This window comes from Amycolatopsis taiwanensis DSM 45107 (assembly GCF_000519205.1).
GTDB lineage: Bacteria > Actinomycetota > Actinomycetes > Mycobacteriales > Pseudonocardiaceae > Amycolatopsis_E > Amycolatopsis_E taiwanensis.
Genome location: NZ_JAFB01000013.1, coordinates 1 through 54604 on the forward strand (window position 1 = coordinate 1; position 54604 = coordinate 54604).

The following is a 54604-nucleotide window of genomic DNA, read 5'->3' on the forward strand; positions in this document are numbered from 1 at the left end:
AACTCAAAGACGGCCTCGGCCTGGACCACTTCGAAGGCCGCTCCTGGCTCGGCTGGCACCGCCACGTCACCCTCACCGCGGTGGCCCAAGCCATCTGCACCCAGCTCCGACGCACCCCAAAAGCCCCTGCGCAGGCCTGACCCTCTACGCAGTCCTGCGCGAACTCCAGGCCCTGCTCGCGGTCTGGACAGGTGTCTGCCACACCTGCCGACAACCCGTCCAGACCCGAACCCCACAACAGAAACCCCAGCTCAACAGCACCTAACAAAGCGCTACTAGTCTCTGCGCAGCACACAACCAGAGCGGATCAGGAAGGGCTGAGGTTCAAGTCCTCCTGGGCCCACAACAGGTTAAGGCCGGTCTCCCAAGTGCGGTTTGGTGGTGGTAGACCAACTCCGTAACGGCCGACAGCGACGCTTGCCCGGCCTATGCCGAGGAGAACTGGAAGACCGCATCGAATCGAATGGCGGTTGATACCGTACGGCGTATGTTGATCAACGAAGACCGCGGGCCCGGATTATGCGCGGGGAAGCTGGTGGTGAGCGCATGAGCTCGAACGGATGCCCGACCCTCGACAACCTCGACGACAGGTCGAGGGAATGGCTGTTCGACGCCGTGGACCTCGGGATGAAGTACACCGAACTGGACGAGAACGGCTTCGTCCCACTCGCGACGATCCTGGGCGAGGACGGGTCGAAGAACGTCTTGAAGCTCGTCGGTGACGAGAATGCCTCGTGGAGCCAGGAGGACGCGGTCGCGCTCGGCCGTGAGAAGCTTCGCGAGCTCGACGAGGATGCCCACTGCGTCACGTTGGTCTACGACGGCTACTTCACCGGCGACGGCGGGCGGACCGAGGCGGTGTTCGTCGAGGCGTACGAACTCGGTCGCCTGGCGGGCGTGCACATGTGCCAGCGGTACGAACGGCGCGGTGGCGGCGTCCGCCTCATCGGGAACCCGATGCTGCTCGACGACGAGAAGGAGCCACTGGTACCGCCGGACCGGCCCGCGGTGGAGTACCCCAACCTTGGGCCGGAGGCCAAGAGCTTCGCCCTCGAAGCGATCCAGCTCGGGCTGGAGCGCGCGGAGGCGGGAGATTTCCGCATCATCCCGTTCGCGACCATCCTGGGCGGCGACGGTTCGCGCGACCTGTGGCGCTTCGTCGACGACGAGGCGGACCCCACGGTGGGCGGGGGGCTGGACCTCGGGCGGCAGCGGCTGCTGTCGGTCGACAGGAGTTCGCACTGCGTCTCGCTGGTCTGGGGCGGCGACATGGAGCCCGACGACTCCCGGGGCGAGTTCTCCCCGACCGGTGTGGTGTTCGTCGAGTGCTACGAACTGGGACGTCCGGCCGGCGTGGTGCTGGCCCAGGCGTACTTGCGGGACGACGACTTCTTCGCATTGAGCGGGGGCGTGCAGGTTCTGGAAGAGGCGGAGCCGCTGGTACCGGCCGACCGGTTCGCCGACTTCCCCAACCTGGACGCGACTTCCGGTGACTTCACCTACGAGTTGGTCGACCTCGCGCTGGAGCAGGCGGCGGCGTACGACGCCGGTTTCCTGCCGTTTGCCGCCATCCTGGGCAAGGACGGTTCGCGCGACATCTGGCGCCTCGTCGACGACGAGAACAGCCCGACGGTGGAGGGCTGCGCGGCGCTGGCGCGGCAGCGACTACGCGAACTGGACGGTTCGGCCCACTGCGCAGCGCTGGTCTGGGACGGCTACATCACGTTCGAGGGCGAGGAGCAGACCGAAGCGGTGTTCGTGGAGAGCTTCGAACTCGGCCGCCCGGCCGGCGTGCTGGTCGTCCAGCGCTACGGGCGATATGACGGCGGATTCGACCGCATCGGTATTCCCGCCGTGTGCGACGAGCCCGGGCCGCTGGTGCCGCCGCGCCTGTCGGGCCGGGAGGCGGCCATCGCCAGGATCCAGGAACTTGCCGACCGGCAGAACCGATAACGAAGAGGTCGGAGCTCCAAGTCCTCCTGGGCCCACCCAAGGCCAAGGCCCGTCCCCCAGCAATGGGAAACGGGCCTTCGGTGTCTGACCGGCTTAACCGTCTGGATGCGATCTCACCGCGCACGACCACAACGGATGTGGAGATCGCCGGGCATGCCATCCCCACGGGCTCGCTCGTGCTCATTTCGCTTGCCGCCGCCAACCGCGACCTGGCCGTCATCGACGATCCCAAGAGGGCCGTACCGAGCGGCCTTCCGGGGTTGCCGTCACGCCGCTGCTGGTGTGCTCCGCATTTCCCGGCCCGCCGGGGCAGCGCGTCGGTAGAGGTGTATGGCGAAGGCGACGGTCCAGGCCCAGGTCAGTCCGAGTGGCGCGAAAAAGGCCAGTCGGACTATCGGGTTGTCGGTGCCGTTAGCGGCGGGGGCGAGTGGGTTGTGGGCCACGAGCATGGCGGTGCCCAGGATGGGGACGGCCGTGACCGTGAACCAGGCCCAGGCCCGGCGCCCTTCGGCGGCGAGCGACCACGCGATCACCAGGCTCGCTGCGGTGAGGATGACGTAGCCGCCCCCGCGTGCGGCTTGGTGCACGATGCCGTGCCAGGTGGTCTGCGCCATCTCCGCTGTTGTTCCCGCCGGGAAGCCGGGCTGCGGGTCCGAGGGGAAGATGCCGCCGACGATGATGGCGGCGCCGTACAGCCCGAGTAGTCGCGGCCCCCATCCGGCGAAGCGACCCGTGCGCAGTACCTGGCTCACACCGACCGCGAACAGCACTATCAGCACTCCGGTCAGGAGCCCGTTCGTCCTCTGCAGCCAACCGAGGTCACCGGTGGTCATCACGTTGAAGGTGTGCACTCTCGGGTCGAAGCCGTCGCGGGTCAGCCCCTGGATCAGCGTCACCGCCACGTACAGGGGACCGGCCACGACGCCGCACGCCAGCAGCACACGGGTTGCGCGTGCCGACCCCACCTGTTCCACCATGGAGTTCGTCATAGCGTCTCCTTCGCTATCTGTTCGGTCAGTGGTGCGGCGGGCGCGGCCAGTGCTGGGCCGCCGAGAACGACGGCGAACTGATATGAGGTACTCGTTCTCTTCCTGCGACGGGACGGTCTGATCCTGCCTGCCAAGCCCGTTTCCAGTCGTCCCGCGAACGTGGACAGTTCGCGCTGCCGCCGATGCTGTAGGCGACTACTGCGGACGCCGCCCGAGCCGCGGAACTACCGCATGTGCGGTAAGCGGCTGATCATCCGTGCGGAGGAGTCGCCCGCGCGAACAGCTGGCTAGGGTGCGGGTGTGAACAGGCGGCAGGACTAGCTGATCCTCGGGATGCGATCTCACCGATCGAACTCTCGTCTTGACCACGACGAAGCGATCATCAACTGCTCACCAGGTCACCTGCAGCGCGTGCAGACCGTACACGACGCTGAAGACCCGAAAGTCCACTTGCTCGTGCGGATCGGCCAGGGCGAGGTCGGGGAAGCGCCGTAGCAGGGCGGGGGAGGCTGTGTCAGCCTTGGCCGGCGCGCAGGCGTGCGACAGTTCGCCCACAAAGACGACACCTCGCGGAACGTCTATTTCGGTGGCCGCCTCGGCGCGGCATATAAGGAGCTGACCTGCAAGTTCGGGTTGATGAAGATCCGCCGCGAGGCCCGCAAGCCGGGTTCCATGCCGTGGATCAAGGGCGGCCCGCGTCCTGAGCAGCTGGTCTCCGACGCACGGACGGCCGCGCGCCAGTACGCCAGTCGCACAGTGAGACCTTGGGCCGGGTTGTGATCATGAATGCGGCCACCGGGTAATCAACTTCAAGTTGTGTTGGGTCGTAAAGAAACCGCGGTGGCCGCATTCATGGGCGGTAGTTTTGATGACGCCTCGATCCGGGTCTGGCTGCGCGATCCTGCTTAATGATCCATGAGTGTCGCGCGCTGGAACTCCCACGGGTCGTGGGCGCAGAAGATGTCGACCTCATCCTTGTGTCGACGAAACAGCTCCCGAAGCTGGTGCAGGCTATTGAGACGTTGTTTCTGGTCGACCTGTGCGCTGTCTTGGATGAGTTGAAGTTCGGGATGGGGCCGAGGAGGGTCTGCTTCGACTTCGCCGTGATAGAAGTAAGCATCGCCAGCGTGTAGCAGCCAACCATTCGGCTGTCGTACTGCGACCCCGCTATGCCCTGGTGTATGGCCGGGAAGCGGGATCAACACGATGTCGTCCGGCAACCCTTCGAGGTTGGCGATACCTTCGAATCCCAACCAGCTGCCTTTGTGTGGTCGGGCTATTGCCAAGTCTGGGCCGTGCGCGCGGTGCGCTGCCATGAAGCGGTCAAAGCTGTCGTGATGATGCTCGGCGGTGGGATCGCTAACCGCTCGGTATTCGGCCTCGTGCACATGCACCGTGGCGTGGGGGAAATCGGGGAGCCCTCCGGTGTGGTCACGGTGCAGGTGAGTGAGCACGATATGCCGTACGTCATCGGCGTCGAATCCGAGCCGAGCGATCTGACCTACCGCGGTTCGGTCCGCGTCGAGGACCGGATCGGCGAAATCCACCCAGTCCGAACCGAGTCGTTGGCGCGGACTTCGCATGTCCTCCACGCCGAGACCGGTGTCCACGAGGACCAGCCCGTTGCGGTCGGTCTCGATCAGCAGGCAGTGGCAGACCACCCGTGCGGGCGGCAACCCGCTTTCGACCGGAGCGATCATCCGCAGCGATCCGCAGTCGAGATGATGGACACGCACGGTGGATACTCCTCTGTTGCAAGACGTAGCGTTGGCTGTCGAGCAGGACGTTAGGAGGCACGGTCGTGGCTCACCAAACGGTTAGCTACCCCAAGGACGGGCCGCTGGGCACCTGCTTGGGGCCGGTTGTCGAACCCAACCCCAACTGCCCCGTCGAGATCACCCTTGCCGCGCTGCGCGGACGCTGGACCCCGCTGGTACTACTCGAATTCCTTCGCAACGGCGAACTGGGTTTCTCCGAACTCGCAGGCGCCCTGCCCGGGCTTTCCGACAAGGTGCTTTCGGAGAGACTGAACCAACTGACCGATGCGGGTATCGTCGAACGCCACCGCACACCGTCGTGGCCCCCGCGAGTCAGGTACACCCTGACCGAGCGCGGCCGAGACCTGGCTCCAGTGCTGGAAACCCTGTGGTCCTGGGGCACTGCCCAGAATTCCTAGTACTGGGCCAACCGCTTTCCGGAGAACGCCACTCAAAGGGGCTTCCCGCAATATTCGCAGCAACCTCGACGGCTGGCGGAAAGTCGCGTCGGATGATTGATCAACTCGCTGCGGGCGCAAGTCGCCGACGCAGATTTGGCGAAGCTCGTCGGTCTCAGGATTGGTCGTCGAAGCGGACGAAGGAACGCAGCGTGCCGGGTCCGTAGTCGCGGATCTCGGCGTAGCCCAGGCTCTCGTAGAAGGCGCGTTGGCCCGGCTCGTCGTCGGTGAGCAGGACTTTCTGCCGGACGTTGCGATAGCGGTCGAGCACCGCCCGCACCAGGGCGCGGCCGATCCCGCGGCGTTGTGCGTCCGGGTGTACGAGAACGTCCTGGAGGTAGCAGATCGTGGCCCCGTCGGACATCGCTCGGGCGAGGCCGACCAGCTTCCCGCCTTGGCGGGCGGTCACCACGTAGGACGACCCGGCCACACCCGCCTGCAGCAAATCCGGCGAGTCGGTGTAGGCCGACCAGCCCACCGCCTGGTAGAGCGCCAGCAACTCGTCCACCGGTATCTCCGGCTCCGGTCCGATCGCAGGCGCGGTGTCGTCCACGGCCTGATCTTCGCATACTGCCCACCGGCGTGATCGTGATCAATATCGAAGTCCAGGATCTCCTTTCGCTTGGCCCGCTTACGATTCCCTCGACCGGGACCAGACCGGATACGTTTTCCAGCTCGCGCACGGAGTTACGTGCGCGAGGGAGGAGTCAGGGCTTCGTGAGCGCATACATCGATGGTTCCGTTCCGGACGCCCGTCAGGCCCCGGTTGTCGTGTTCGAACCGCGTGGTGACCGTCCAGCCCGGGAAGAACCACTGATCGCGCCGGTGCTCAGGTCGTTGGCCCGAAAGAGACGACTGGCCCTGGTGATACCACCGCTGTTTCTCGCGATCGTGGTCCTGCCGTTTCTGTTCCCTGGCCGTTCCGACCTGGGCGCGCTGCCCGTCCTGTCGGTGACGGGCGGCGCGGTGGCCTTGCTCTTCGCGACCTACAACTGGTGGCATTCGCGCCCGGCGGGCTGGAAGAAACTGCTGGAACGGCCGATACGCCGGGTCGAGTTCGGCGCGGCCGATATCCGTACGACGCGGTGGACCGCATGGCTACGCGTCGTCGTGGGGCCCGATGAGCTGTGGATCAGGACCTGGATGGTGCGGCTGGTCGGGTCGTTTGCCGCGCGCAAGGGCTACCTGTGGGTCCTGGGACCTTATTCAGGCGGACGTGTGCTCGTCTTCCTGCCTGGCTTGATAATCCCCGCTTCCGCCCGGCTGCGGCGGACACCCGCGCGCGACGCGCGGCCGATTGCCCCGATGCCCGGCGTACCCAGTGCGCCGAAGGACGATCCGGTACTGGTGGCCATGGTTCGGTTCAATCGACGCTTGCTCCTGGGTATGGTCGCGCTGCTTCTGGCGGCCGTCGGCTGGCTGATCGCGTCCTATGGCCCGGACCTGGTCGGTGATCCGCCCCGCGGCCGGGAAACATTCGTTCGGGCAGGCATTTTCATGGCCGTGGTCTGGGTTGCCTTGGTCTGCGTGGCTCTCGTGAGGCTGCCGCTGATCAGTCGGGTCGCGCACGCGAGGGGTTGGACTCCGGTTCGCGTCGCGTTCGACGGTCCCATGCGGGAGGGCGCCACCAAGGTCAACCTCGCGGGAAGGGTATGGCTGCCCGATGGAACAGAACGATCCGTGCGGTTGCGCGCGGTCAATGTCGGCCTGGCCGCGAGCATGCAGGCATCGGGAGTGCTTTGGGTGATCGGGGCTCCTCGTGCGTACGGTTCCCTCGCCGTCGGCGTGCCCGGTCACCCGCTGATCGGTTTCGGGGCGGTCAGACGGAAACGGAAGGCGTCCTAGCCGGTTTCGCGGACGCGTGAGCGTGACGACGGGGCGTCCTCCCTTGAGCGCTGGGAGGGCGCCCCGTCCAGCTCACCAGGTCTTGCCGGCCTGCGTGCGGTACGTGCGGTTGATGCGGTTGAAGAAGTTGGCCAGCGCGATGTTCAGGACGATCGCGGACAGCTGCTTCTCGTCGAAGTGGGCGGCGGCTGCTTCCCAGATCTCGTCGGTCACGCCTGGCGCGCTGTCCTGGATCCGGGTGGCGGCTTCGGCCAGCGCGAGCGCTGCCCGCTCCTGCTCGGTGAAGAACGGCGTCTCGCGCCACGTGACCACGTTGTGCAGCCGCTCCTCGGTCTCGCCGTGCTTCTTGGCCGACGCGACCCCGGCATATACGCACGGGCTGCACCCGTTGATCTGGCTGGCCCGCAGGTGGACCAACTCGAGCACGAGCGGGTCGACGCCACCGGCGTGAATCGCCTTGTTGAGGTGCTGAATCGCGGTCATCAAGTCGGGACTCACCGGGCCCTGCGTGCGTGCTTCCATTGGTCTTGCTCCTCCATCGGTTACCTGTGCCCGTTCGAGCACGTCATCACCCATGACGGAGCAGAGCCGAGGAAGGTAACAACATGTCCGAGACCAGCCCGATGGACCCGGTGGCCGAGGCGTTCGAGGCCCAGCGCGACCGGCTGCGCGCGGTCGCCCACCGCATTCTCGGATCGCACGCCGACGCCGAGGACGTGGTCCAGGAGGCCTGGCTGCGGCTCGCCCGCCAGGACGCGGCGACGATCGACAACCTGGCGGGCTGGCTGACCACGGTGGTCGGCCGGATCAGCCTGGACGTCCTGCGGTCGCGCCAGCGCCGTTCCGAGGCGTCCTACGACGAACGACTGTCCGAGCTCATCGTGACGCCCGACGACGGCCCTGCGCCGGAGGACGAGGTGGCGCTCGCCGACTCGATCAGCCTCGCGCTGCTCGTCGTCCTCCAGTCGCTCGGGCCGAGCGAGCGCTTGGCGTTCGTGCTGCATGACCTGTTCGCGGTGCCGTTCGACGAGATCGGCCAGATCCTCGGCAAGTCCGCCGATGCCGCCAAGATGCTCGCCAGCCGCGCCCGGAAGAAGGTTCAGGTGACCGAGCGGCAGACGGGCACCAGGCGGGAGCAACGAGAGGTGGTCGAGGCCTTCCGTGCGGCCGCGGCCGATGGCGATTTCGAGGCGCTGCTGCGCGTACTCGACCCGGAAGTGAAGCTGACCATCGACACTCCGGGCGGGCTGGTCGTCAGCATCGGCGCGACCAGGATCGCCACCGGCGCGCAGATGTTCTCGGGCGCGGCCGCGCGGTACCGGGCGGTGCTGGTCAACGGACTTCCCGGGATCGTCTCCTGGCGCGCGGACGGAACGCCGCTCTCGGTCTTCGCGTTCACCGTCGTCGACGGCCGCATCGTCGACATCGCGGCGGTGACCGACCCGGCCAAGCTCGCGTCGGTGGAGCTGCCGGATCCGGAGTGAGTGCGCCACGTGTCGCGTCATGAGCCGGGTAGCGACCGCCGCACGAAATCGGCGACCAGCGCGTCGAGATCGACGTCGTCCAGGACACCGGGCAGCGTGAGGTGCTCCAGGATCAACCCGGTCATCGCGTAGTACAGCAGCACGGTCGTCAGATCGTCGCCCGGCAGGTTGCCCGCACGGCGACCCTCGACGTTGGCGTTGAGGTTGTCTCGCAGCGTCTTCGTCAGTGTGTCTCGCAACTCCGGGCGTCGCGTGGCCTCCAAACGCAGTTCCAGGAGTGCGAGCCAGCCCGCGCGATCGTCGGAGATGCGGTGCAGCAGTAGGTGCATGAACTGGGTGAGCAGCGCCGCGGGATCCCGTTCGGTGCCTTCGGCGGGGTCGACGGCCACCCGCAGGTGGATGCGCGCGGCGGCTTGGTTGAGCAAGTCGTCGCGGTTGGCGAAGTAGTTGGATGCGGTGCCCTTCGGCACACCGGCCTCGGCGTCCACGGCGCGGAACGTCAGCCCGCGCGCGCCGTCCCTGGCCAGTACATCGATTGCCGCGTCGACGAGTGTCGTGCGCCGTTGTGGGTTGGTGACCACAGAACCTCCCGTGTCGTAGACCACTTTGACAAGCACTGCGTACATAGTACTACAGTTGAAGTACTTCAAACGGAGTGGTTGAACAGTGCTTGACCAAGGAGCCCCATGCGAAAACTGACCTACCTCGTGGCGTCGACCATCGACGGCTACATCACCGGCCCGGACAACGGGAATCCCGACTTCTTCCTGATCGAAGGCGACCATGCGCAGCCACTGCGCGACGAGTTCCCCGACATGCACCCCACCCACGTTCGCCCGCTGCTCGGGTTGGACGGTGTGCCGAACAAGCACTTCGACACCGTCCTGCAGGGCAGGGGCAGCTACGAGATCGGGCTTCGAGTGGGCATCACCAACGCCTATCAGCACCTGCGCAGCATCGTCTTCTCCACGACCATGACCCAGAGCCCCGACCCGACCGTCGAGTTGGTGCGCACCGACCCCCTTGCCAAGGTGCGTGAGCTCAAACAGGAGGACGGCATGGGCATCTGGCTGTGCGGCGGTGGCAAGCTCGCCGCCGCCCTGCGGTCCGAGATCGACGAACTCGTCATCAAGCTGAACCCGGTCGTGGCGGGCGACGGCATTCCGCTGTTCAACGGTGCGGGCTTCGCGCCCGAGCGGTACGACCTCACGGACACCAAGCCCTACGGCAGCGGCGTCGTCGTCCTCACCTACCGCAAGCGTGTCGTTTGACCTCGTAGTAGGCATCGCCCTCGTTCTGTGAAGGCTGTTACTAGTACGGCGTTCACTCCTGCCGCCTGATCTAGCCTTCGTAACGAAAGGTTCAGAAATGAAGGAAGTGCGGGATGTTCGGCCGACGACGCCGGAGAACGGCGCGGAGTGGCGGGCCGGTCGCGTTTGACGCCGCGGCCGGCCTGCTCACCGCGCGGGTGCGGGACGAGAACGGTGCGGCGCTCGCTGGGGCCGTCATGGTCATGCGGCACCGGCGGACGCAGCGGCAGACCACCGTCACCGCCGACGACTATGGACTCGCCGTGAGCACCGTCCCGGCGGGGACGTACCTAGTGACTCTCTCCGCAACCGGCTACGGCGAGTTGACCTGCACGGCGGACGTGAGCAGCGGCGATCACACCTCGCTCGGCGACGTCGGTCTCCAGCCGAACCAGGACCGCCGGTTGCCGGAACCCGGGCAGTGGGTGCTCGATCCCGACCACAGTTCGATCCTCTTCGTGGCCCGCCACATCGGCCTTACCCAGGTGCACGGGAGGTTCACCAGGTTCGGCGGGGTGATCGACGTCGGCGAGCGGCCCGAGCGGTCGTCGGTCGACGTGGTGATCGATTCGGCGAGCATCGACACCGCGGCCAAGAAGCGCGACGAACACCTGCGGTCGCCCGACTTCCTCGACGTGACCCGCTTTCCGCGGATCCACTTCCACGGCAACCGTTTCCGCCGGGCGCCGGGCGACCGGTGGCTCATCGACGGCACCCTGAGCCTTCGCGGTGCGAGTCGCGGTGTTCAACTGGACGCCGGGTATCTCGGCCTGCGTGCCTGGGACGGTGAGCGGCTCGGCGCGGTCGCCAAGACCCAACTGCACCGGGAAGACTTCACGATCAACTGGCAGCAAACGCTCGCCAAGGGGCTGGTCGTGGTCGGCTCGACGATCGAGGTTCTGGTCGACATCCAGGCCGTCCGCCGCGCTTGACGTCGGAATTGTTTGGTTCCACGTGGAACGACCGGGCCACTGATGAACCGGCTGTGACCGTAGCCGATTCGTGGCTGTTGCTGGCTTACCCAGCGCCTTCACGAAAAGGCCCGCTCCCAGCGAATCGGCCCGGAGGCCGTGCAGTAGCATCGGGTAGTCAGGCCGAACCGTCGAGGAGGGGCTCAAGGTGAAGAAGCTGCTGGCGCTCGCAGTCATCGCGGGTGGAGTGCTGTTCGTGATCAAGCGCAACAAGGACGCGAAGGCCGAAGCCGACCTCTGGCGCGAGGCGACCGCTCCGACCGGGAAGTCCTACAGTGGCGTCTCGGCCAACGGAAGCGCTCCGGCCAAGGCCGCGGAAGCGCGCAAGAACTGAGACCTGCGGGCGGCAACGCCCGTCACGGGGCTGTAGCTCAATTGGTAGAGCACTGCCTTTGCAAGGCAGGGGTCAGGGGTTCGATTCCCCTCAGCTCCACTCGATCTTGGGTGTCGCCTGTTCGGCGGGCACGCCTTCCGTGGTGGCGATCATCGTCGTGTCTTCTGGGGCCAAGCCCCCAGACCGAAGCCGGGGCAAGCCCCGGTTTCGGGATTGTGTCCGTTGAGTGGTCGGGCGGGATGCCCAGGCGATCAGGCGGGATATGCAGCTTCGGCGCGATCGACCGCGGCTCAGGCAGGCTCGGCGTGAGCTTGCCTTTCTCCTTCTTCGATACCTATGACTGACGTTGAGTGGCGAGCCTGCATGAGGCTGATCAGTTACTGTGCTGACGCACTGGCGAGTTGGTGGCCGAGTCCGAAATGGGATACAGGTGCGCGTCAGCGCGCTTGTCGTAGTGGATCCGTACTGTGCCCGCACTATCCGTATCGGACTTGCCGTCGAGGTGTTCAAAGTAATGGTGGTGTGTCAACCTTTTGACGGTTGACGCCGCTAGGGTGTGCTTGCGTGATGGATAATCTCGCGCGCGTATGCATTCGAACTTCGGGAGAACTGGTCCGACAATGCACATCGAAGAAAAGGATCGACCTTGGTGAAGGTGATGAAGACAAGGATGGCTTGGTTGAAGTTTTGGCCTGGTAGGCACCGGGGTGTCCGGGTTGGGGTCGTGGCTGCGGCTGTCGCTGCGTGCGTGCTGGGTGCTCCTCCCGCTGCCATGGCCTCCGGCGCCGACTTTTACAAAGGGTGCCGCAACTCCGACGTTTCCTGTCAAGATGGTGTCCGGGTTACTGGCACCATAGGCCCGTTCAACCGCTGCGGCACAGCGGGGTCGAGTGTCGGTAGCACTGAGGTGTGTATCCGGTACGACGGTGACGTTGTGTACGTGAAAGACGGAGCGGCCGACGGACACTCAGCAATTGCACAAATCACAACCGCCAAGGGTGTGCCGTACAGATACTGCCGTAACCCATACGGGCATGGCACCTGGGCCAAGTGTGACTTCAATTGGCCCGAAAATGCTTGGAAGGAGTTCTCAGGCGGCAGAATTCTGGATTACAATAATGGCCACGTGTTGTATTTGGGGGGTTTTAATAACAACTGATGGTGTTGTATCCGTGTCGGTAAGGTCGGTGTGATCCGTTGTGTGTTTCGAGGATGGGGCGCATCGCTCGGCATGCTGGGGTCCGCGATTGCTGGTGTTGTTGACGTGCACTGGTCACGGGTAGCTCGCTACCGTATTACCCAGAGGATCCTGGGCCGGCGCATGGCCCCGCACATTTGGAGCGGGGGCCATGTGCACGGCCTGCACCGAAACGCAAGCTGCTCTCAAGTGGCCCTCGCTAGCCTGAGGTGATTTCTCGACAGCGTCGAGTGATTTCCTGAAAGGAATAGGGCCGCTCCTCGGTGATGGGCGGGTCCCCAAGTCGGGCACGGTTCGTGTTCAGCTCGGCGCGGACAGCTTTCTCGATACCTATGACTGGGTGGTGTTCGGGAGGTCAGCGGTTCCCTGTTGGGTCAAGCTGTTGTGCTGGCGGTACCAGCGGATCATCTCGCCAGCGTCATGGGTAGGTCGCACAGCGCAGAAGGCAACTGAGGGCTTGTCCTCCGTGTGACTCCGGCCGAAGGTGATGCCACCTTCTGTCATATTCGGCCACGTGTGCCCCACGCGTGCCCGTCGGGTCGGGACGGACCGGGAAACAACGGGGAATCTCGGGTGGACGCAGCTGGTCACGGGCGTGTTGGGTATGCGCATGTCACGCGGTGTATGGGTATGGACCTTTGCAAGGCAGGGGTCAGGGGTTCGATTCCCCTCAGCTCCACAGGATTTGACCCATGTCGGCATCGGCGCCCCGTCGGCGAGTGCCGTTGGCCAGGGGGACGTACCCGGCCCTGGTAGCTGGTATGAACCGCTAGACGCGAAATGTAGCCGACAGTGGCGATGTTCCTGTCTCGCATGGACTGACTATTCGTGCGTGGGTGAGTCAGCCGTTTCACGCAGTGCCGCCAGTGCGGCGAGCAGCGCGGGATGGCCGGAACTCCCACGTCGCGTACATGTGACGAACCGACGAGAGGGCACCGGCGCGCCATGTAGTGGTAGGCGCGCGACGGCGTGCTTGGACGGGATCGGGACCAGTCTCGGCAGTAGGCAGACTCCTAGCCCTTGTGCGACGAATGCCGAGACGGCGTACCACTCCTTCACCTGGTGCGTGACGTGCGGGGTGAATCCCGCCGCCGCGCAGGCCGCGGCCAGCAGGGGGTAGGTGTCGTTGTGGTGCGACTTGACGATCCACTTCTCGCTTGCGGCCTCGGACAGTCCCACGGCCTCCCGCCGCGCCAGTGGATGAGATCGAGCCACGAGCAGGTCCTGCGGGTCGTCGAACAACGGGTGTTGCTCGAAGCGCGGATCGGTCACGGGCGGCGCGTGCGGGGTAGGCAGGACGACGGCGAGGTCGGCCTCATTGCCAAGGAGCAGCTTGTAGCAGTCCGCGCTTTCCTCCTCGATGACCCGCACCTCGAGCCGCGGATGTGAGGACGCCAGCCGGGGCAGTGCCGGCGCTACGAACGCGGCCAGCGCGGAGGACACTGCACAGATCGTCACCAAGCCGGACACCTGATGCGTGTGGACGGCGAGGTCAGCTCGCGCGCGTTCCCACTGGGCGTGCAGCACGCTGGCGTGTTCGAGCAGCACTCGCGCAGCGGGGGTCAGCCGCACGTTCCGGCCTTCATGCTTGAGCAGTTCGACGTTCAGGTCGCGACCCAGTTGCCGCAGCTGATGCGATACGGCCGACGGGGTGAGGTGCAGGGCGGCTGCGGCAGCGGTGACCGTCCCGTGCTCGGACAGGACACGAAGGACACGAAGCCGCCGTAGGTCAATCATTGAGCCAACGTTAAAGGGTTCCGTTGAAAACCGTGAGATGGACGCTCGCGTCATTCGCGGGCAACCCTTGGGGTCGTGGGTGAGCGTGGCGCGCCTCTTCTGATCCTCGGCAGTGTGTTGAGCATCCAGTTCGGTCAGGCGCTGGGGAAAGACCTCTTCGGCGCGGTCGGGCCGTGCGGTGTCGTTGCGTTGCGGCTCGGCATCGCCGCAATGCTGATGCTGTTGGTGTACCGCCCGACCCCGCCTCGGCGTCGGTCGGAGTGGGCGCTGATTCTGGGCTTCGGAACCGCCATTTCGGGCATGAACGTCATCTACCTCGCTCTTGGGCACCTACCGCTGGGGCTGGCGATAGCACTGCAGCTCCTCGGCCCCATCACGCTTGCGGTCCTCACCTCCCGGCGCTTGCTCGATCTGGCCCTTGCCCTGCTGGCCGGGTTCGGCGTGTGGCTGTTCCACGTGCCGGGCAGCGCGACCACTTCCGTCGCCGGCGTCTTGCCGGCGCTGTTGTCCGGGGCGGCAATGGCGGCATACCTGCTGCTCAGCAAGCAGGCGGGGGCGCGTAGTGCGGGTGGGTCACCGCTGGCGCTCGCGCTGTGCTGGGCGGCGTTGCTCGCGGTGCCACTGGGCATCGCGGAGAGCGGGCCTGCCCTGCTCAACCCCGCGATCGTTGGACAGGGTGCGCTCGTCGCCGTGCTCTCAGCCGTTCTCCCGTACTCGCTTGAGCTCGCCGCACTGCGTCGCATGTCACCGCGCACCGTGGGGATCCTGCAAAGCCTTGAACCGGCGATCGCTGGACTGGCCGGAACCTTGATCTTGCACGAGGTACTCAACCCATGGCAGTGGATGGCCCTGGCTTGTGTAGGCGTCGCCAGTGCCGGCACCGTGACCGGCGGCCAGCGGGCAGATCGAAGCGTGGGGGACAGACGCCGGGGGCCGAGTGGGACAGGTGGCCGCATTTGACGACGCCGCGGCATTCGTGCTGAGTAGCGTCGTCGTCGTGAGTCTGCCAAGTGGGCCTCTGGAGCCGGTCGAGGAATCCTGGTCGAGTGCGCTCGCGGTGGTCGCCCACCCCGACGACTTGGAGTACGGGACCGCCGCGGCCGTCGCCCGCTGGACCGGGCAGGGTAAGCGGATCGCCTACTGCCTGGCCACCAGCGGCGAAGCCGGTATCGACGCGATCGAGCCGGAGCGATGCGGTCCGTTGCGTGAGGCCGAGGAGCGCGCGGGCGCAGCCCTGGTCGGGGTGGACACGGTCGAGTTCCTCCACCATCCCGACGGCATGCTCGAGTACGGGCTCGACCTGCGGCGGGACATCGCGCGCGCGGTGCGCAGACACCGTCCGGACATCGTCATCACCGGCAATCACCACGACACCTGGGGACCGGGCGCCCAAAACCAGGCCGACCACATCGCGCTGGGGCGGTCGGTGATCGACGGGGTCCGCGATGCCGCCAACCGGTGGGTGTTCCGCGAGCTGCTCGACGAAGGGCTGCCGCCGTGGCGCGTGACCCGCGTCCTGGTCGCCGGCAGTCCGCTGGCAACACACGGCGTCGACGTGACCGACACCTTCGACCGCGGCGTCGCCTCGCTCAGCGCGCACGGCGAATACCTGCGCGGCCTCGGACAGGACGTCATGAGCGACCCGCGCGAGTTCCTGGAGTCGTTGGCCCGACCGGTCGGAACCCGAATGAGTACGCGCTACGCCGTGTCCTTCGAGGTAATCAGCCTCTGATCCAACGACGTGGATCACACCGCGGCTCTGTCGTCGAGTGCGCGCATCCGATCGAGTGAGCGTTCGTCCCGGCACTCGCTCGGTGCGGCGTGGCCGGATAGTCAGGGTGCGGGGCAGGTGGTGTTCGGTGGTGGGACGGTCCCGTCGATGAAGTAGCGGTTGACCTGCGGGATGACGCAGGGGTTGCCGAGGCCGAGATATTGGCCGTGTCCGATGCCGTCCACGGTGATGGTGGTGGAGTTCGGCACCTGGTCGACCACGGCGCGGGTGTTGCGGATGTCGCCGATCGCGGCGGCGCCGACGATGGGCGGCAGGCCGCTGCCCGGGAGCGGAGCGCGCGGATTGGCCACGGGTTGGGGCCACCCGATGCAGATGGAGTGGTACGCCGGGCGTTCCGCGGGGAAGTCCGGGGCGAGTCGCTTTCCGGCCGCAACCGCGGACTGCTGGGCGGAATAGTCGGAGTAGAGGTCGCCGTCCGCGCATTCGGTGGCGGCGGAGGACGGCGGGAACACCGGCTTGAAGCCGGGGATGGCGCGCGCCGGCCCGGTGATAGGCAATGCGTCGCCGTGCCGCGCGGCGTCGATCGCGGTGGCGAATTCCGCGAATCGTGCGCTGGCCAGGAACGCCCCGGCCGTGCGGATCATGTCGTCGCCGGAGTAGGAGACGGCGGGGTCGCTGCCCGGCACGGGCACGGGGACGCGGTTGGCATTGGCGACCAGTTTCCGCCACACGGCGTGGACATCCTCGCTGTGCAGCGCGCACCCGGCATCGCCGGCGCACCAGTCGGCGAACTGGGAAAACAGTGCCTCCAGTTCGAGGTTGTGCATGGCGTCGTCGGCATTGATATCGGTGACGTGGTTGACGACGCTGTCTAGGTAGATCGCGCGCACTCGGTCCGGGAACAGCCGCAGGTAGGTGGTGGCGACGACCGCTCCGTAGGACTGTCCGATGAAATTCAGTGCCGGCTCGTCCAGCGCGGCCCGGATAGCCTCGAGGTCCCGGGCCTGCTGCCGGGAATCCAGGTGGTCGAACAACTCTGGGTCCACCGCCCGGCAGCGCTGGTAGGCGGCCTGGTTGGCGCGTGCCTTCGCGTCGTAGTCGGCTCGGTTGCGCGGCAGGGAGAACGGGATGCCGTCCTTCTCGCATGCCTTCTCCTGCGCTTCGCCTCCCCAGGTTCCCGACGCGCCGCGCGGGTCCCAGGTGGCCACGTCGAACCGCGCGCGTAGCCCGGCGAGGTTCGGCGCGTACCGCGGCAGGGTGGGAATGTTGGCGGGACCGGGGCCTCCCGCGTTGTAGACCACCGTGCCCAGACGATGCTGCGGGTCGGTGTTCTTCAGCCGCCCCAACCTCATGGTGATGGTCCGGCCGCTCGGGTGATCCCAGTCGATCGGGACCTGGATCTGACTGCATTCCATGCCCACCGGATCGCCCTGGCCAGGACATGGTTCCCAGTGCAGACCGGCGCTCGCGGAAGCCCGGGGCTGGGTCGCGACCAGCACGCCGGCGATCGCCGCACCCGCGGCAGCCAACACGGCGGCCGATGTCCACACCCGGTGAGTTGTCACGTCCGACTCCTTCTGCGCTGCACGGGATCCCTGGCCGGCTTCGCTCACCGGCCCGACCTGGCCACGTTGTCCTGAAGGGCCAGTGGTGCGCATCTGCCTTCGGGCATATTTCGGCTCCAGAAGGTGGCGCGTCCGCTCCTCGGGTCGGTCTCGGGGAGGATGTGGCCGGCTTGGCCGCGGGCCACCATGTCAGGCATGGATTGGGCGAGTGCACTGCGCGGGCCGCGGTCGGCGGCATGGCGCGGCTGGCGGCGGTTGCCGTTGCCGGGGCAGGACACGGTCGTGGCGGCGCTGGTCGCGGTGGCGTCACTGGCGTTGCCCATGTTGGACCTCGCCGCCGGCCGGCCCGGACGCGGCCTCGGACCGGTGTGGGCGCTGCTGGTGCTGGCCGCGTGCGCGCCACTGGCCGTGCGGCGGCGGTTGCCGTGGGGCGCCTGGGTCGCCTCGGCGACAGTGGTCACCGTCGGTGCGGTGGCGGGCCAGCCTCCGGCCGGAGTGGTGGCCGCGATGGTCGCGGCGGGGTCGGCGGCCTACCACTGTGCGCGGGCACGCGCGGCGCTCGCGGTCGCCTCGACGGGGTGGATGGTCGCCGTGATGCTGGCGACGGCTCCGGTGCCGAGTGCATCGGCCGCCGCCGCGGCAGCCGGTTCCGGGCTGGCCCCGGTGGCGCTCGGCCACGCGCTGCGCGCCCAGCGCGACCGGACCGAGCTGATGGTCCGGCTGCACCGGGCGCAGGCGCTGCGGGAACGGGCGGAGGAACGCGACCGTATCGCCCGCGAGGTCCACGACGTGGTCGGCCACCACCTCAGCGCGATCCGGCTGCGGGCCGTGGGTTGCCGCGGCCTGCTCGACGGGGCGGAGCAGGCCGCGGACAGCGCGCTCGGAACCATCGCGGAGCTCTCCGGGCAGGCGCTGGACGAGATCCGCCATCTCCTCGGCCTGCTGCACGAACCGCCGGGCGTGGCCACCTCACCGGGGCTGGCGGACCTGCCGCGACTGGTCGAACAGCTCTCCGCCGGCGGCCTGCGGATCACGCTCGTCGATGACAACCGCGGGTGGCGGTTGTCCGCCCGGATACAGCACTGTGCCTACCGAATCGTCCAGGAGTCGCTGACCAACGTCGTGCGGCACGCCAGTTTCCGCCGGGCGGAGGTGCGCGTCACCACCGACCGGCGAAGCCTGCGGCTGACCATCACCAACGACGGACCGGCACGCCCAGCGGACACCACTCCAGCCGAGGGCAACGGCATACGCGGCATGCGGGCACGCGCCGAATCCTTCGGTGGCACCCTGACCGCGGGCCCGCGGTTCCCCCGCGGCTGGCGGGTCCATGCCAGCATCCCACTGCCCACCGACGACCAATCCTTTCCGGACCAACCATGACAACCATTCGACTGCTGATCGCCGACGACCAACCGGCCACCCGCGACGGGCTGCGGGACCTGCTGTCCAGCCAGCCCGACATCGACGTCATCGGCGCCGCGACGGACGGCCCGGACCTGCTCGACCTCGCCCGCTACCGGCGCCCGGACGTCGTGCTCACCGACATCCGGATGCCCCGCATGGACGGGCTGGCCGCGATCCGTGAACTGGCCGCGCTCGAGCCCGCCCCGGCCGTGATCGCGCTGACCACCTTCGACATCGACGAGTACGTCTTCGGCGCGCTCCAGGCCGGGGCGGTCGGATTCCTGCTCAAGAACAGCGACCCGGGCCTGTTCGCCGACGCCATCCGCGCCGCGCACGCCGGTCAGGGACTGATCGACCCCCAGGTGACCCGCCGGGTCGTGCGCCGGTTCGCGGCCACGTCACCCCGGCCACCGACCCCGGAGATGTCCACTCTCACCCCACGCGAGACCCAGGTGCTGCGCTGTCTCGCGCAGGGAATGACCAATCACGGCATCGCCCAGAACCTGTCCATCACCACCGGCACCGTCAAAATCCACGTCGCGCGAATCCTCACGAAACTCAACCTCACCACCCGGGCCCAAGCCATCATCCAAGCCCACCGACACGGCCTGATCACCTGGCACGACCATTGACCCGCGGGCCGATAGCCTCCCTCGGAGCTGCCGTGGCAACCAGTCTCCCCGAACAGCACTATCTGCACAGCCGCGCGGCTCGGCTCGCCAGGAAGACCAGCGACAGCACAGCAGCTACGTAGCCGAGGCTGGTGTCTGGGCCGGCTGTGGCCAGAGCGCACGGACCCCACGTCGCAGCGCGTCGAGGTTGACGTCGCCAAGCATGGCCTGTCGCAGAATAGTGCCTTGCAGAGTGGCAAGCAGGATGTCCGCGATCTCCGTGGCTGGAGCCGTGACTGGGATCGCGCCTTGCTTCTGGTAGCCGTCGACGAGGCTGGCGAGTACGTCACGGACTGTGCGGAAGATCGGTTCGACCCGGTCCGACAGTGACCGGGAGCGAATCGATTCCGCCCATATCTGGACGAGTAGGCGGGCTGAATCCCGTTGGGCGTCCAGCGGCGCGCTGTGTCGGAACACCGCAGTCAGCGTCTCGTCCAGCGGCGGCAGCTGTTGCCTCTCCAGAAGCTGATCGAAGGTCTCGGTGACCTCGGTGAGCGCTTGCTCGCAGATCGCCGCGATCAGCTCGTCCTTCGAGGCGAAGTGGTTGTAGACCGCCCCGGGTGACATCTGTGCCGCGTCGACCACCTCCTTCATGGAGGTGGCGTGGAAGCCGTTGCGCAGGAAGCAGCCGCGGGCGCCGTCAAGGATCTGCTGGCGCCGGGAGGCCCAGCGTTGCGGGGTCAATCGAGGCATACGACCACTCTAAAACGAACGATCACTCGTTGTGTGAGTGAGTCGGCGCTGCTACGCTACAAAACGAACGAACGCTCGATTTGAGGAGGCTGTAGTGGGTGTCATGCTGGTCAAGCAGCGGGTGGTCGATATCGCTCGTTGGGCGCACTGGTTCTGGGATCCGAAGCTGGACGCCGCCCGCCGAGAGCATGGTTTGGTCGTCACCGGGACCTACCGGGCGGTGGACGAGCCTCATACGGTCGTAGTGGTGATGGACATGGCAAGCGCCGACTCTGCGCGTGCCTACGAGGCGTCGGCGACGCTTGCCGAAGCGCGAGAACGGTGCGGTGCGGTCGGATTCCCCGATGGCGTATGGATCGCGCCGACCGTCATCGAAAACCCGCATCGAAGGCCACGCAGTGAAGGTTCGGAGGGTTGAGTCCTTCACCCCCGGACCGTCTTTGCCGTCCAGGTTTTCGGCGCGCACTGCGTTCGCTCGTGCTGCCCACCGAGCCAGGCATGGCCTACATCGCGGGGGAAGCACGCGCCTGCCAGGCCGTGCGCCGCCACCTCATCCAGGAGCGGAACTGGCCACGGAAGGCCGTCACCGTCAAGGCGTTCCGGGCTCCGGGCAAGCGCGGCCTGGATTGACGGGTGCGGGCTGCTACAACATTCCCGCCGCGCGGAAGAGCCGGTCGTAGATCTCGCGGACGACCTGCTCCTTGCGCGCGTTGTAGTCCATGACGTGCCCGCCACCGGGGACCGCCGCCCGTTTCGCGTCTTCGTAGCGCGCGAGGTCTTCGGGATGGGCGCGCAGCCAGTCGCGGAACATGCGGTGCCGGATGGCCTCCGGGCAGTCCGGGCCGAACACGTGCAGGTTGACCCGGGGCTCGGCGAGCGTCAGGCACCGGTGCTCGTGCCAGGACGGCTCTCGAATGGTGAGGACGTAGCCGAGACGTTCGAGAGCGGGGACATACGCGTCCTCATTCCGAGGGTCGGCGACGGTGAGGTCGATGTCGATGACGTCCTTGGCCGCCAGCCCCTCGACGGAGGTCGAGCCGACGTGCTCGACGTCCAGGGCGACGTCGCCCAGCGCCGTGCGGATCGCCGTCGACAGGGTTTGGTAGCGGCGTGGCCATTCAGGGTTGTATGGGGCAATGGTGATCGTCGCGGGTGCGGGCGGCCCATTGACCCAGGGATTCTCGGACGGGTCGAAGTCGTGGTGTCGGGTGATCTCCTCAAAACTGGGCATTCGACACAACCTAGCGGTGCCCGGTGGAGACGTCGAACTATTTGCACGAACGCGGTTATGTCGTACGTCGATGCTAGGAAGGCGGAAACACCAGATCTGAGGGGAGTTCATCATGAACACGCAACTTCCCGCCGCTCGCGGGCCTATTCAGCAGGTGATCGCACCGTTTCCACAGACCGTTCCGGGACCGGCGTCGTGAGGTGCCTTCGCCGGGCGAGGGCAGGGCCGGTGTGGCGAAAGAGAATCTTGGCGCCGTTGAGTGTCATGTTCTTGTAGGCGATGGCCCGGCGTCCGGTGAGGATGCGTTGTTTCGGTGATTCGTCGGCATTGAGGAACTGGATGAGCCCGTGCTTTCGGCCCAGGCTGATGCACTCGTGGATATAGCGATAACGGAATGGCTCGGGTGCCCGGCCGGCCAGGCGGGCGGCGAGAATGTCGGCGACCTTGGGACCGGTGAAGCCACCGGTGCGGCAGCCCATCGCGAGCTCGCAACCCCACGGCCCCGGGACGGCGGCCGCGTCGCCGATGGCGTAAATGCCCGGATGGGAGACCGACTCGAGTGTCTCGTCCACCAGGACCCGGTCCTCGCCGTTGACCGCCAGGCCGCTGTCGCGGGCGAGTGTGGGAACCCGGAATCCGCCTGCCCACAGGCAGATATCGAACGGGATCCGGTCTCCGTCGTCGAGCGTCAGGTGGCCGGATTGCACCTCACGCACGCGCGACCCGGTTCGCACCGCGACGCCAAGGTGGTCGAACGTGCGCGCGAGATAGGTCTGTGCCTTGTCCGAAAGCCAGCCGCCGGGCGCGTCACGGCTGACGAGGGTCACGTCAAGAGCCGGGAAGAATTCGGCGACCTCGGCCGCGATCTCGATTCCGGTCAGCCCGCCGCCGCAGACCGCGACCCGGCCGGCCCGTTCGGCGACCGCCCGCAGCCCCGAACTCACCTCGGCGGCGACCTCCGTACCGACGAGGCTGCACGCGTTCTCGGCGACACCGGGCACGCTCGCGACGTCGACGTTGCTGCCCAATGCGTAGACCAGGGTGTCGAAGGAAACCACCTGGCTGCCGCTGCTTCCAGTGACGGTCACCGTCCGCCCCGCCAGGTCGATGCCGGTGGCCGAGCCGATCACCAGCCGGACCGGGGTGCGTTCGAGGTAGTCCGCGATCCGCACGATCTCGACCTGCTGTCCGGTCGCCATCTGGTGCAGGCGCGGGCGCTCGACGAAATCGGGAAAGGCCGTCACCAAGGTCACGGATACCTCGTCGTGGCGTACCTGGCGGGCGAGTCGCTTCGCTGCCGGCAGACCCGCGTAACCGCCGCCCAACACCACCACATCGTGCGTCATGAGGAACTCCTTGCGTGTATCGGACGCTGTCGGCCTCTAAGACGACGTTGGTGTCCCGGTGTGACAGGCAGGGGAGGAGCAACACGCCGGCGTTTCCGTTGAGAGTGGTGGCGAGTGGGCCTATCGCGTGGACCGGGACCGGCGCAGTGGGTGGTCGGGCCCGATCAACGGCGCCAGGTGCCCGAGCTTGTCCGGGTTGAGGATCGAGTGGACCGCGCGCACTCGGCCGCCCAGTATGTCCACGGACAGGACGTTGAGCAGGGCACCGGACGCGTCGCGGACGAGGGCGCCGGGCTGCCCGTTCACCGTCGCGCGGACCAGGTGCAGATCGAAACGCCTGATGGCCGCGGTCAGCGCCGCCAGCAGGCGCAGAACCCGGTCGCGCCCGGCCACCGGCTTGGGCAGCGACGGGCCCCGGCCACCGCCGTCACCGTAGGTCACGACGTCCGCGGCGAGCAGTTCGACCAAGCCCTCGAAGTCGCCGGTCTCCACGGCGGCGAAGAACCGCTCGGCGAGCGCCGTTCGCTGGTCGGGTGAAACTTCGAAGCGGGGCCGTTTCTCGTTGACATATCGCCGGGCTCGCGACGCGATCTGCCGGCAGTTGACCTCGCTTTTGCCGACGATTTCGGCGATGCGCGGGTAGTCGAAATCGAAGACGTCATGCAGCAGGAACACCGCGCGCTCAACCGGCGAAAGACGTTCCAGGACGACGAGGAAGGCCAGCGAGAGCGAGTCCGAGAGGCCGGCCTCCGATTCCTCGCCGACCATCGGTTCCGGCAGCCAAGTGCCGAAGTAGCGCTCCCGTCGGACCCGCGCCGAGCGGAGATGGTCGATGCTCAAGCGAGTCACGACCATCGACAGGTACGACTTCAGCGACTTGACGGTCTTGCCTTCGGCGCGCGCCCGATGGAACCGGAGGAACGCCTCGGAGACGATGTCCTCCGCGTCACCGACGCTTCCGGTGGTCTTGTACGCGATCGAGAACAGCAAGGGTCGTAGTTGTTGGTAGCCCTGGACATCGGGATCGGTCATCTGAACTCGAACTCATCGCGCGGGTCTGGTGTCCACCTTAAGACGAGATGGCCACACTCCTGTGTCCGGGCGTGTCCCCGCTTCAGACGAGCGAGTTCCCGCTTCAGACGAGCGAGTTCCCGCTTCAGACGGGCGTGTCCCCGCTTCAGGCCGGTGAGTTCCGGGTTCAAGCGGGTGAGTTCCGGGTTCAGGACCCGGCGCTACCACTGGTAGGGCAGGAACTTCCCGTCGAGGGTGACCACCACCCGGTCCCCGGCGGGGTCGGCCTCCCGCCTGACGTCGAGCCGGAAGTTGATCGCACTCATGATCCCGTCGCCGAACTGTTCGTGGATCAGCTCCTTGATGGTCGGGCCGTATACCTGCAGAACCTCGTAGAACCGGTAGATCGTCGGGTCGGTCGGCACGACGGTCTCCAGCGCACCCCGCATGGGTTGCAACTGCAGCGCAACCACGACTTCCGGCCCCAGCTCAAGGACTTCCGCAGCGGCTTCGGCTTCGTCCTTGCTCATCGGGTGCTGACCGAGCAGCGCCGCGGTGGTCCAGGACACCGGACGGCCCACCGCCTCGGCCAGCCCGGCCCAGGTCAGTCCTAATCGGACCTTCGCCGCCCGGATCTCGGCGGCCGCTTCCTTCTTGGTCATCATGGTTCTTTCCCTTCCAGCCGTTCAGTGGATGGGTAGGGGAGCGCCGTGCTCCTCGGGCGCCCGGGGCCCGAAAATGCGTCGCTCCGCCTCGGTGATCCGGATGTCGTTGATGCTCGCCTCACGGCGCCGCATCAAGCCGTCCTCGCTGAACTCCCACAGTTCGTTGCCGTAGCTGCGCCACCACTGGCCGGTTTCGTCGTGGCATTCGTACTGGAACCGGACGCCGATCCGGTTGCCGCGGAATCCCCACAGCTCCTTGCGCAGCGCGTAGTCCAACTCTCGCTGCCACTTTCGCCGCAGGAACTCGGTGATCTCGGCGCGGCCGGAGACGAACTCTCCTCGGTTACGCCACACCGAGTCCTCGGTATACGCCAGCGCCACCCGCTCGGGATCGCGGGTGTTCCAGGCGTCCTCGGCCGCTTGGACCTTCTGGGCCGCGGTCTGCTCGTCGAACGGTGGGAACGGTGGTCGTCCGGTCATCGCAGGGTCTCCTTCCCAAGGCGAGAACGTACGTTCTCCCTGAGGTACAGTAGAGAACGATTGTTCTCTGTGCCAGGGGGAGATGTCGTGGAACGCGCCGAAGCGGTGACGCGCCTGCTCGACACGGCGGAAGCGCTGTTCTACGAGCGAGGCGTCCAGGCCGTCGGCATGGACGAGATCCGTGGCGTCTCCGGCGTTTCGCTCAAGCGCCTCTATCAGTGCTTTCCCGCCAAGGAAGAGCTGGTCGTGGCCTACTTGCGGCGCCGCGACCAACGCTGGCGCGAGTCGCTGACCGGCTTCGTCCGTGACCGCGACGATCCCGACCCCGCCCGGCGACCACTGCTGGTGTTCGACTGGTTGTACGCCTGGTTTTCCGAGCCCGGCTTCCGCGGCTGCGCCTTCATAAACTCCTTCGGCGAACTCGGCGCCACCTCGGCCGAGATCGCTGTCGTGGCGCGGGAACACAAGGACGCGCTCAAGCAGTACCTGGTGGAGTTGGTCGGGGAAGCCGGCGTGAAGGGCGCGGAGTCCGTTGCCGAGCAACTGTTGCTGCTCATCGACGGAGCCATCACGTCCGCCGCGATCGTGGGCAATCCGGACGCCGCGCGCCACGCCCGCACCGCCGCCGCGACCTTGCTGGCAAGCGTCCGGGAGCGTGCCTGATGCGAGCAAACCGCCGTCAACGGCAGCCGCGATCGCCCGTGCCGGGGGAGTATCCGGTGCGATTCGGGACGGCCGAACTGCTCGCCGACGCGGATTGTCCGGGCGGCTGGCTGCTGACCGTGGACGGCGTCGCACAGTCGTACGTGAACCTGAACGACCCGACACACCTGGAATTCGAATACGTCCGCCGGATCGGCGACGTGATCGACTGCCTGGCTCCCGGACCACTGGACGTGCTGCACCTCGGCGGCGCCGGGTGCACGTTGCCCCGTTATGTCGCAGCCACGCGGCCCGGTTCACGGCAACTCGTTTTCGACGTCGACAGTGAACTGATCGACGTCGTCCGCGAGCAACTCGACCTGCGCAGTGTGCCGAACCTGCGGGTGCGGATCTCCGACGGCCGTGCCGGAGTGGCCACGCGCCGCGACGACTCGGCAGATCTGCTGGTGGCGGACGTGTTCCGGCGCGACAGCATGCCCAGTGACATCGCGACCGTCGAGTTCGCCGGCGAGGCGGCCCGGGTGCTGCGTCCGTCGGGCACCTACCTGCTCAACGTTGCCGACGGGCCGGGCCTACGGTTCGCGCGCCGAGTCGTCGCGGGAGTCGCGGAGGTGTTCGCAGAGGTGGCGTTGCTGGCCGAGCCGGGCGTTCTCCGTGGTCGCCGCTTCGGAAACCTCGTGGTGGCCGCGTCCGCCCGCGAACTGCCGGTGGCGGCCCTGACCACGCGGATCGCTTCGGCGGCCTTCCCGGCCCGGTGCCTGTCTCAAGATGCGCTCAGGGCGATGTGTGGCAACGCGAAACCGATCGTCGACCAGGAGCCGGTGGAGGTGCCGGTTCCGCCGCCGGACGCGTTCGGCCGGGCCAGGACGAGCTGATCAACCATTCCGGTACCGGGTTTATTGGTCCAGATCCAACAGAAGGTGGAGACCACCGGCGCCGCGGGTACAACCGAGGCAGTGCGGTGTCAAATCGACCTTGTACTACGCTGATCGCCAACCTGCGGCTGGGGAGGACCAGCACTCGGGCGGAGTGCCAGGGCCGTGGGAACTGTCGTGTACCGCACAAGCAAAGAAGGAAGATCCGTGGCTGACACCCTCAAGGAAATCCTGCTCGACTCCAGCAGGCGCCCGGCCGTCGTGAGCGACCTCGAGACCCTGGTGGACGAAGAGGTCTCGGACAAGGGCGGCGTTTCGGGTGCCGTGATCAAGACCGGTTTCGCGGCCGTCAAGAAGATCAAGCCCGGCATCATCGGCTCGGCTATCGAAACCCTCCTCGACGACTTCACGGCCTCGCTCGAGCCGTTCTACGCCAACTTCCGGAGCACCGGTGGCGGCGACTTCGGCGCCTACCTGTCCAGCCGGAGCGACGAGGCCGCTGACGCACTGCTGTCGGTCACCGACGCACGGGCGGAGAAGAGCAGCCGAGACAGCATCAAGAAGGTGTACGGCAAGCTGCGCCCGAACGGCAAGAAGAACGTCGAGGAGGCCCTGCCTCGTCTCGGCAAGCTGATCGACAAGCACGCCGCGACGGCCTGATTCCGCGGGCCGGGGGGAAAGCGTCAAGGCCACCTCGAGGGCATCGGATGCCCCAGAGGTGGCCTTGACAATGCGAGAACCCGCGGCGGTGCAGGTCGACTGCCCGCCGCAAGCGGCTGACTAGCTCTTCTTCTGCGTGGCGGTCTGGGTCGTGGTCTGGCCGTTGGCCTGCGTGTCGGTGGGGGATGGCGTCGCACGCGGTGGCTCGGCGGCTACCGAGGGCTCCGGCTTCGGTCGCATCGCGTAGGCGACACCGGCCGCCGCCACTCCGATGCCCAGCAGCCATGGCCAGCGCCGGCGCTTGCGCATCCCCTTCGCGGCCGCCTTCGCCTCGTCCACCGCGAGCTTGAATTCCTTCTTGGCCAGCTTGAAGTCGCGCTTGGCCTTGCGCTTGGACTCGCCGGTCGCCTTGGCGGCCAGTAGTGCTGCCTTGCGCGCTCTCCGGCCCGGTTTGCGCAGCTCGGCCAGCCGAGCGGCGGCCTCCAGGCGAGCCTCCTTGCTCGCGTGCGCCAGCTCCTTGCGCGTCTGGCCGGTCGCTTCCGCCAGCTTCCGGCTTGCCTGGCGGCTCTGCTTCGCGGCCTTCCTGCGGGCATCCTCCGCGCTTTCCGCGAGTAGCTGCTCGGCTGCCTGCGCCGCTTCCGCGGCTTGTTTGCGCAGGCCCTGCAGGCCGGTCCGGACCGACTCGCCAACGGAGTCCGCGGCACGGGTCATGGCCTTCACCTCGTCAATCGCTCGTCTCGGATCCTCTCCCCGTTCCTCTATCCTGCCCGTTGGCGCTCGATCCCGCTGTGGATGGCACGATGAAGCCTGTGACGCAGAGCAATGAATCCCTCGTTGGGACGAAGGTCGTGGCCACGCTGCACACCAACCGTGGTGACATCCGGCTGAACCTTTTCCCTGATCACGCACCCAAGACGGTGGCCAACTTCGTCGGTCTGGCCGAAGGCTCCAAGCCGTACCAGCGCCCGAACGCCAAGGGCGGGGACTCCGGGCCGTTCTACGACGGTTCGATCTTCCACCGGGTGATCTCCGGCTTCATGATCCAGGGCGGCGACCCGACCGGCACCGGCCGCGGCGGCCCCGGGTATCAGTTCGGTGACGAGTTCCACCCGGAGCTGCAGTTCAACCAGCCGTACCTGCTGGCGATGGCTAACGCGGGCCCCAACACGAACGGCTCGCAGTTCTTCATCACGGTGGGGCCCACCACCCACCTGAACCGCAAGCACACCATCTTCGGCGAGGTGGCCGACCAGGAGTCGCGCGACGTGGTCGACTCGATCGCGAACACCGCCACGGGTGCCGCCGACCGGCCGATCGAGGACGTCGTAATCGAGAAAGTCGACATCGTTCGCGGAAGCTGACGGGTAGCTTGGAATCCGTGCCCATCCTCGTCGAATGTCCTGGGGAAGGCATCCGTGACCGAGCCTGACCCGACCAAGGAGACCGCGCCGCCGGTCTGCTGGTGGCATCCCACGCGGCAGACCGTGCTGAGCTGTGTCCGCTGTGGCCGGCCCGCCTGCCCGGATTGCCTGCGTGAGGCCCCCGTCGGCCACCAGTGCATCGACTGCGTGCACGCCGCCCGGCAGGTGCACCGCCGGGCGGCCAGGTCGCCGGTGAGTGGACAGCTGTCCGCGCGACCGGTGGTCACCCCGGTACTGATCGCGCTCAACCTGCTGATGTATGTCGTCACGACGGTGCAGGCGCGCAGCCCGGTCAACAACGAGCAGGCGCCCCTGTTCGGTGACTGGGTGCTGTGGCCGCGGGCGATCGCCGGAGCCGACCAGTGGTGGCGGCTGGTGACCTCGGGGTTCCTGCACTACGGGCCCATCCACATCGGCGTGAACATGATCGCCTTGTGGGTGCTGGGCCAGGACCTGGAGCGGCTTCTCGGCAAGGGCCGGTTCATCGCCGTGTACCTGGTGTCACTGCTGGGTGGGGCGGTTTCGGTCTACCTGTTCGACGACTCGAACCGGGCCACCGCCGGGGCGTCCGGCGCGATCTACGGGCTGCTCGGCGGGATCCTGGTCGTGGTGCTGCGGCTGCGGCTCAACCCGATGCCGGCGATCGCCACGATCGTGCTGAACCTGATCATCACCGTGTCGATCCCGAACATCTCGCTGCTCGGCCACCTCGGTGGCCTGGTGGTCGGCGCGCTGATCACGGCCGCGATCGTGTACGCGCCGGTGAACCGACGTGTGGCCTGGCAGGCGGCGTCGGTGGTGGTGCTGGTCGTGGCCCTGGTGGCGCTGGTCTGGTACCGCGACGCGCAACTGTCCGGCGTGATGTGCCTGACCGACAGCGGCGAGCTGAAGTGCACGCCTCCGGGTTAGGGAGCACGGCGTGCGTAGCGATGCCGGTAGCTAGGAACGCAGGGCGCTGAGCACGTCGAGCACCTCGCGTGGGTCCGCGCCGAGTTCAAGCCAGCCGAACACGAACAGCTGGTCGCCGGATTCGATCTCCAGCGTGACGCTGTCCCGCCCGAGCCGCCTGGTGGTGGTCAACCGAGTGCGCGTTTCCGGCCAGGCCAGTCGCACCTGCCCCAGGGTCCGCCGGATGCGGATGCCCTGCCGGTCGGCGGCGAGCCGGGGCCGGAACAGCGTGCCGTGGGCAGAGGCGGCCGCGAGCGCGAACGCGGCGACGCCGAAGAGCACCTGGCCGCGGTGCTCGGGGTAGCTGAAGACCCCGGCGAGTGCGAAGGCCGTGCCGAGCCAGCCGACGATGATCAACGCGGGCCGGGGAGCCCAGCTCGCCGAGTTATCCACAGGATTTATCCACAATGGGGATGACTCACAGCCATGTAATTTGCTGTCAATCGGCCGTTCGGCGTAACTGCCGTGCCGGTCCTATCGCCATCGCATGGTCATCAGCAGGCCGGAGATCATCAGCGCGAAGCCGACCGCGAAGTTCCAGCTGCCCAGATCGGCCATGAAGCTGATCTTGTCGCCCGCGATGTAGTTCACCACGAGCCAGGCCAACCCGAGCAGCATAAGGCCGAACATCACGGCCTTGTAGATCGGGTGTGACGGCCCCGCGGCGTGCACCTTGACCGGCGTGCGCCGATCGGCCGGCGGTGTGTACGCCGTCTTCTTGCGGACCTTGGACTTGGGCATCGGAATCCTCAGGTGCTCGGGTAATTCACCGGCGGGCACGCAGAACGCACCTACCTTTCCCCCAACACGTTAACGTAATCGAGCACTGGAGAGGAGTGCGCGTAGCGATCCTTGACCAACCGCCGCTCAGCCGCCGCGCGGCATCGCCGGCCGCACCATCGGCGTCCTTGGTGAGATTCTCGTCACTCCGGGACTCGTGCTGCTGCTCTTCGTCGTGTACGAGCTGATCCAGGAGGACGCCGACGCCGCCGCACTGGCCATGGGGCCCGGGCACTACCGGGTACCGCGCTGCCGGGCGCGCCGGGGAACTTCGCGATCGTCGGGCACCGGGTCGGCCGGGTGCCCGACGGCCTCGACCGGCTCATCCCGGGTGACCCGATCGTGATCGAGACGCGGACGGACTTCTTCGTCCACCGGATGCTCCGGTACTGCGCGAGATCGTCGGCCCGAGCGCGGGAAACGTGGTCTGGCCGTGCCACACAAGCCGGCCGGCGTCCTGCCGGCGGCGCAGCAGGTCGCGCTGCTGATGCTCGTGGTTTTCCCATGGCTCGAGCCGCGGCTGCCGTTCGACCACGTGTCGGTGAACTGAGAAAAGGCCGTCGGAAGGGAACGGTAGGCTATGCCCATGCGGCCGATGCGCGTCCTCGTCGTCGATAATTACGACAGTTTCGTCTACAACCTGGTGCAGTACCTGGCCCAGTTGGGCGCGGACTGCACGGTATGGCGCAACGACGTCGTGGAAATGGCGCGGGTCGCCGAATTCGACGGGGTACTCGTCTCGCCGGGGCCGGGCACGCCGGAACGGGCCGGGCGCAGCATCGAGGCCGTGCGCCGGTGCGCCGAGACCCGCACCCCGCTGCTCGGCGTTTGCCTGGGCCACCAGGCGATCGGGGTCGCGTGGGGGGCCACCGTCGACCGCGCGCCCGAACTGCTGCACGGCAAGACCAGCCAGGTGCGACACGATGGCGGTGGGGTGCTCGCCGGCCTGCCCGACCCGTTCACCGCCACCAGGTACCACTCGCTGACCGTGCTCCCCGAGACGATCCCGGCCGAGTTCGAGGTAACCGCGCGCACCGAGTCCGGCGTGGTGATGGGCCTGCGACATCGCGAGCTGCCCGTCGAGGGCGTGCAGTTCCATCCGGAGTCGGTGCTCACCCAGGGCGGGCACCGGATGCTGGCGAACTGGATGACCGGCGCCGGACACCCGGTTGAGGGGTCCACAGTGGATTCGCTGGAGCGCGAGATCGCCATGCTGCAGAAGGCTGCCGCTGCCTGATGCTCCGACTGGCGGGAGTCGGTAAGCGGTATGGGCGCGGCGCACTGGTACTGACCGACGTGAACCTGGAAATAGCGCCCGGGCAGGTGATCGGTGTCGTGGGCGCGAACGGTTCCGGCAAGTCCACCCTGCTCCGTATCGTCGGGAGACTTTCGCGGCCGTCGGCCGGCACGGTGACCGGAAAGCCGTCGGTGGGCTACCTCCCCGACCGGTTTCCCGCCGCCAGCCGGATGACCGCGCTCGGCTACCTCCGCCACCTCGGCCGGATCAGCAACGTGTCCGATGTGGACAAGCGGGCGGCCGAGTTGCTGGAGCGGCTGAAGCTGGCGGGCGGGCCGGGCGCGCGGTTGCGTGAACTGTCCAAAGGGAACGCGCAGAAGGTCGCGCTCGCGCAGGCACTGCTGCCCGAACCGGAACTGCTGGTACTCGACGAACCCTGGTCGGGTCTCGACCCGGCCGCCCACACCGTGCTCGCGGAACTGCTCGCCGAGGCGAAGGAACGTGGCGCCGGCGTTGTATTCGCCGAGCACCGGGACGAATTCGCGCGAGCGCACGCGACCGGGGTCTTCGAGTTGTCCGACCGTACGTTGAAGGAGTCCGGTGATGAGCCCAAGGCTCGCTTGGTGCTCCGCAATCCCGGCGGCCGGCTCATCACCTCGACAGTTCCGGTGAATCGTTCCGACGCCGTTTTGCTGCAGGCATTGCAGCGCGGTTGGTCGGTGGTCCGAGTGCACACCCCGGCGGGGAAATGATCAGATATCAACTCGCCCTCTTCGGGCATTCGCAGCGCTATCTGTTTCCCGGGCTCGCTTTCCTGGCGTTGCTGAGCGTGCTCTACGGCGCGGAAGCCGGCAGCCCGGCGCCGCCGGAATTCGCGGTCAGTGCCGGCGTGCTCACCGTGGTTGCGTGCTGGCTGACCATCACCCTGGTGGATGTGGAAGATCCCGCACAGCGGCTGATCACTCTGGCGCATGCGCGGAAACTGTCCACAATGGTCATCGGCCTCGTGCTTGCGCTGTTCGCCTGCTGCGCCGGGCTGACCGTGCTCGCGCTGATCTGGTCCATTGTCGCGCACGGCGGCGATTCACTGGGGGATCTGGGCTCCGCCGCCCTCGCTCACCTGGCGGCCGCGAGCGCTGGTATCGCGATCGGGCTGCCGTGCTCGCGGCTGTTGGTGCCACGCATCGTGTACAGCGCGTTCGCCGCGCCGATCGCGCTGGCCGTGGTGCTGATGAGCCGGTGGCTGCCGTTGGTCAACCCGATGCTGCGCGCGCTGTCCTCCAACAGGCCGGCGGCGTTTGACGTTGTGGTCGGTCTGCTGACCTCACTGCTCGCGCTCGCCGTGAGCGCCGTCGCCGTCACCGTTCTGGTCGAACGTCGCAGCTGACAGGAGAAGGGGTCGCCGCGGTAAACGGACCTCAGGCCGGAACTGCGGTGTCTTCGCGTGACGACATTCGGCGGTGGACCTGCGGTACGAAGGCGCGCGTCAGTCCGCTGTCCAGGGCCGGAGCTTGTCGGGGTTAAGCACTGTCCAGATGTGCTTGATTCGGTCGCCTACGACGTCGAACGCCATCACCGACATGGTGACGTCGCCCAACTGAGTCACCAGACCGGGCTGACCGTTGACCGTACGCTCCAAGATCGTCAGGTCGGATATCGCGATCCGCCGATTGGTGGCGGTGAGGAAGCGTGCGATCTGCTCGGCGCCTTCGATCGGCCGGAGCGTGGCGCTGGTGATGCCGCCACCGTCGCCGATCGCCGTCGCGTCGGGGTCGAGGAGGCCGATGAGGGCGTTGATGTCCTTGGCTTCCCATGCCTGCTTGAAGTCCTTGACGACGCGGGCCTGCTGGGCCGTCGAGGTCGTGGGAGCGTGCGAGGCGCGGATGCGGCGGCGGGCCGAGGAAGCCAGTTGGCGGCAGGCCGCCGGGCTCCGGCCGACGATGTCGGCCACGTCGGCGAAGGGGTAGCGGAAGACGTCGTGCAGGATGAACGCCACGCGTTCGGCCGGGGTCATCGATTCGAGCACGACCAGGAAGGCCATGTTGACCGACTCGTCGAGGGTGACGCGGTCGGCCGGGTCGACCGTGGTGCCGTCCGACGGTCCGTTGAGCCACTCGGTGTGTTCGGGCAGCGGCTCGGGGACCCATTCGCCCACGTAACTCTCGCGCCGGACCCGTGCCGAGCCGAGCAGGTCGAGGCAGATCCGGCTGGCGACCTTCGTCAGCCAGCCGCCGGGGGATTCGATGGCTTGCTGCTCTTGCGGGGACAAGGCATACCAGCGGGCGTAGGTCTCCTGGACGACGTCCTCGGCCTCGGCCAGGGAGCCCAGCAACCGGTAGGCGAGATTGATCAGCTGACGCCGCTCGCTCATGATCGCGCTCAGGCTCGGATCGCCTTGGCCGCTTCCCGGCGCGTACGGGTTGGTCATGGTGTCGCGACTCCCTTGGTCGGATCTGCCCTCACCAGTCTGACGAGACAGCACACCGAACTGTGAGGCCGGCGCGTCACCTCACATTCAGCGGTACTACGTCGTCGGACCACCGAAACCACCGGGGCTCCCTCGCCAGGAGAGCTGGTTGCGGTCGTTCCCCCTCTCCGGTTCGCGGGAACCGGCGAAGTACGCCGCAACTTTCTGCGGTGGTTCGACGGCTACGACGGCCCGATCAGCCTGGAAACGCACGACCTTACCGTTGCGACGAGCGAAGATGTCGCGATAATTCCTGCCCGGGGTGAGGACAGAAAACGTCCTCACCCCCGGATTCGAAAGCACCTCCGGCAACGGGTTCATCCCACTGCCGCGCTCCGCGGGAGCAGCGGCCCACCTTCTCCGGTGACACGGCAAAACGTGCGAAGGCCCGGAGCGGGTTTCCCCGCATCCGGGCCTTCGGGTCAGTGCCTCACCGTGGGTCAGCTGCGGCCGCCTCCGCCACTGCCACCGATCGGCGGCAGGATCCCGCCGGGCGACGTCGGCGTGGTGGTGGGCGAGGTGCTTCCGTTCCTCGCAGCACCGAGGACCAGCGTGATCGTCTGGTTCTTGGCGATCGGTGTGTTCGCCGAGGGCGAGGTGTCCTGGACCAGGCCGATCTGGGCCGGATTGGTCACCTTGGTGGTCTCGTAGTTCACCTGGCCCGTCCAACCGAGCTGGGCCAGCTGGGCCAGCGCGTCATTCTGAGTCAGGCCACGCAGGTCCGGCATGTTGATCGTCTGCTGCGACCCGTTGGACACGCTCAGCGTGACCGTCTTGCCCTCGGGCTGCAAGCCGCCGTTGGGATTCTGGTCGACCACCGTCCCGGCCGGCTTGTCGGAGTCGACATCCTTCTTGGACACAACGAGTTTGAGGTTCTGCAAGGTCTTGGACGCGTTGGCGTAGGTCTGGCCGACCAGGTTGGGCACCGTCACCAGGTTCGGCGACTTGGCCACCGTGAGGTGGACTGTCATGCCCTGGTCGACCTGGCTGTTCGCGGGCGGGTCCTGCTTCTGCACCTTGCCGTACTGGCTCGGGTCGTCGACGTCGACCATGTCGTAGTTCGTGTCGAGGCGCAGCTTGAGCTTCGTCAGTTGTTCCTGAGCGTCATCCGGGGTGCTGCCTTTCAGATCCGGCATCTGGACCTTGGTCGGCGGGCCACCAACGTACAGCGTGACCTTGGTGCCGGTGGCGACGCTCGTGCCCTCCGTCGGTTCGGTACGGAGTGCCTTGTTGACGTCGTCGGGGTTGTTGCACGACGGTTGGTTGTCGAAGGTGCCGATGCAGGGGATGACCTTCCGCTCCGGGTCGAACCCGGCGTTGCGGAGCGCGGCTTCGGCATCGTTCGCGATCACGCCGTTCACCCGCGGGATCAGCGCCGTAGTGGGTTTGGTGTTGAAGGCGCCGGCCATCCAGGCGACGAAGGCCACCAGGCCGAGGCCCACCACGGACAGCACAACAGCCAGGACGGCCTTTCGCCGACCCCGGTGCTCCCGGTCGTCTCCGCTCCCGTAATCCGATTCGTAGTCCGCGCCGCGGCTGGGGGGTCCGCCGCCGTTGAAAACCTGCGTGCGTTCCTCGTCGGTCATCACCATCGGTGCCGACGGCCGCTGGCCCGACAGCACGCGCACCATGTCCGAGCGCATCTCCGCGGCCGACTGGTACCGGTTCGCCGGGCCCTTCGCCAGTGCCTTGAGCACGATCGCGTCCACCGTGGGCGACACCATGGGATTCACCGTCGACGGCGGCTTCGGGTCCTCCCGCACATGCTGGTAGGCCACCGCGACCGGCGAGTCCCCGGTGAACGGCGGCTCACCGGTGATCAGTTCGTAAAGCACACAACCGGCGGCGTACACGTCACTGCGGGCATCCACACCTTCACCGCGAGCCTGCTCCGGCGAGAGGTACTGGGCCGTGCCGATCACCGCGGCGGTCTGGGTCATCGCGGCCTGGCCGTCGTGCATCGCGCGCGCGATGCCGAAGTCCATCACCTTGACCGCGCCCTGGTTGGTGATCATGATGTTGGCGGGCTTGACGTCCCGGTGCACGATGCTGTGCCGGTGCGAGAAGTCCAGCGCCGCGCAGACGTCGGCCATGACCTCCATCGCGCGCTTCTCCGACAGCGGGCCCTCGGTCTTGACGATGTCCCGCAACGTGCGGCCCTTGACGTACTCCATCACGATGTAGGGCAACGGACCGTATTCGGTCTGTGTCTCACCGGTGTCGTACACGGCCACGATCGCCGGGTGGTTCAGGGCCGCGGCGTTTTGTGCCTCACGCCGGAAACGTTCCTGGAACTGCGGGTCGCGGGCGAGGTCCGCGCGCAGGATCTTGACCGCGACCTCGCGTCCGAGCCGGATGTCGGTCCCGTGGTGAACCTCGGACATGCCGCCGTAGCCGAGCGTGTCGCCCAGTTCGTACCGGTTGGAGAGCAGTCTGGGTGCGCTCACTGTTCCTCCGCGGGTAGAGCGCCGTGGTCACCTTGGTGACCGCGGCTTGAGGCAGGGCTACTCATCGGAGAATGCCGTCCCGTTCCGTCCAAGGTTTCATGCCTGGTAAGTCGTCTCTTCGGTTGATGGCGGTTGCCGCGTTGTGGAGCCGGGCACAATGGTGCTGCTTACCCGGTCGGGGGCTACGTTATCCGGCGTGTGCGTCAGCTTCGGCACGAGCAGGACAATGGTCACGACGAGTCCCACCACGACAACCGCGAGGACGACCCACAGCACTGTTAGGTTGCGCCGTCGTGGCGGAATCGGCATGCCCGGCCCGTGCACGGACGGCATCGCGGTGACCCCGCTGGGGTGTCCGGCCTGCGCCGGGTTGACCGGCTGCATCGCCGGATGCGACACCGAGGCCATCGGTGGTGCCATCGCGGCCTGCGCATACGCCTGCATCAGCCCGGATGGCGTGGGCAGCGGCCGGCCCGCTCGCACCGCGGCGACGGCCGCGGCGAACTCGCCACCGTTGGGGTAGCGCTGCCGCGGATCCTTGACCAGCGTCGCCTCGATCAGCGCGCGGGCGCCTGGCGGGACGTCGGCCGGCAGTGGCGGCGGCACGTCCCGGATGTGCATCATCGCGACCGTGACCGCGTTCTCCGACAGGAACGGGCGGTGCCCGGTCAGGCATTCGTACCCGCAGACAGCCAGAGAGTAGACGTCGCTGGCCGGTTCCGCGTCATGTCCGAGCGCCTGTTCCGGCGCGATGTAGTGCGCGGTGCCCATGACCATGCCGGACCTGGTCACCGGAGCGGCGTCGGCGGCCTTCGCGATGCCGAAGTCGGTGATCTTCACGCGGCCGTTCGCGGTCACCAGGATGTTGCCCGGCTTGATGTCGCGATGCACCAAGCCCTGCTCGTGCGCGGCCTGCAGCGCGTGTGCCGCCTGCTCCAGGATGTCCAGGGTGCCGTCGGCGGTCAGCCGTCCCTGCCGGGCCAGTATTCCCGCCAGTGGTTCACCTTCTACCAGTTCCATGACCAGGTAGGCGATCGCGAGTTCGTCCGCGGTCGTCTCCCCGTAGTCGTGTACGGCCGCGATGCCCGGATGGTTCAGTGACGCGGTGGTGCGCGCCTCGGTACGAAAGCGGTGCAGGAACTCCGCATCCCCGGACAGCTCGGCCTTGAGCACCTTGACCGCGACGACCCGGTCCAACCGGGTGTCACTGGCCTGCCAGACCTCACCCATCCCGCCAACGGCGATCCGGTTGACCAGTCGGTAGCGCTCGGCCAGTAGCTGACCCGTGGACAGCATCCGCTATCCACCCCCGATTTGCGCGTTGATCGCGGCCCGGCCGATCTCCGCGGCCACGGTGCCACCGGTGGCCGCCAGCCCGCGGTTACCGCCGGACTCGACGATCACGGCGACCGCGATCTGCGGGTCGTCGGCCGGGGCGAATGCCGTGTACCACGCGTGCGGCGGGGTGGCCTTGGGGTCGGTGCCGTGCTCCGCGGTGCCGGTCTTGGAGGCGATCTTGATGTTGGGGTTCTTGCCGCCGCCCGCGGTGTTCGCCTCCGAGGCCAGCATCATCTGCGTGAGCGTCTGGGCGTTCGCGGCCGAGAGCGCGGGCTTGCCGGTCAGCTCCTGCGGCGTGAAGGTTTCCAGGTCGGACAGGTCCGGCGCGAGCAGCTTCTTCACCAGCTGCGGCTTCATCGCCATGCCGCCGTTGGCCACGGTGGCGGAGAGCAGGCAGTCCTGCAGCGGGGTCAGCTGCACATCGCGCTGCCCGATGCCGCTCTGGTACAGCGCGGCCTGCGAGTCCAGCGGGCCGAGGCCGGACGGGACCACCTTCTGCGGGATGGTCAGGTCGTCCATCCCGATCCCGAAGTTGGCCGCGGTGGCCCGCAGCTTGTCGGCACCGAGCTCGCCCGCGAAGGTGGCGAACGGCACGTTGCAGGAGTGCGCCAGTGCGTCGGCGAACGTGGTGCCCGCACAGGGCGCTCCGCCGTAGTTCTCCAGCGTCGTCCTGGTGCCGGGCAACGTGACGTTGGGCGCGTTGCTCACCGGCGTGCTCGGCGTGGCGCCGTTCTCCAGCTCGGCCGCGGCCACGACGAGCTTGAACGTCGACCCGGGCGGGTAGCTCTCCGAGATCGCGCGGTTCAGCATCGGATTGCGCGGGTCGTCGATGTTCTTGTTGTAGGCGTCCTGCTGCTCGTGCGCGTCGTGCGAGGCCAGCTCGTTCGGGTCGTAGGACGGCGTCGACACCATGGCCAGGATCTCGCCGGTCTTCGGGTTCATCGCGACCGCGGCGCCGGTGTAGTTCCGCCGGGTCATCAGGTCGTAGACGGCCTTCTGCACGGCCGGGTTGATGGTCAGCTGAACGTTGCCGCCCCGCGGATCCCGGCCGGTGACCATGTCCGACAGGCGGCGCACGAACAGCCGCGGGTCCGAACCGTTCAGGATGTCGTCCTCGGCCTTCTCCAGTCCCGTCGAGCCGTAGCGCACCGAGTAATACCCGGTCGCGGGTGCGTAGACGGGGCCGTCGAGGTACGTCCGCTGGAACTTGAGCTTGTCGTTGGTGGGCTCCACGCCGGCCAGGACCTGCCCGTCGAACTGCGACACGATGGTGCCGCGTTGGCGGGCGTACTCGTCGAGCAGCACCCGCTGGTTGCGTGAGTCCGTGCGGTAGCTGTCCGCCTTGACCACCTGGATGTAGGTGATGTTGACCAGCAGCAGCACGATCATGACCAGCATCGACATGCCGACGCGGCGCATCGGTTTGTTCACGACTCACTCCTCGGGTCGGTGCCCCCACCGGCCGGCGGCCGCGACACCATGACGGTGCCCGCCTCGGCCAGCGGCACCTGCGGCGCGGGCTTGGGCCGCGCCTTCGGCGCCGGCCGGCGGGCCGCGTCGGAGATCCGCAGCAGCAACGCGACCAGGATGTAGTTGGCCAGCAGGGAGGAACCACCATAGGAGATGAACGGCGTGGTGATACCCGTCATCGGGATCAGCTTGGTCACCCCGCCGACGATCACGAACAGCTGCATGATGATCGCGAAGGACAGGCCGGCGCCGAGCAGCTTGCCGAAGGTGTCGCGCACGGCAAGCGCGCTGCGCATGCCTCGAGTGGCCAGCAGCAGGTACACGATCAGGATCGCGGCCAGCCCGACGAAGCCGAGCTCCTCGCCCAGGCCGGCGGTGATGAAGTCCGAGTTGGCCTCCGGCACGATCTCCGGCCGTCCCGCACCGAGCCCGGTGCCGCCCACTCCGCCGGTGCCCAGGCCGAACAGGCCCTGCGCGACCTGGTAGCCGCCGCCCTGGTCGTAGTAGGTGGCCAGCGGGTCGATCCAGTTCGCCACCCGCTGTTGCACGTGCGTGAACAGGTTGTACGCGATCACGCAGCCGACCATGAAGAACGCCACCCCGAGCAGCACCCAGATGCCGCGCTCGGTGGCGACGTAGACCATCACCAGGACGATGCCGAACAGCAGCAGCGACTGGCCGAGGTCCTTCTCGAACATCAGGATGCCCAGGGCCACGACCGCGGCGATCAGGATCGGCCCGAGGTCCCGCGCCCGCGGCAGCTCCACACCCAGCATCTTCCTGCCCGTGACCATGAACAGGTCCCGCTTGGTGACCAGGAAGGACGCGAAGAAGACCATCAGCAGGATCTTCGCGAACTCACCGGGCTGGATCGACACGCCGGGCAGCTTGATCCACACCTTCGCGCCGTTCACCTGCGAAAGCGAGGCGGGCAGGATCGCGGGCAGGGCCAGCGCGATCACCCCGAGCAGGCCGCTGAGATAGCCGTAGCGGGTCAGCGTGCGATGGTCCTTGACGAGCAGCAGCACGGCCAGGAACAGGGCCAGCGCGATCGCGGTGAACAACACCTGCTTTGGCGCCGACGCGGAAAAGTTGACCTCGGACTGGATCGCCTTCTCTTCCAGGGCCAGGTCGATGCGGTAGATCATCACCAGGCCGAGGCCGTTGAGCAGCGCCACGCAGGGCAGGATCAACGGGTCGGCATACGGCGCCCACCGGCGCACCGCGAAATGCGCGATGGCGAACAGCGCGAGGTAGGCCAGGCCGTACCAGACGATGGAGAAGGAAAGCTCCTGCTCCTGGTTGGCCTGTACCAGCACGAACGCACAGGTCACGATGAAGGCCGCGAACCCCAGCATCGCGAGCTCCGTGCCCCGCCGGGTCGGTAGCTCGCGCTGCGGGTTGGTCTGGTAGACGCCACCCGCCTGCTCGGGCAACGGGGGGCGGGTCATCCGCCACCGCCACCCGGCAGCAGCGAAGACGGGCAGTCCCTCCCCGCCTGTGTGGTCCCGGAGCTCGGAGGCATGGTGGGCGTGAGATCCGTCGGGCTGGTCGGCGAAGACGGGCCGCAGTCCTTGACGGTCTTGTACCGCAGGAAGTTGTTGATGTAGTCGCGGGCGGCCTGCAGGCTGTCCTTCTTGACGCCGTTGTGCACCGCGGTCTGCGCGTCCTGCTGCAGCTGCGTGACCAGCAGCTTGTCGCACATGGTGCTGCCGTCCGGGCAGGATCCCTCGGCCTGTTCGTGCAGTTCGATGCCGAGCACGCTGCCCGGCACACCGCGGAAGATCGTCACCTCGGAACCGGCGCCCTCGCCGACGTAGTACTGGCTGAGCACGAAGTAGCGGGTCGCGATGGTGCCCGCGCCCAGCAGCACGAGCACCAGGAAGATGCCCACGATCCAGCGCCAGCGCTTGCGGCGCTTGGCCTTCGGGTCCGGCGGCGGCTCGGTGAACTGCTGGGGCGGTGGCGGCGGTGCGGTGAGCGCCCTGGCCCGCGCGGCCGGCGAATCGCCCTGGTGGTTGTACTCGTCCGTGCCGTCCCCGGCGGCACCGCCCACTATGGGGGCGTCCTCGCCGAAGTCCACGTCCACCACGTCGGCGACGATCACCGTCACGTTGTCCGTACCGCCGCCCTTGAGCGCCAGCTCGATCATCCGGTCCGCGCACTGCTGCGGGTCCGGTATCTGGATCGCTTCGGCGAGCGTCTCGTCGCTCACCATGCCGGACAGCCCGTCCGAGCAGAGCAGGTAGCGGTCGCCCGCGCGCGCCTCGCGCACGACGAAGGTGGGCTCGACCTCGTGCCCGGTAAGCGCCTTCAACAGCAGCGAACGCTGAGGGTGGGTGGCGGCCTGGTCGGCGGTGATCCGGCCCTGCTCGAGCAGCTCGTTGACGAAGCTGTCGTCCCGGGTGATCTGGCCGAACTGGCCGTTGCGGAACAGGTAGGCACGGGAGTCACCGACGTGCACCAGGCCCATCCGCGAGCCGGAGAACAGCATCGCGGTGAGCGTCGTGCCCATGCCGTCGAGGTCGGGATCGTTGGCCACCAGTTCGGAGATCGCCGCGTTCCCGCCGGAGACCGCCTCTCTGAGCTGGTAGAGCAGATCGTCGCCGGGCTCGTCGTCGTCGAGCGGGGCGAGGGAGGCGATGACTACTTTGCTCGCGACTTCTCCCGCGGCATGGCCGCCCATGCCGTCGGCGAGCGCGAGCAGGCGGGGACCCGCGTACACGGAGTCCTGGTTGCTGGACCGCACCAGGCCCCGGTCGCTGCGGGCCGCGTAGCGAAGAACGAGTGTCATGGGCGAAGCTCGATCACCGTCTTACCGATCCGGATGGGGACGCCGAGTGGAACTCGGAGGGGTGCAGTGACCTTAGCCCGGTCAAGGTAGGTCCCGTTGGTGGATCCCAGATCTTCCACGTACCAATCCGTTCCGCGTAGGGACAGACGGGCGTGCCGCGTCGAGGCGTAGTCGTCATCCAGCACCAACGTGGAATCGTCCGCCCGGCCGATGGTGATCGGCCGCCCGTCCAGCGTGATCCTGGTTCCGGCCAGCGCGCCGTGGGTCACGATCGCCTGCCGCGGCATCTTCCCCGATCCGCGAGGACGCTGCTGCTCCTTGTTGCGCCGCAACCCCGGGATGGCCACCTTCAAGCCCGAGGCGGCGTAGAGGTCGGAACGCACCACCCGCAACGCGGCCACCACGAAGACCCAGAGCAGGATCAGAAAGCCCACTCTGGTGAGTTGAACGACCAGCTCTGGCACGTGTTGTGTCAGCTCCCGCCTTCTGCATTCCCGCCCGCGGCGCGGGCCTGCGCCGCGGGACCCCCGAGGGTAATTCTGCGGGACACACCGATCGGTGCTTCCAGCGGCTCACATAACCAGTTTCTTCGCCGCCCTGTCAGCCCTGCGTACGGAACACGAGAGACGAGTGTCCCACCCGGATGACGTCGCCGTCGGCGAGCTGCCAGGTCTGTACCGGAGTGCCGTTGACCGTGGTGCCATTGGTCGACCCAATGTCGGCCAGCGTCGCGCTCTGACCGTCCCAGGTGATCTCCAGGTGTCGCCGGGACACCCCGGTGTCCGGCAGGCGGAAGTCGGCGTCCTGGCCGCGGCCGACCACGTTGCCGCCCTGCTTCAGGGAGTAGCTGCGGTTCGAGCCGTCGTCCAGCTGCAGCGAGGCCGAGAGCTGGCGGTTCGGGCTCTGCACCGCGGGCGGAGCGTAGCCCTGCTGGGCGTAGGGATCCGGTGCCTGCTGGGGAGGCGGGTAGCCGCCGCCGGGCTGGCCGCCGTAGCCACCGGGCTGGCCACCGCCGTAGCCGCCCTGGTCGTAACCCGGCTGCTGGCCGTAGCCCTGGTCGTACCCGGGCTGGCCACCGCCGTAGCCGCCCTGGTCGTAGCCCGGCTGGCCGCCACCGTAACCCTGGTCATAACCGGGCTGGCCACCGCCGTAGCCGCCCTGGTCGTAACCCGGCTGCTGGCCGTAGCCCTGGTCGTACCCGGGCTGGCCACCGCCGTAGCCGCCCTGGTCGTAGCCCGGCTGGCCGCCACCGTAACCCTGGTCATAACCGGGCTGGCCACCGCCGTAGCCGCCCTGGTCGTAACCCGGCTGCTGGCCGTAGCCGCCCTGGTCGTAGCCCGGCTGGCCGCCACCGTAGCCCTGGTCGTACGCGGGCTGGCCGCCACCGTAGCCGCCGCCCTGGTCGTAGCCGGGCTGCTGGCCGTAGCCCTGGTCGTACCCGGGCTGTCCCTGCTGTCCGTAGCCGTACTGGCCGCCATGCTGCTGGCCGTACGGGTCACCCTGGTCGTATTGGCCGTAGCCGGGGGGCTGGCTCATTGGTGGGTCTCCTGCGTTGCTGGGTCGTGCTGGCCGTCCTGCACCCGGGCCGCCACGCGCGCTGACGTCCGGATCGACGGATGAGCGGGTCTTGAATTGTCCAGTATGCAGCGCCTCGTTGCGCTCTAGCGAGATTACGACGTCACCATAGGTGTCCCAGCCGTGCTCGGCGAGATGCTGTGCCACCGCCTCCGCGAGCACCCTTGTGACGCGCCCCTCATCGCCGGCCATCTGGTCATGGTCGGCAGGCCCCAACGAAACGATGTAGTGGTTGGGGGCGAGCAGCCTACCTCCGGCCAGCTCACGAACGTTCTCCTCGCTCTCGCGCTCCAGGGCTTGCGCCACCTCCTGGGTGACGACCTTGCCTCCGAACATTCGTGCAAAGGTGTTGCCCACCAGGCTCTCCAGGCGTCGATCAAAACGCTCAACGCGGCCCACCGGGTCTCGTAGCCTCCTTCACACGTGTGCTTCCGAGCCCGATCCTATCGACAAGTTGGGGGCTGGACAGCGCCCCCGGTAAAACGCCCCCGAACGGCCTGCTACGCTTTGCTGGCTGTCGCAGTTACTCGGGCGAGTGGCGGAATGGCAGACGCGCACGGTTCAGGTCCGTGTGTCCGAAAGGACGTGAGGGTTCAACTCCCTCCTCGCCCACCCGATTGGCCCACCCTGCTCGTCGCTGTGCGACTTCGCTGGGATCGGGTGTTCATTGTCTTGGGGGGCCGAGCCCCCCAAACCCCCACGGTGCGAGCTCCTGCTGACCCGGCGTGGTTTCGTTTTGTGTTGACCAGCATCGGTTGCATCGGTTGCCTCCCCTGCTTCTCTTGCCTCCCTGTTTCCCGTCTTTCGGGTGTTGTGCTGTTGATCTGTGCTGGGCGTTCCTGGTGATCGTTGTGGTGGGTGCTGGGCTGTGTGGGTGGTCTGGGCCGGGTGGCGGGTGAAGGGGGTTGGGTTGGGGGCGGGTTGGGTCATCTTGGGGGGTGAATTGGGGGTGGAATCTTGATTGATTCCAGAAAATTGGGCAGACTCTGGGCGTGCCAACGACTTCGGACTTCGAGCGCATGTTGCGCGGGGTCGCGCTGCGTGTGACGCGTCCTCGGGTCGCGGTGCTGTCCGCGGTGCACGACCATCCACACGCCGACACCGAGTCGATCATCGGGGTCGTGCGTGCGAATCTCGGTGAGGTGTCCCACCAGGCCGTTTACGACGTGCTTCATGCACTGACGGCAGCGGGGCTGGTGCGGCGCATCCAGCCCTCCGGCTCCGTCGCGCGCTACGAGGCGCGGGTCGGGGACAACCACCACCACGTCGTGTGCCGGTCGTGCGGTGCCATCGCCGACGTCGACTGCGCCGTCGGCGAGGTGCCCTGCCTGACCGCGTCCGACGACAACGGCTTCCTGATCGAACGGGCCGAGGTCATCTACTGGGGCCTGTGCCCCGGCTGTTCCACCCAACAGAGTTCCTGATCACCGCTGATTCGCCAGTCCCGGAAGGAAATGCATGTCCGAGAACCACGAAGCAGTCGACGCGAACACGGAGAGCGGGGGCGGCTGCCCGGTCGCGCACGGCCGCGCCCCGCACCCGACCCAGGGCGGCGGAAACCGCCAGTGGTGGGCGAACAAGCTCAACCTGAAGATCCTCGCCAAGAACCCCGCTGTGGCCAACCCCATGGGTGAGGATTTCAACTACGCCGAGGCGTTCAGTTCCCTCGACCTCCCGGCCGTGAAGCGGGACATCGCCGAGGTGCTGACGACCTCGCAGGACTGGTGGCCGGCGGACTTCGGCAACTACGGGCCACTGATGATCCGCATGGCGTGGCACAGCGCGGGCACCTACCGCATTCACGACGGCCGCGGCGGCGCCGGGGCCGGGCAGCAGCGCTTCGCACCGCTGAACAGCTGGCCGGACAACGTGAGCCTCGACAAGGCTCGCCGGCTGCTGTGGCCGGTCAAGAAGAAGTACGGCCAGAAGCTCTCGTGGGCCGACCTGCTCGTTCTCGCCGGCAACGTCGCGCTGGAGTCCATGGGCTTCAAAACGTTCGGCTTCAGCGGCGGCCGTGAGGACGTCTGGGAGTCCGAGGAGGACGTCTACTGGGGCCCGGAGACCACCTGGCTCGGCGACGAGCGCTACAGCGGCGACCGGGAGCTCGAAGCTCCCCTGGGGGCGGTCCAGATGGGCCTCATCTACGTCAACCCTGAGGGCCCCAACGGCAACCCGGACCCGATCGCTTCGGCACGTGACATCCGCGAGACGTTCCGCCGCATGGCGATGAACGACGAGGAGACGGTCGCCCTGATCGCCGGCGGGCACACCTTCGGCAAGACCCACGGTGCCGCCCCGGACAGCCACCTCGGCCCCGACCCCGAATCCGCCCCGCTCGAAGACCAGGGCCTTGGCTGGAAGAACGGCTTCGGCACCGGCAAGGGCGCCGACACGATCACCAGCGGTCTCGAGGTCACCTGGACCACGACACCGACCAAGTGGAGCACCAACTTCCTCTGGAACCTCTTCAGCTTCGAGTGGGAGCTGACCGAGAGCCCGGCCGGTGCGAAGCAGTGGAAGCCGAAGGGCGGCGCCGGTGAGGGCACGGTGCCGCACGCTCACGACTCGTCGAAGCGGATCGCACCGGCGATGCTCACCACGGACCTCGCGCTCCGGTACGACCCGATCTACGAGCCGATCGCGCGGCGGTTCATGGAGAACCCCGACGAGTTCGCCGATGCCTTCGCTCGCGCGTGGTACAAGCTGACCCACCGCGACCTGGGACCGAAGGCGCGCTACCTCGGCCCGGAGGTGCCCGAGGAGACCCTGCTGTGGCAGGACCCGATCCCGGCGGTGGACCATGAGCTCATCGACGCGGCGGACATCGCCGCTCTCAAGAGCCAGATCCTCGCCTCGGGCCTGACCGTCGACCAACTCGTCTCCACCGCGTGGGCGTCGGCCTCGACCTTCCGTGGCAGCGACAAGCGCGGCGGTGCCAACGGCGCGCGCATCCGCCTCGAGCCGCAGAAGGACTGGGAGGTCAACAACCCCGGTCAGCTGGCCACGGTGCTGCGCACCCTGGAGGGCGTCCAGGAGTCGTTCAACGCCGCCCAGGCCGGGGGCAAGAAGGTGTCGCTCGCCGACCTGATCGTGCTGGCCGGCAACGCGGCCGTCGAGCAGGCCGCCAAGAACGCCGGCTACGACGTCGAGGTGCCCTTCGCGCCGGGACGTATGGACGCGTCGCAGGAGCAGACCGATGTCGAGTCCTTCGAGGCGCTCGAGCCGCCCGCGGACGGGTTCCGCAACTACCTCGGCAAGGGCAACCGTCTGTCGGCCGAGTACCTCCTGCTCGACAAGGCGAACCTGCTGACCCTCAGCGCGCCGGAGATGACCGTCCTCGTGGGTGGTCTCCGCGTTCTCGGTGCGAACTACGACTCCTCGTCGCTCGGCGTCTTCACCGAGACCCCGGGATCGTTGACCAACGACTTCTTCGTGAACCTGATCGACATGGGCACGGAGTGGAAGCCGGTCGCGGAGGACGGGCAGACGTTCGAGGGCCGCGACGCCGCCACCGGTGAGGTCAAGTGGACCGGCAGCCGCGTCGACCTCGTCTTCGGCTCGAACTCCGAGCTACGCGCGCTCGCGGAGGTCTACGCGTGCGACGACGCGAAGGAGAAGTTCGTGCGCGACTTCGTGGCCGCGTGGACCAAGGTCATGAACCTCGATCGGTTCGACCTCGCCTGATCGCCGGTGTCCAGGCCGGCCGCTCCCGGCCGGCCTGGACATCCTCGCGTTGGCTCACAAGTTGACGCTGCCGTGGATGTTGCGGGCCTGGACCACTTTGCCCGCCGTCCCGGTCATATTGTTCGCCACCCCGCCGGTCATGTTGTTGACCACCTCGCCGCCCTCAGCGTGCTGCGCCCATTCCGCCCGCAGCTGCCGTGAGAACTCCGGATCGCTGCGTTCAGCCACCTCCAGTCGCTCGGCCAGGGCCGTGATCGGCTCGGCTTCCTCTGGTGCCGCCTCGGCCGCTTCCAGCGCCTTCGCCGCTTCCGGGTCCTTGCTGAACCTCTTCTTGACCAGGTCGTACAGACCGGTCGCCGCCTTGGTGGCGAGTGCGGTGGCGATGGACAGCAAAATTGGTTCAGGCATCTTTCCACCGTACGGCCAAGCGTGCGGTCTCACGAGGTCGGCTCCACGAGTTCTCATCGCGGATTCATGAGCTGAGGCACGGGTGGAACTGCGCGCTGGTCGACCCTCCGAAGGTCGGCGAGTCGCAGAGCAAGTTGAACGGAGCGGGCGTCAGCACCTACGGCGAGACCGGCGTGCGCTACATCTGCGACTTCATGACTCCGTCGATGACCCTGATCGTCGGCAGGACCAAGACGGTGGAGGACTTCGCGGCGACCACCCTCAGCGCGGAAAGTCCGGGCGTGACCACGCACCGTGTTGACGGTGCGGACATTGACGTGGAGGACCACACCTACCCGAATGGGCGCGCCGAGCAGACTGCCCAGATCCTCGACCACGATCGCTACGCGTTCGTGTCCCTGCAGCTGGAGACCAAACCGGGTAGCGACCTGCCCGAGGGCTGGGACACGCAGGACACCGCACAGTTGCTCGCCGATCTCGTCCGCAGCCAGCGAGGGGACTGATCCGAAAATCGATCGCGGTAGCGGGCGGAACGCAGCGTTTCTGCGAGCCAACGCGGCGGGCCAAGTGGGCTGCGCGAACTATGCGACGCGTTGTGCACGGGGGAAAGCACGGTCATCCCTGCGTCCGTGGCCGCGCGGGCAAGACGATCGTCGTAGGTCAGCAGCGCGGTGAGGTCGGGCTCCAGGACGCGGGCGATCGAGAGGTGGATCGCGTCGAGCGAGCGCAATGCGCGGTCCGGTTCGTTCATCGCGCTTTCGACGATGTCGTCGTCGATGTCGATGGTGTCGAAGGCGGTGAGCAGATCGCGCGCGTCGGGAAGCAGGGTGGGCATGACCCGATGAACTGTGCGCATCAGCTCGATTCGCATCAGCGCGGAACTCACCCAGGACGCGTCCGGGTTCGAGTCGTAGAAGTCCGCCAATGCGGTGGAGTGCGATTCCTCGCGAAGGAGCTTGATGGCGGTCGATGTGTCGAGGTAGTAGACGCTCACCACCGCTCCTCGTCGCGCAGGCTGGTGAGCGCGTCGGTGAGTTTGTCCGTTCCGTCGCCAGCTCGCATCCGGGGGCGATATCCAGGGCGGATCGCGCGCCGCAGCCGACCTTCGTTTGCCAAGCGGGTGAGCGTCGGAGCGGGCGCTCTGTCCTGCACCGGGACGATGCGAGCGATCAACTCTCCGTGCTCGGTCACGTCGATCGTTTCACCTTGTCGGACGCGCCCCAACACGGCCCCGGTGTTGTGCCGGAGTTCGCGAAGGCCCACCGAATGCGATGTGACCGGGAAGGGCCGCTAGGGCGTCCAGGTCGCGTTCGCGCCGCACAGCACGAGACACGGCAGGTCACCGGGAACCCGCCCGGCCAGCCACGCGGCGAAGGACGCGGCGGCGGCGGGTTCGACGGCGAGCCGGAACTCGTCCCACAGCCGGTCCCGGGCGGCCAGGATCTCGTCGTCGCGCACCAGTACCGAGTGGACCGGATGACTGGACAGCACGGCGAACGCCGCCAGGCCGACCCGGGTGGCGCCCAGTGCCGAGGCCGCGATCGATTCGACCTCGGCGTCCACCGGTTCTCCCGCGGCGAATGCCGCGTTCAAGCTGTTGCAGCGCTCGGGCTCGACCGCGACGGTCAGCCGTCCGTCTCCGCCCAACGCGGTGCCCGCGGCGAGCCCGCCACCGCCGGCGGCGACCGCAATCGTGTCCACGTCGGGCACGTCACGCACGATCTCGGCGGCGACGGTGGCCTGGCCCGCGATCACCACCGGATCGTCGTAGGCCTCGACATACTGGGCGCCGGGCTCGGCCGCCGCCGCACGTGCGGCGGCCGCCGCTTCGGCGTAGGTGCGGCCGGCACGGACCAGACGCGCACCCGCGGCTTCGATCCGCCGCGCCTTGTCCGGCGGCACCGTCCCCGGCACGTAAACCGTGGCGGGCAGGTCGAGGATCGCCGCCGCGGTCGCCACGCCGATCCCGTGATTGCCACCCGAGGCCGTGACGACCCGTTGCGGGCGCTCCCCGGACATCAACGCGTTGAGCGCACCGCGCAGCTTGAACGAGCCGGTCCGCTGGAGATGTTCGAGCTTGAGCACCACGGGCCGGCCCGCCACCTCGGTGCGCAGCACGGGCGTGTGCCGGACATGCGGGCGGATACGGTCTTCGGCCACGGTGACGTCGGTCAGGAGGGCTGTCATGGCCTCCACCTTGCCGACTCCGACCGGCTCGCTGCCAGTCGTTTAACCGGTGGGTGGTGCTAGTTCACACCGACGAGGTCCACCACGAACACAAGGGTTTCCCCCGGCTTGATCTTGCCGCCCGCGCCGCGGTCGCCGTAGGCGAGCTCCGGCGGAATCACCAGCTTGCGCCGGCCGCCGACCCGCATGCCGGCCACGCCCCGGTCCCAGCCCGGGATGACCCGTCCCTGGCCGAGCGGGAACCGCAGCGGCTCGCCCCGGTTCCACGACGCGTCGAACTCCTCGCCGGTCGAGTGTGAAACGCCGACGTAGTGCACGGACACGGTGTCGCCGGCCTTGGCTTCGGGACCGTCGCCGACGCTGATCTCGGTCACCTCCAGCTCCGCCGGTGGTGCGCCTGCCGGACGCTCGATCTCCGGCCGTTCCAGTGTCATGGTCTCCTCCTCCTGTTGCTGATCTTGCGCGTCGGTGCACGGTATCGGCCATTCGCCGGTTTAGCGAACCGGACGGCGACGACGACTCGCCAAACCTGCGTAGGCTGGCCCGAGCCGGATGTTGGCCCCGACAGGAGAGGGAGAGCCGATGGAACTGACGCCCCGCACGCAAGCGGTGGCCGCGGGACGTCTGACCGCGGCCGGTCAGCCACTGAACCCGCCGATCGTGCCTGCCAGCACATATGTCGCCGGAGGCCACTACTCCTACGCCCGGGAAGACGGCACGCCGACCTGGGCTGCGCTGGAGGAGGCCATCGGCGAACTGGAGGGCGGCCGGGCCACCGCGTTCGCGTCCGGCATCGCGACGGTGGCCGCGGTGCTCGACCAGTTCCCGGTCGGGACCGAGGTCGCCGTGCCGACCTACAGCTATTCGGGCACCCGCGGCCTGCTCGACCACGCGGCCCGGATGGGCCGGCTCAAGGTGCGCCGGATCGACCCGGGCGACTCCGAGGGGTGGACCGCCGCGGCCGGGCAGGTGGATCTGCTGTGGGTGGAGTCACCGACCAACCCGACCCTCGAGTTGATCGACTTCGCACCGCTTGCCGGCCAACGGGCCCGGGTCGTGGTCGACAACACGTTCGCGACCCCGTTGGGTCAGCGACCGTTGTCCCTCGGCGCGGACATCGTCGTGCACAGCGCGACGAAGCTGATCGGCGGGCACAGCGACCTCCTCCTCGGGCTCACCGTGACCGCGGACGAAACACTGGCGCGGGCGTTGCACGACGCGCGGACCCGCAACGGCGCGACCCCCGGCGCGCTCGAGGCGTGGCTCGCCCTGCGCGGCCTGCGCACGTTGCCGGTCCGTCTGGCCGAGCAGTCCCGGACCGCCGGGCTGCTCGCCGAACGCCTGGCCGAGCACCCGGCCGTGTCCCGGGTCCGGCACGCCGGCACCATGATCGCCTTCGAGTTGGCCGACGCCGCGGCGGCGGAGAAGTTCTGTGCCGGGCTCGGCCTGATCGTGCACGCCACCAGCGTCGGCGGCGTGGAAAGCCTGGTCGAGCGCCGCGCCAAGTGGCCGGGCGACGCGCACGTTCCCCCCGGCCTGATCCGGTTCAGCGTCGGCCTGGAGGACCCCGAAGACCTGTGGCGGGACCTGGCTCAGGCACTGGCCTGAACCACGCTCCGGGTGAACTGCAGGCGCCCGGCCTCCAGATGCCAGCTGAGGATCCGGCGCGGGTGGATGCGGATGGCCTCGCGGCTGAAGAAGCCCGTATCGCCGTACGGGGGCTCGTGGTCGCTGAGCAGTTCGGCGTGGCCGCGGATCTCCACCCCCCGGCCCCAGCCCGGTTTCACCGCGCCCGGCTCGTCCGGCGTCATGTCGTCGACGACGAAGGCGACCGCCGGGTTGGCCTGGATGTTGCGCCATTTCCGGCTGCCACTCAGGTTGGGGCCGGCGAGGTCGATCGTGCCGTCGTCATTGAGGACGTAGCCGGTCGGCCGGACCTGCGGTTCGTTGTCCGGGCCGACGGTGGCCAGCCGGCCCAGTGACTGTTGCCTGAGGTACTCGATTTCCTTTTCTGTGAACACCATGCAGTGACCGTAAAAGGTCCAGCGCACTGGAGGTCAATTGCCGGAACGTCGGTCGATCGAGGGATCAGGCACTAAGGACACCGACGCGATGCTCGAAACTCTCGCCGTCTGCCTGTCACGCTGGAGGTCGAGGCCTGGCTCAGCCGTGGCTGGGGATTCGGGTCAGTTTGTCGGGGTTGGTGACCGAGTAGACGCCCCGCACGTGGTCGCTGTCCGGGGCGAGGTCGAGGACAAGCACGGCGAACGGTGACTCGCCGGAGAACAGCACCGCGGACGGGTCGCCGTTGACATGGCGGTACCGAACCTCGAAGTCATCGGGCACGTTCGTCCCGACGATCGCGAGCAGTTTCGCGACCGCGTCGCGACCGTGGACGGGTTGGAGACTGGTGGCCGGTCCCTTGCCGCCTCCGTCCGTCCACAGTGTCACGTCCGGAGCCAGTACATCCAGGAGAGTTTCCAGGTCCCCGCCGAGTGTGGCGGCGACGAAACGCTCGGTTGCCCGCTGCTGAACCTGGGCGTCGACCCGGTAACGGGGCCGCCGGGCGCGCACGTGCCGGCGAGCACGGTGTGCCAGTTGGCGTACCGCCTCGGGGCTGCGGCCGAGCATGTCCGCGATGTCGGTGTGCGGGTAGCCGAACGCCTCGTGCAGCACGAACACCGCGCGTTCGGCCGGGCTGAGGGTTTCCAGCACGACCAGCAGCGCCATCGAAGAGGTTTCCGAGCCCACCACCGGGTCAGGATCGTCGGTGACCAGCGGCTCGGGCAGCCACTGGCCGATGTAGGTCTCGCGGCGGCGGGCGAGGACCGCGCGGCGGGCGAGGGCTTGGTTGACCGCGATGCGCACCAGGTAGGCGCGCGGGCTTTCGACCTGGTCCCGGTTCGCCGACGCCCACGCCAGCCAGGTCTCCTGGAGCGCGTCCTCGGTGTCGGCGACGCTGCCAAGGATGTTGTAGACGATGGAGAACAGCAGTTCGCGGTGCTCGACGAAGGTCTGGGTGGCGGAATCGGGGTCGGTCATGGCGGGTGGCTCCTTCTCCTTCAGCGCACCACACAGAGCGATCCGCCTCGCGGAACGTGACATCACAGCGGGAAAAGTGTCCGGTGTCTCCGGAAGTCACGTCGGCCGCGGCTCCTGGCCTCTTGGTTGGGACGAGCCGGGAAGGGCCCGGCTTGCCCCAGATCCGAGGAGGCAGCATTGCGAACCCTGATCCGTGACGTCCGGGTGTTCGACGGTGAGCGGACCGTGGCCCGTGCCGACGTGCTCATCGATGGCGACCGCATCGCCGAGCCCGACGGCCGATCGGCCGAGGTGGTGGTGGAAGGGGCAGGAAAGACTCTGTTGCCCGGCTTGATCGACGCGCACACGCACACCTTCGACGGCAACCTCGCGCAGGCACTCACCTTCGGCGTCACGACCGAGTTGGACATGTTCAGCCTGCCGCCGAACGTTGCCAGGCAACGAAAACTGGCCGCGGAACGCGACGACGTGGCAGACATCCGCAGCTCCGGCGTGCTCGCCACCGCTCCCGGTGGCCACCCCAGCCAGCTGATGGCCGCGCTGGCCGACGCGGCTTCCTTCGGTGATGCCGTCGGGCCGTTCGACACCGTGGCGAGCGTGGCGGGGGCCAAGGAGTTCGTCGAGGCCCGGCTGGCCGAGAACATCGACTATCTGAAGGTGGTCGTCGACGACGGCGCGGTACACGGCGCCGACCTGCCGGTGCTGACGCCCGACATCGTGGCTGCCCTCGTCGAGGCCGCGCACGCCGCCGGGGTGAAGGTGATCGCGCACGCGATCACCACGGGCGAGGTCGAGGTCGCGCTCGACGCGGGTGTGGACGGTCTGGCGCACGTGTGGGCGGATGCGGGGCCGAACAGTGCCGACCTGGCCGCGCGGATCGCCGCGCAAGGTGTGTTCGTGGTGAGCACCCTGGTGTACTTCGAGGTGATCAGCGACCAGGGATCGGCCGCGCCCGACCACGTGTTCGCCGACAGCGGGACCAACGCGGTCGCCGCGGCGCGCGCACTCCACCAGGCGGGTGCGGTCCTGCTGGCGGGCACGGACTCGACTCCGTTCGCGCCCGTGCACGGCCAGAGCCTGCACCGCGAACTGGTTCTGCTGACGCAGGCGGGACTGGCCCCTGCGGAGGCACTGGCCGCGGCGACCAGCGGGCCGGCCCGCCACTTCGGCCTGGCCGACCGCGGCCGGATCGCTCCGGGTCTGCGTGCGGATCTGGTCCTGGTGGACGGGGACCCCACCCGCGACATCACCGCGACCAACTCGATCGCGGACGTCTGGCGGCGGGGCGTCCGCCAACCCCGCTGAAAGGACCAGACGATGTCGTTGCTCAACGCCGATGGCAGCCCTGTGCTGCTGACCAGAGCCTCCGACGCCGAGATGATCGACGTGGGCGCCACGAAGATGGCACTGCTCGCAGACGCCGACACCAGCGGCGGCGTCATCAACGCGAACCGGGCGAGGATCGCACCGGGCAGTGCTGGCGCACCGCCACACTTCCACGCCAGCTCCGCTGAGTTCTTCTTCGTGCTCGGCGGGTCCCTGCGTGCCTTGGCCGGTGACCGGGTCGTCACCCTTGACGAAGGTGACTTCCTCATGGTGCCCAGCAACATGCCGCACGCCTTCGCTGCCCCCGATGGCGTCGGAGCCGACCTGCTGATCCTCTTCACGCCCGCCGTCGCCGAACGGTTCGAGTACTTCCGGCTCGGCGCACGTGTCCTCAAAGGCCAAGCGAGCCCACGGGAAATCCTTGACTCGCAGGACCGTTTCGACA

59 protein-coding genes, 2 tRNA genes and 1 pseudogene (1 of these 62 cut by a window edge) are annotated in these 54604 nt (G+C 67.7%); 30 read left to right on the top strand and 32 right to left on the bottom strand.

Going from position 1 to position 54604, the window contains the following annotated elements; genetic code table 11:
- Positions 1-140, top strand: a pseudogene (locus tag A3CU_RS55570) (IS701 family transposase); the annotation flags it as partial.
- 406 nt (positions 141-546) lie between these two features.
- Positions 547-1953, top strand: coding sequence for a hypothetical protein (locus A3CU_RS50990; protein ID WP_052371636.1), 1407 nt, complete (start codon positions 547-549; stop codon positions 1951-1953).
- A gap of 266 nt (positions 1954-2219) precedes the next feature.
- Here A3CU_RS50990 and A3CU_RS44345 read toward each other — a convergent pair whose 3' ends face one another.
- Both A3CU_RS44345 and A3CU_RS52310 read right to left on the bottom strand, forming a co-directional pair.
- Entirely contained in the window at positions 2220-2942 is a 723-nt protein-coding gene (locus A3CU_RS44345) for a DUF998 domain-containing protein (RefSeq protein WP_052371637.1), read from the bottom strand.
- A 390-nt stretch (positions 2943-3332) separates the two neighbouring features.
- Complete coding sequence (locus A3CU_RS52310; protein WP_211246404.1) at positions 3333-3497, bottom strand: hypothetical protein; 165 nt, start codon at positions 3495-3497, stop codon at positions 3333-3335.
- Here A3CU_RS52310 and A3CU_RS52315 point away from each other — a divergent pair.
- A complete protein-coding gene (locus A3CU_RS52315) occupies positions 3480-3722 on the top strand; it encodes a hypothetical protein (RefSeq protein ID WP_156960311.1) in 243 nt (80 codons plus the stop codon). The genes A3CU_RS52310 and A3CU_RS52315 overlap by 18 nt on opposite strands.
- Before the next feature lie 125 nt (positions 3723-3847).
- On the opposite strand, the gene A3CU_RS0110785 is transcribed toward A3CU_RS52315, so the two are convergent.
- On the bottom strand, positions 3848-4678 hold the full coding sequence (locus tag A3CU_RS0110785) for an MBL fold metallo-hydrolase (protein ID WP_027942293.1): 831 nt from the start codon (positions 4676-4678) through the stop codon (positions 3848-3850).
- Between the two features lie 65 nt (positions 4679-4743).
- On the opposite strand from A3CU_RS0110785, the gene A3CU_RS0110790 reads away from it, so the two are divergent.
- Entirely contained in the window at positions 4744-5118 is a 375-nt protein-coding gene (locus A3CU_RS0110790) for a winged helix-turn-helix transcriptional regulator (protein ID WP_027942294.1), read from the top strand.
- Between the two features lie 154 nt (positions 5119-5272).
- On the opposite strand, the gene A3CU_RS0110795 is transcribed toward A3CU_RS0110790, so the two are convergent.
- The gene (locus A3CU_RS0110795) at positions 5273-5710 is read right to left on the bottom strand and encodes a GNAT family N-acetyltransferase (protein ID WP_084143199.1); all 438 of its coding nucleotides are present in this window, start codon (positions 5708-5710) and stop codon (positions 5273-5275) included.
- A 164-nt stretch (positions 5711-5874) separates the two neighbouring features.
- Between A3CU_RS0110795 and A3CU_RS0110800 the strand changes: the two genes are divergently transcribed.
- Entirely contained in the window at positions 5875-7002 is a 1128-nt protein-coding gene (locus A3CU_RS0110800; protein WP_027942296.1) for a hypothetical protein, read from the top strand.
- 72 nt (positions 7003-7074) lie between these two features.
- Here the strand turns inward: A3CU_RS0110800 and A3CU_RS0110805 are convergent, their stop codons facing one another.
- Positions 7075-7524 (bottom strand): carboxymuconolactone decarboxylase family protein, encoded by a 450-nt coding sequence (locus tag A3CU_RS0110805; protein WP_027942297.1) that lies wholly within the window; start codon positions 7522-7524, stop codon positions 7075-7077.
- Positions 7525-7607: 83 nt separating this feature from the next.
- On the opposite strand from A3CU_RS0110805, the gene A3CU_RS0110810 reads away from it, so the two are divergent.
- Positions 7608-8486, top strand: coding sequence for a sigma-70 family RNA polymerase sigma factor (locus A3CU_RS0110810; protein ID WP_027942298.1), 879 nt, complete (start codon positions 7608-7610; stop codon positions 8484-8486).
- 17 nt (positions 8487-8503) lie between these two features.
- On the opposite strand, the gene A3CU_RS0110815 is transcribed toward A3CU_RS0110810, so the two are convergent.
- Entirely contained in the window at positions 8504-9067 is a 564-nt protein-coding gene (locus A3CU_RS0110815; RefSeq protein WP_027942299.1) for a TetR/AcrR family transcriptional regulator, read from the bottom strand.
- Positions 9068-9172: 105 nt separating this feature from the next.
- On the opposite strand from A3CU_RS0110815, the gene A3CU_RS0110820 reads away from it, so the two are divergent.
- The 4 genes from A3CU_RS0110820 to A3CU_RS0110835 all read left to right on the top strand — a co-directional run bounded on the left by A3CU_RS0110820 (position 9173) and on the right by A3CU_RS0110835 (position 11200).
- A complete protein-coding gene (locus A3CU_RS0110820; RefSeq protein ID WP_027942300.1) occupies positions 9173-9757 on the top strand; it encodes a dihydrofolate reductase family protein in 585 nt (194 codons plus the stop codon).
- A 113-nt stretch (positions 9758-9870) separates the two neighbouring features.
- On the top strand, positions 9871-10728 hold the full coding sequence (locus A3CU_RS0110825) for a YceI family protein (RefSeq protein ID WP_027942301.1): 858 nt from the start codon (positions 9871-9873) through the stop codon (positions 10726-10728).
- A gap of 187 nt (positions 10729-10915) precedes the next feature.
- On the top strand, positions 10916-11101 hold the full coding sequence (locus A3CU_RS0110830; RefSeq protein ID WP_027942302.1) for a DLW-39 family protein: 186 nt from the start codon (positions 10916-10918) through the stop codon (positions 11099-11101).
- Between the two features lie 26 nt (positions 11102-11127).
- Positions 11128-11200, top strand: a tRNA-Ala gene (locus A3CU_RS0110835).
- A gap of 1921 nt (positions 11201-13121) precedes the next feature.
- Here A3CU_RS0110835 and A3CU_RS0110840 read toward each other — a convergent pair.
- A complete protein-coding gene (locus A3CU_RS0110840; protein ID WP_027942303.1) occupies positions 13122-14036 on the bottom strand; it encodes a LysR substrate-binding domain-containing protein in 915 nt (304 codons plus the stop codon).
- Between the two features lie 75 nt (positions 14037-14111).
- Between A3CU_RS0110840 and A3CU_RS44350 the strand changes: the two genes are divergently transcribed.
- On the top strand, positions 14112-14996 hold the full coding sequence (locus A3CU_RS44350) for an EamA family transporter (RefSeq protein WP_063628815.1): 885 nt from the start codon (positions 14112-14114) through the stop codon (positions 14994-14996).
- A gap of 37 nt (positions 14997-15033) precedes the next feature.
- Entirely contained in the window at positions 15034-15768 is a 735-nt protein-coding gene (locus A3CU_RS0110850; protein WP_027942304.1) for a PIG-L deacetylase family protein, read from the top strand.
- A gap of 101 nt (positions 15769-15869) precedes the next feature.
- Here A3CU_RS0110850 and A3CU_RS44355 read toward each other — a convergent pair whose 3' ends face one another.
- The gene (locus tag A3CU_RS44355; RefSeq protein WP_169739614.1) at positions 15870-17333 is read right to left on the bottom strand and encodes an alpha/beta fold hydrolase; all 1464 of its coding nucleotides are present in this window, start codon (positions 17331-17333) and stop codon (positions 15870-15872) included.
- 195 nt (positions 17334-17528) lie between these two features.
- Here A3CU_RS44355 and A3CU_RS44360 point away from each other — a divergent pair, with 195 nt between their 5' ends.
- On the top strand, positions 17529-18716 hold the full coding sequence (locus A3CU_RS44360; protein ID WP_052371639.1) for a sensor histidine kinase: 1188 nt from the start codon (positions 17529-17531) through the stop codon (positions 18714-18716).
- Entirely contained in the window at positions 18713-19372 is a 660-nt protein-coding gene (locus tag A3CU_RS0110865) for a response regulator (protein WP_027942305.1), read from the top strand. The genes A3CU_RS44360 and A3CU_RS0110865 overlap by 4 nt, the downstream gene beginning before the upstream one ends.
- A 114-nt stretch (positions 19373-19486) precedes the next feature.
- On the opposite strand, the gene A3CU_RS0110870 is transcribed toward A3CU_RS0110865, so the two are convergent.
- Positions 19487-20104: a TetR/AcrR family transcriptional regulator gene (locus A3CU_RS0110870; RefSeq protein WP_084143200.1), complete on the bottom strand. Its 618-nt coding sequence runs from the start codon at positions 20102-20104 to the stop codon at positions 19487-19489.
- Between the two features lie 103 nt (positions 20105-20207).
- Here A3CU_RS0110870 and A3CU_RS44365 point away from each other — a divergent pair, with 103 nt between their 5' ends.
- Both A3CU_RS44365 and A3CU_RS50995 read left to right on the top strand, forming a co-directional pair.
- Entirely contained in the window at positions 20208-20522 is a 315-nt protein-coding gene (locus A3CU_RS44365; RefSeq protein WP_211246396.1) for a hypothetical protein, read from the top strand.
- Complete coding sequence (locus A3CU_RS50995) at positions 20519-20734, top strand: SIP domain-containing protein (RefSeq protein WP_281174106.1); 216 nt, start codon at positions 20519-20521, stop codon at positions 20732-20734. The genes A3CU_RS44365 and A3CU_RS50995 overlap by 4 nt, the downstream gene beginning before the upstream one ends.
- Before the next feature lie 13 nt (positions 20735-20747).
- On the opposite strand, the gene A3CU_RS0110885 is transcribed toward A3CU_RS50995, so the two are convergent.
- The 5 genes from A3CU_RS0110885 to A3CU_RS0110905 form a co-directional block, all read right to left on the bottom strand.
- Complete coding sequence (locus A3CU_RS0110885) at positions 20748-21335, bottom strand: GrpB family protein (RefSeq protein WP_027942307.1); 588 nt, start codon at positions 21333-21335, stop codon at positions 20748-20750.
- Between the two features lie 143 nt (positions 21336-21478).
- Complete coding sequence (locus A3CU_RS44370) at positions 21479-22681, bottom strand: NAD(P)/FAD-dependent oxidoreductase (RefSeq protein ID WP_043840922.1); 1203 nt, start codon at positions 22679-22681, stop codon at positions 21479-21481.
- Positions 22682-22801: 120 nt separating this feature from the next.
- Entirely contained in the window at positions 22802-23713 is a 912-nt protein-coding gene (locus A3CU_RS0110895) for an RNA polymerase sigma-70 factor (protein WP_027942308.1), read from the bottom strand.
- 200 nt (positions 23714-23913) lie between these two features.
- A complete protein-coding gene (cynS, locus tag A3CU_RS0110900) occupies positions 23914-24357 on the bottom strand; it encodes a cyanase (RefSeq protein ID WP_043840923.1) in 444 nt (147 codons plus the stop codon).
- Positions 24358-24378: 21 nt separating this feature from the next.
- Positions 24379-24837, bottom strand: coding sequence for a nuclear transport factor 2 family protein (locus A3CU_RS0110905; protein WP_027942310.1), 459 nt, complete (start codon positions 24835-24837; stop codon positions 24379-24381).
- Between the two features lie 87 nt (positions 24838-24924).
- On the opposite strand from A3CU_RS0110905, the gene A3CU_RS0110910 reads away from it, so the two are divergent.
- The 3 genes from A3CU_RS0110910 (at position 24925) to A3CU_RS0110920 (ending at position 27035) form a co-directional block, all read left to right on the top strand.
- Positions 24925-25500, top strand: a complete 576-nt coding sequence (locus tag A3CU_RS0110910) for a TetR/AcrR family transcriptional regulator (RefSeq protein ID WP_027942311.1) — start codon at positions 24925-24927, stop codon at positions 25498-25500.
- A complete protein-coding gene (locus tag A3CU_RS0110915; protein ID WP_043840924.1) occupies positions 25500-26375 on the top strand; it encodes a spermidine synthase in 876 nt (291 codons plus the stop codon). The genes A3CU_RS0110910 and A3CU_RS0110915 overlap by 1 nt, the downstream gene beginning before the upstream one ends.
- Before the next feature lie 207 nt (positions 26376-26582).
- Positions 26583-27035 carry a DUF6918 family protein gene (locus A3CU_RS0110920; RefSeq protein ID WP_027942313.1) on the top strand — a complete coding sequence of 151 codons (453 nt, stop codon included), beginning with the start codon at positions 26583-26585 and terminating at the stop codon, positions 27033-27035.
- A gap of 120 nt (positions 27036-27155) precedes the next feature.
- Here A3CU_RS0110920 and A3CU_RS0110925 read toward each other — a convergent pair whose 3' ends face one another.
- A complete protein-coding gene (locus A3CU_RS0110925) occupies positions 27156-27746 on the bottom strand; it encodes a hypothetical protein (RefSeq protein ID WP_084143220.1) in 591 nt (196 codons plus the stop codon).
- An 89-nt stretch (positions 27747-27835) separates the two neighbouring features.
- Between A3CU_RS0110925 and A3CU_RS0110930 the strand changes: the two genes are divergently transcribed.
- Together A3CU_RS0110930 and A3CU_RS44375 are read left to right on the top strand one after the other, a co-directional pair.
- On the top strand, positions 27836-28396 hold the full coding sequence (locus A3CU_RS0110930; RefSeq protein WP_027942315.1) for a peptidylprolyl isomerase: 561 nt from the start codon (positions 27836-27838) through the stop codon (positions 28394-28396).
- A 54-nt stretch (positions 28397-28450) separates the two neighbouring features.
- On the top strand, positions 28451-29365 hold the full coding sequence (locus A3CU_RS44375) for a rhomboid family intramembrane serine protease (protein ID WP_052371640.1): 915 nt from the start codon (positions 28451-28453) through the stop codon (positions 29363-29365).
- A 30-nt stretch (positions 29366-29395) separates the two neighbouring features.
- Here the strand turns inward: A3CU_RS44375 and A3CU_RS0110940 are convergent, their stop codons facing one another.
- Positions 29396-29797: a PH domain-containing protein gene (locus tag A3CU_RS0110940; RefSeq protein WP_027942316.1), complete on the bottom strand. Its 402-nt coding sequence runs from the start codon at positions 29795-29797 to the stop codon at positions 29396-29398.
- Positions 29798-29878: 81 nt separating this feature from the next.
- The gene (gene crgA / locus A3CU_RS0110945) at positions 29879-30145 is read right to left on the bottom strand and encodes a cell division protein CrgA (protein ID WP_027942317.1); all 267 of its coding nucleotides are present in this window, start codon (positions 30143-30145) and stop codon (positions 29879-29881) included.
- Positions 30146-30779: 634 nt separating this feature from the next.
- Between crgA and A3CU_RS0110960 the strand changes: the two genes are divergently transcribed.
- Genes A3CU_RS0110960 through A3CU_RS0110970 form a run of 3 tightly spaced genes read left to right on the top strand, consistent with a single transcriptional unit; the run spans position 30780 to position 32808 of the window.
- A complete protein-coding gene (locus A3CU_RS0110960) occupies positions 30780-31421 on the top strand; it encodes an aminodeoxychorismate/anthranilate synthase component II (RefSeq protein WP_027942318.1) in 642 nt (213 codons plus the stop codon).
- Positions 31421-32173 (top strand): ATP-binding cassette domain-containing protein, encoded by a 753-nt coding sequence (locus tag A3CU_RS0110965; RefSeq protein ID WP_027942319.1) that lies wholly within the window; start codon positions 31421-31423, stop codon positions 32171-32173. The genes A3CU_RS0110960 and A3CU_RS0110965 overlap by 1 nt, the downstream gene beginning before the upstream one ends.
- Entirely contained in the window at positions 32170-32808 is a 639-nt protein-coding gene (locus tag A3CU_RS0110970) for a hypothetical protein (protein WP_027942320.1), read from the top strand. Before A3CU_RS0110965 ends, A3CU_RS0110970 begins: the two co-directional genes overlap by 4 nt.
- Before the next feature lie 99 nt (positions 32809-32907).
- On the opposite strand, the gene sigJ (A3CU_RS0110975) is transcribed toward A3CU_RS0110970, so the two are convergent.
- The 8 genes from sigJ (A3CU_RS0110975) to A3CU_RS0111010 all read right to left on the bottom strand — a co-directional run bounded on the left by sigJ (A3CU_RS0110975) (position 32908) and on the right by A3CU_RS0111010 (position 43911).
- Complete coding sequence (gene sigJ / locus A3CU_RS0110975; protein WP_027942321.1) at positions 32908-33849, bottom strand: RNA polymerase sigma factor SigJ; 942 nt, start codon at positions 33847-33849, stop codon at positions 32908-32910.
- A gap of 479 nt (positions 33850-34328) precedes the next feature.
- Positions 34329-36335, bottom strand: a complete 2007-nt coding sequence (gene pknB / locus A3CU_RS0110980; protein WP_027942322.1) for a Stk1 family PASTA domain-containing Ser/Thr kinase — start codon at positions 36333-36335, stop codon at positions 34329-34331.
- Between the two features lie 96 nt (positions 36336-36431).
- Positions 36432-37631 (bottom strand): serine/threonine-protein kinase, encoded by a 1200-nt coding sequence (locus A3CU_RS0110985; protein WP_027942323.1) that lies wholly within the window; start codon positions 37629-37631, stop codon positions 36432-36434.
- Positions 37632-37634: 3 nt separating this feature from the next.
- Positions 37635-39104 carry a peptidoglycan D,D-transpeptidase FtsI family protein gene (locus A3CU_RS0110990; RefSeq protein ID WP_027942324.1) on the bottom strand — a complete coding sequence of 490 codons (1470 nt, stop codon included), beginning with the start codon at positions 39102-39104 and terminating at the stop codon, positions 37635-37637.
- Entirely contained in the window at positions 39101-40594 is a 1494-nt protein-coding gene (locus tag A3CU_RS0110995; RefSeq protein WP_027942325.1) for an FtsW/RodA/SpoVE family cell cycle protein, read from the bottom strand. Before A3CU_RS0110995 ends, A3CU_RS0110990 begins: the two co-directional genes overlap by 4 nt.
- Positions 40591-41937: a PP2C family protein-serine/threonine phosphatase gene (locus tag A3CU_RS0111000; RefSeq protein ID WP_027942326.1), complete on the bottom strand. Its 1347-nt coding sequence runs from the start codon at positions 41935-41937 to the stop codon at positions 40591-40593. The genes A3CU_RS0110995 and A3CU_RS0111000 overlap by 4 nt, the downstream gene beginning before the upstream one ends.
- Complete coding sequence (locus A3CU_RS0111005; RefSeq protein ID WP_027942327.1) at positions 41934-42401, bottom strand: FHA domain-containing protein FhaB/FipA; 468 nt, start codon at positions 42399-42401, stop codon at positions 41934-41936. Before A3CU_RS0111005 ends, A3CU_RS0111000 begins: the two co-directional genes overlap by 4 nt.
- A gap of 136 nt (positions 42402-42537) precedes the next feature.
- Positions 42538-43911 carry an FHA domain-containing protein gene (locus A3CU_RS0111010; protein WP_027942328.1) on the bottom strand — a complete coding sequence of 458 codons (1374 nt, stop codon included), beginning with the start codon at positions 43909-43911 and terminating at the stop codon, positions 42538-42540.
- Positions 43912-44041: 130 nt separating this feature from the next.
- Here A3CU_RS0111010 and A3CU_RS0111015 point away from each other — a divergent pair.
- The 3 genes from A3CU_RS0111015 to katG all read left to right on the top strand — a co-directional run bounded on the left by A3CU_RS0111015 (position 44042) and on the right by katG (position 47196).
- Positions 44042-44124 (top strand) — tRNA-Leu (locus A3CU_RS0111015).
- A gap of 380 nt (positions 44125-44504) precedes the next feature.
- Positions 44505-44936 carry a Fur family transcriptional regulator gene (locus tag A3CU_RS0111020; protein WP_027942329.1) on the top strand — a complete coding sequence of 144 codons (432 nt, stop codon included), beginning with the start codon at positions 44505-44507 and terminating at the stop codon, positions 44934-44936.
- A gap of 34 nt (positions 44937-44970) precedes the next feature.
- Positions 44971-47196 carry a catalase/peroxidase HPI gene (katG, locus tag A3CU_RS0111025; RefSeq protein WP_027942330.1) on the top strand — a complete coding sequence of 742 codons (2226 nt, stop codon included), beginning with the start codon at positions 44971-44973 and terminating at the stop codon, positions 47194-47196.
- Positions 47197-47250: 54 nt separating this feature from the next.
- On the opposite strand, the gene A3CU_RS0111030 is transcribed toward katG, so the two are convergent.
- The 5 genes from A3CU_RS0111030 to A3CU_RS0111055 form a co-directional block, all read right to left on the bottom strand.
- Positions 47251-47604, bottom strand: coding sequence for a hypothetical protein (locus tag A3CU_RS0111030; protein WP_027942331.1), 354 nt, complete (start codon positions 47602-47604; stop codon positions 47251-47253).
- Between the two features lie 382 nt (positions 47605-47986).
- The gene (locus A3CU_RS44380; RefSeq protein ID WP_052371641.1) at positions 47987-48598 is read right to left on the bottom strand and encodes a type II toxin-antitoxin system VapC family toxin; all 612 of its coding nucleotides are present in this window, start codon (positions 48596-48598) and stop codon (positions 47987-47989) included.
- Entirely contained in the window at positions 48595-48867 is a 273-nt protein-coding gene (locus tag A3CU_RS0111045) for a type II toxin-antitoxin system Phd/YefM family antitoxin (protein WP_027942332.1), read from the bottom strand. The genes A3CU_RS44380 and A3CU_RS0111045 overlap by 4 nt, the downstream gene beginning before the upstream one ends.
- 27 nt (positions 48868-48894) lie before the next feature.
- Positions 48895-49791 (bottom strand): serine/threonine dehydratase, encoded by an 897-nt coding sequence (locus tag A3CU_RS0111050; RefSeq protein ID WP_027942333.1) that lies wholly within the window; start codon positions 49789-49791, stop codon positions 48895-48897.
- Between the two features lie 59 nt (positions 49792-49850).
- Positions 49851-50225 carry an FKBP-type peptidyl-prolyl cis-trans isomerase gene (locus A3CU_RS0111055; protein WP_027942334.1) on the bottom strand — a complete coding sequence of 125 codons (375 nt, stop codon included), beginning with the start codon at positions 50223-50225 and terminating at the stop codon, positions 49851-49853.
- Between the two features lie 148 nt (positions 50226-50373).
- On the opposite strand from A3CU_RS0111055, the gene A3CU_RS0111060 reads away from it, so the two are divergent.
- The gene (locus tag A3CU_RS0111060) at positions 50374-51399 is read left to right on the top strand and encodes a trans-sulfuration enzyme family protein (RefSeq protein WP_043840925.1); all 1026 of its coding nucleotides are present in this window, start codon (positions 50374-50376) and stop codon (positions 51397-51399) included.
- Here the strand turns inward: A3CU_RS0111060 and A3CU_RS0111065 are convergent.
- Together A3CU_RS0111065 and sigJ (A3CU_RS0111070) are read right to left on the bottom strand one after the other, a co-directional pair.
- Positions 51384-51815, bottom strand: coding sequence for a PPOX class F420-dependent oxidoreductase (locus A3CU_RS0111065; RefSeq protein ID WP_027942336.1), 432 nt, complete (start codon positions 51813-51815; stop codon positions 51384-51386). The two genes, A3CU_RS0111060 and A3CU_RS0111065, sit on opposite strands and share 16 nt — an antisense overlap.
- Before the next feature lie 139 nt (positions 51816-51954).
- The gene (gene sigJ, locus A3CU_RS0111070) at positions 51955-52833 is read right to left on the bottom strand and encodes an RNA polymerase sigma factor SigJ (RefSeq protein ID WP_027942337.1); all 879 of its coding nucleotides are present in this window, start codon (positions 52831-52833) and stop codon (positions 51955-51957) included.
- A 177-nt stretch (positions 52834-53010) separates the two neighbouring features.
- Here sigJ (A3CU_RS0111070) and A3CU_RS0111075 point away from each other — a divergent pair, with 177 nt between their 5' ends.
- Positions 53011-54138, top strand: a complete 1128-nt coding sequence (locus tag A3CU_RS0111075) for an amidohydrolase family protein (RefSeq protein WP_027942338.1) — start codon at positions 53011-53013, stop codon at positions 54136-54138.
- A 12-nt stretch (positions 54139-54150) separates the two neighbouring features.
- Positions 54151-54604: the 5' portion of a cupin domain-containing protein gene (locus tag A3CU_RS0111080; RefSeq protein WP_027942339.1), read on the top strand. 44 nt of this gene lie beyond the right edge of the window; only the first 454 of its 498 coding nucleotides appear in the window; it begins with the start codon at positions 54151-54153; the stop codon falls past the right edge of the window.

Coding starts and splice junctions, on each gene's coding strand:
- A3CU_RS50990 (WP_052371636.1), top strand. CDS start 547: ATGAGCTCGAACGGATGCCCGACCCTCGACAACCTCGACGACAGGTCG.
- A3CU_RS44345 (WP_052371637.1), bottom strand. CDS start 2,942: ATGACGAACTCCATGGTGGAACAGGTGGGGTCGGCACGCGCAACCCGT.
- A3CU_RS0110805 (WP_027942297.1), bottom strand. CDS start 7,524: ATGGAAGCACGCACGCAGGGCCCGGTGAGTCCCGACTTGATGACCGCG.
- A3CU_RS0110810 (WP_027942298.1), top strand. CDS start 7,608: ATGTCCGAGACCAGCCCGATGGACCCGGTGGCCGAGGCGTTCGAGGCC.
- A3CU_RS0110820 (WP_027942300.1), top strand. CDS start 9,173: ATGCGAAAACTGACCTACCTCGTGGCGTCGACCATCGACGGCTACATC.
- A3CU_RS0110825 (WP_027942301.1), top strand. CDS start 9,871: ATGTTCGGCCGACGACGCCGGAGAACGGCGCGGAGTGGCGGGCCGGTC.
- A3CU_RS0110840 (WP_027942303.1), bottom strand. CDS start 14,036: ATGATTGACCTACGGCGGCTTCGTGTCCTTCGTGTCCTGTCCGAGCAC.
- A3CU_RS44360 (WP_052371639.1), top strand. CDS start 17,529: ATGGATTGGGCGAGTGCACTGCGCGGGCCGCGGTCGGCGGCATGGCGC.
- A3CU_RS0110865 (WP_027942305.1), top strand. CDS start 18,713: ATGACAACCATTCGACTGCTGATCGCCGACGACCAACCGGCCACCCGC.
- A3CU_RS0110870 (WP_084143200.1), bottom strand. CDS start 20,104: ATGCCTCGATTGACCCCGCAACGCTGGGCCTCCCGGCGCCAGCAGATC.
- A3CU_RS44365 (WP_211246396.1), top strand. CDS start 20,208: ATGCTGGTCAAGCAGCGGGTGGTCGATATCGCTCGTTGGGCGCACTGG.
- A3CU_RS0110885 (WP_027942307.1), bottom strand. CDS start 21,335: ATGCCCAGTTTTGAGGAGATCACCCGACACCACGACTTCGACCCGTCC.
- A3CU_RS44370 (WP_043840922.1), bottom strand. CDS start 22,681: ATGACGCACGATGTGGTGGTGTTGGGCGGCGGTTACGCGGGTCTGCCG.
- A3CU_RS0110895 (WP_027942308.1), bottom strand. CDS start 23,713: ATGACCGATCCCGATGTCCAGGGCTACCAACAACTACGACCCTTGCTG.
- cynS (WP_043840923.1), bottom strand. CDS start 24,357: ATGATGACCAAGAAGGAAGCGGCCGCCGAGATCCGGGCGGCGAAGGTC.
- A3CU_RS0110905 (WP_027942310.1), bottom strand. CDS start 24,837: ATGACCGGACGACCACCGTTCCCACCGTTCGACGAGCAGACCGCGGCC.
- A3CU_RS0110915 (WP_043840924.1), top strand. CDS start 25,500: ATGCGAGCAAACCGCCGTCAACGGCAGCCGCGATCGCCCGTGCCGGGG.
- A3CU_RS0110925 (WP_084143220.1), bottom strand. CDS start 27,746: ATGACCCGTGCCGCGGACTCCGTTGGCGAGTCGGTCCGGACCGGCCTG.
- A3CU_RS0110930 (WP_027942315.1), top strand. CDS start 27,836: ATGAAGCCTGTGACGCAGAGCAATGAATCCCTCGTTGGGACGAAGGTC.
- crgA (WP_027942317.1), bottom strand. CDS start 30,145: ATGCCCAAGTCCAAGGTCCGCAAGAAGACGGCGTACACACCGCCGGCC.
- A3CU_RS0110960 (WP_027942318.1), top strand. CDS start 30,780: ATGCGCGTCCTCGTCGTCGATAATTACGACAGTTTCGTCTACAACCTG.
- A3CU_RS0110965 (WP_027942319.1), top strand. CDS start 31,421: ATGCTCCGACTGGCGGGAGTCGGTAAGCGGTATGGGCGCGGCGCACTG.
- A3CU_RS0110970 (WP_027942320.1), top strand. CDS start 32,170: ATGATCAGATATCAACTCGCCCTCTTCGGGCATTCGCAGCGCTATCTG.
- sigJ (WP_027942321.1), bottom strand. CDS start 33,849: ATGACCAACCCGTACGCGCCGGGAAGCGGCCAAGGCGATCCGAGCCTG.
- A3CU_RS0110985 (WP_027942323.1), bottom strand. CDS start 37,631: ATGCTGTCCACGGGTCAGCTACTGGCCGAGCGCTACCGACTGGTCAAC.
- A3CU_RS0110995 (WP_027942325.1), bottom strand. CDS start 40,594: ATGACCCGCCCCCCGTTGCCCGAGCAGGCGGGTGGCGTCTACCAGACC.
- A3CU_RS0111000 (WP_027942326.1), bottom strand. CDS start 41,937: ATGACACTCGTTCTTCGCTACGCGGCCCGCAGCGACCGGGGCCTGGTG.
- katG (WP_027942330.1), top strand. CDS start 44,971: ATGTCCGAGAACCACGAAGCAGTCGACGCGAACACGGAGAGCGGGGGC.
- A3CU_RS0111030 (WP_027942331.1), bottom strand. CDS start 47,604: ATGCCTGAACCAATTTTGCTGTCCATCGCCACCGCACTCGCCACCAAG.
- A3CU_RS0111050 (WP_027942333.1), bottom strand. CDS start 49,791: ATGACAGCCCTCCTGACCGACGTCACCGTGGCCGAAGACCGTATCCGC.
- A3CU_RS0111055 (WP_027942334.1), bottom strand. CDS start 50,225: ATGACACTGGAACGGCCGGAGATCGAGCGTCCGGCAGGCGCACCACCG.
- A3CU_RS0111060 (WP_043840925.1), top strand. CDS start 50,374: ATGGAACTGACGCCCCGCACGCAAGCGGTGGCCGCGGGACGTCTGACC.
- A3CU_RS0111065 (WP_027942336.1), bottom strand. CDS start 51,815: ATGGTGTTCACAGAAAAGGAAATCGAGTACCTCAGGCAACAGTCACTG.
- sigJ (WP_027942337.1), bottom strand. CDS start 52,833: ATGACCGACCCCGATTCCGCCACCCAGACCTTCGTCGAGCACCGCGAA.